The 56,581-nt window shown below is 58.9% G+C and carries 57 protein-coding genes (2 of these 57 running past the window's edge); 24 read left to right on the top strand and 33 right to left on the bottom strand.

The window, feature by feature from the left end; genetic code table 11:
• The 24 genes from B2828_RS17035 to B2828_RS16920 form a co-directional block, all read right to left on the bottom strand.
• Positions 1 to 146 carry the 5' end (the start) of a hypothetical protein gene (locus B2828_RS17035; protein ID WP_479634976.1) on the bottom strand. The gene continues 202 nt to the left of window position 1, outside the view, so the window shows 146 of its 348 coding nt (coding positions 1-146); the start codon lies at positions 144 to 146; the stop codon falls past the left edge of the window.
• A gap of 1 nt (position 147) precedes the next feature.
• Entirely contained in the window at positions 148 to 393 is a 246-nt protein-coding gene (locus B2828_RS17030; RefSeq protein WP_479634975.1) for a hypothetical protein, read from the bottom strand.
• Between the two features lie 68 nt (positions 394 to 461).
• Positions 462 to 773, bottom strand: a complete 312-nt coding sequence (locus B2828_RS17025; protein WP_479634974.1) for a hypothetical protein — start codon at positions 771 to 773, stop codon at positions 462 to 464.
• Between the two features lie 19 nt (positions 774 to 792).
• Complete coding sequence (locus B2828_RS17020; protein WP_479634973.1) at positions 793 to 1,863, bottom strand: hypothetical protein; 1,071 nt, start codon at positions 1,861 to 1,863, stop codon at positions 793 to 795.
• Entirely contained in the window at positions 1,842 to 2,114 is a 273-nt protein-coding gene (locus tag B2828_RS17015) for a hypothetical protein (RefSeq protein ID WP_479634972.1), read from the bottom strand. The genes B2828_RS17020 and B2828_RS17015 overlap by 22 nt, the downstream gene beginning before the upstream one ends.
• Complete coding sequence (locus B2828_RS17010; protein ID WP_479634971.1) at positions 2,111 to 2,374, bottom strand: hypothetical protein; 264 nt, start codon at positions 2,372 to 2,374, stop codon at positions 2,111 to 2,113. Before B2828_RS17010 ends, B2828_RS17015 begins: the two co-directional genes overlap by 4 nt.
• Positions 2,374 to 2,709, bottom strand: a complete 336-nt coding sequence (locus B2828_RS17005) for a hypothetical protein (RefSeq protein WP_479634970.1) — start codon at positions 2,707 to 2,709, stop codon at positions 2,374 to 2,376. Before B2828_RS17005 ends, B2828_RS17010 begins: the two co-directional genes overlap by 1 nt.
• A gap of 17 nt (positions 2,710 to 2,726) precedes the next feature.
• Positions 2,727 to 3,347, bottom strand: coding sequence for a hypothetical protein (locus B2828_RS17000; RefSeq protein ID WP_479634969.1), 621 nt, complete (start codon positions 3,345 to 3,347; stop codon positions 2,727 to 2,729).
• Positions 3,344 to 3,766 (bottom strand): ASCH domain-containing protein, encoded by a 423-nt coding sequence (locus B2828_RS16995; protein WP_479634968.1) that lies wholly within the window; start codon positions 3,764 to 3,766, stop codon positions 3,344 to 3,346. The genes B2828_RS17000 and B2828_RS16995 overlap by 4 nt, the downstream gene beginning before the upstream one ends.
• Positions 3,763 to 4,209: a hypothetical protein gene (locus B2828_RS16990; RefSeq protein ID WP_479634967.1), complete on the bottom strand. Its 447-nt coding sequence runs from the start codon at positions 4,207 to 4,209 to the stop codon at positions 3,763 to 3,765. Before B2828_RS16990 ends, B2828_RS16995 begins: the two co-directional genes overlap by 4 nt.
• An 84-nt stretch (positions 4,210 to 4,293) precedes the next feature.
• Positions 4,294 to 4,623, bottom strand: coding sequence for a hypothetical protein (locus B2828_RS16985; protein WP_479634966.1), 330 nt, complete (start codon positions 4,621 to 4,623; stop codon positions 4,294 to 4,296).
• Between the two features lie 95 nt (positions 4,624 to 4,718).
• Complete coding sequence (locus B2828_RS16980; protein ID WP_479634965.1) at positions 4,719 to 4,952, bottom strand: hypothetical protein; 234 nt, start codon at positions 4,950 to 4,952, stop codon at positions 4,719 to 4,721.
• A complete protein-coding gene (locus B2828_RS16975) occupies positions 4,949 to 5,224 on the bottom strand; it encodes a hypothetical protein (protein WP_479634964.1) in 276 nt (91 codons plus the stop codon). The genes B2828_RS16980 and B2828_RS16975 overlap by 4 nt, the downstream gene beginning before the upstream one ends.
• Positions 5,221 to 5,883, bottom strand: coding sequence for a hypothetical protein (locus tag B2828_RS16970; RefSeq protein WP_479634963.1), 663 nt, complete (start codon positions 5,881 to 5,883; stop codon positions 5,221 to 5,223). The genes B2828_RS16975 and B2828_RS16970 overlap by 4 nt, the downstream gene beginning before the upstream one ends.
• Positions 5,884 to 5,888: 5 nt before the next feature.
• A complete protein-coding gene (gene csrA / locus B2828_RS16965) occupies positions 5,889 to 6,083 on the bottom strand; it encodes a carbon storage regulator CsrA (protein WP_479634962.1) in 195 nt (64 codons plus the stop codon).
• A gap of 224 nt (positions 6,084 to 6,307) precedes the next feature.
• On the bottom strand, positions 6,308 to 7,390 hold the full coding sequence (locus B2828_RS16960; RefSeq protein ID WP_479634961.1) for a DUF5131 family protein: 1,083 nt from the start codon (positions 7,388 to 7,390) through the stop codon (positions 6,308 to 6,310).
• Positions 7,387 to 7,569, bottom strand: a complete 183-nt coding sequence (locus B2828_RS16955) for a hypothetical protein (protein ID WP_479634960.1) — start codon at positions 7,567 to 7,569, stop codon at positions 7,387 to 7,389. The genes B2828_RS16960 and B2828_RS16955 overlap by 4 nt, the downstream gene beginning before the upstream one ends.
• Entirely contained in the window at positions 7,566 to 7,820 is a 255-nt protein-coding gene (locus tag B2828_RS16950; RefSeq protein WP_479634959.1) for a hypothetical protein, read from the bottom strand. Before B2828_RS16950 ends, B2828_RS16955 begins: the two co-directional genes overlap by 4 nt.
• The gene (locus B2828_RS16945; RefSeq protein ID WP_479634958.1) at positions 7,817 to 8,161 is read right to left on the bottom strand and encodes a hypothetical protein; all 345 of its coding nucleotides are present in this window, start codon (positions 8,159 to 8,161) and stop codon (positions 7,817 to 7,819) included. Before B2828_RS16945 ends, B2828_RS16950 begins: the two co-directional genes overlap by 4 nt.
• Positions 8,158 to 8,418, bottom strand: a complete 261-nt coding sequence (locus tag B2828_RS16940) for a hypothetical protein (RefSeq protein ID WP_479634957.1) — start codon at positions 8,416 to 8,418, stop codon at positions 8,158 to 8,160. The genes B2828_RS16945 and B2828_RS16940 overlap by 4 nt, the downstream gene beginning before the upstream one ends.
• Positions 8,415 to 8,672 (bottom strand): hypothetical protein, encoded by a 258-nt coding sequence (locus B2828_RS16935; protein ID WP_479634956.1) that lies wholly within the window; start codon positions 8,670 to 8,672, stop codon positions 8,415 to 8,417. Before B2828_RS16935 ends, B2828_RS16940 begins: the two co-directional genes overlap by 4 nt.
• The gene (locus B2828_RS16930) at positions 8,672 to 8,944 is read right to left on the bottom strand and encodes a hypothetical protein (protein ID WP_479634955.1); all 273 of its coding nucleotides are present in this window, start codon (positions 8,942 to 8,944) and stop codon (positions 8,672 to 8,674) included. Before B2828_RS16930 ends, B2828_RS16935 begins: the two co-directional genes overlap by 1 nt.
• 2 nt (positions 8,945 to 8,946) lie before the next feature.
• Positions 8,947 to 9,726 (bottom strand): hypothetical protein, encoded by a 780-nt coding sequence (locus B2828_RS16925; protein ID WP_479634954.1) that lies wholly within the window; start codon positions 9,724 to 9,726, stop codon positions 8,947 to 8,949.
• Positions 9,727 to 9,751: 25 nt separating this feature from the next.
• Positions 9,752 to 9,994, bottom strand: a complete 243-nt coding sequence (locus B2828_RS16920) for a hypothetical protein (RefSeq protein ID WP_479634953.1) — start codon at positions 9,992 to 9,994, stop codon at positions 9,752 to 9,754.
• A gap of 71 nt (positions 9,995 to 10,065) precedes the next feature.
• On the opposite strand from B2828_RS16920, the gene B2828_RS16915 reads away from it, so the two are divergent.
• From B2828_RS16915 to B2828_RS16890, 6 genes are all read left to right on the top strand, one after another.
• The gene (locus B2828_RS16915; protein WP_479634952.1) at positions 10,066 to 10,473 is read left to right on the top strand and encodes a hypothetical protein; all 408 of its coding nucleotides are present in this window, start codon (positions 10,066 to 10,068) and stop codon (positions 10,471 to 10,473) included.
• An 8-nt stretch (positions 10,474 to 10,481) separates the two neighbouring features.
• Entirely contained in the window at positions 10,482 to 11,213 is a 732-nt protein-coding gene (locus B2828_RS16910; protein ID WP_479634951.1) for a hypothetical protein, read from the top strand.
• 37 nt (positions 11,214 to 11,250) lie between these two features.
• Positions 11,251 to 11,544: a hypothetical protein gene (locus tag B2828_RS16905; protein ID WP_479634950.1), complete on the top strand. Its 294-nt coding sequence runs from the start codon at positions 11,251 to 11,253 to the stop codon at positions 11,542 to 11,544.
• A gap of 18 nt (positions 11,545 to 11,562) precedes the next feature.
• Complete coding sequence (locus B2828_RS16900) at positions 11,563 to 12,876, top strand: tyrosine-type recombinase/integrase (protein WP_479634949.1); 1,314 nt, start codon at positions 11,563 to 11,565, stop codon at positions 12,874 to 12,876.
• 427 nt (positions 12,877 to 13,303) lie between these two features.
• Complete coding sequence (locus B2828_RS16895) at positions 13,304 to 13,912, top strand: rubrerythrin family protein (protein ID WP_479634948.1); 609 nt, start codon at positions 13,304 to 13,306, stop codon at positions 13,910 to 13,912.
• Positions 13,909 to 14,403, top strand: coding sequence for a DUF2231 domain-containing protein (locus tag B2828_RS16890; protein WP_479634947.1), 495 nt, complete (start codon positions 13,909 to 13,911; stop codon positions 14,401 to 14,403). Before B2828_RS16895 ends, B2828_RS16890 begins: the two co-directional genes overlap by 4 nt.
• Before the next feature lie 17 nt (positions 14,404 to 14,420).
• Here the strand turns inward: B2828_RS16890 and atzF are convergent, their stop codons facing one another.
• On the bottom strand, positions 14,421 to 16,178 hold the full coding sequence (atzF, locus tag B2828_RS16885) for an allophanate hydrolase (protein ID WP_479634946.1): 1,758 nt from the start codon (positions 16,176 to 16,178) through the stop codon (positions 14,421 to 14,423).
• Positions 16,179 to 16,407: 229 nt separating this feature from the next.
• Here atzF and B2828_RS16880 point away from each other — a divergent pair, with 229 nt between their 5' ends.
• The 9 genes from B2828_RS16880 to B2828_RS16840 all read left to right on the top strand — a co-directional run bounded on the left by B2828_RS16880 (position 16,408) and on the right by B2828_RS16840 (position 27,542).
• Positions 16,408 to 17,391, top strand: a complete 984-nt coding sequence (locus B2828_RS16880) for a LuxR C-terminal-related transcriptional regulator (RefSeq protein ID WP_479634945.1) — start codon at positions 16,408 to 16,410, stop codon at positions 17,389 to 17,391.
• A gap of 171 nt (positions 17,392 to 17,562) precedes the next feature.
• A complete protein-coding gene (locus B2828_RS16875) occupies positions 17,563 to 18,291 on the top strand; it encodes an urea amidolyase associated protein UAAP1 (RefSeq protein WP_479634944.1) in 729 nt (242 codons plus the stop codon).
• A 4-nt stretch (positions 18,292 to 18,295) separates the two neighbouring features.
• Positions 18,296 to 18,943, top strand: coding sequence for an urea amidolyase associated protein UAAP2 (locus B2828_RS16870; protein ID WP_479634943.1), 648 nt, complete (start codon positions 18,296 to 18,298; stop codon positions 18,941 to 18,943).
• Positions 18,944 to 18,977: 34 nt separating this feature from the next.
• Entirely contained in the window at positions 18,978 to 22,574 is a 3,597-nt protein-coding gene (uca, locus tag B2828_RS16865) for an urea carboxylase (protein WP_479635083.1), read from the top strand.
• 6 nt (positions 22,575 to 22,580) lie between these two features.
• The gene (locus B2828_RS16860) at positions 22,581 to 23,360 is read left to right on the top strand and encodes a creatininase family protein (protein WP_479634942.1); all 780 of its coding nucleotides are present in this window, start codon (positions 22,581 to 22,583) and stop codon (positions 23,358 to 23,360) included.
• Positions 23,357 to 24,715, top strand: coding sequence for a type III glutamate--ammonia ligase (gene glnT, locus B2828_RS16855; protein WP_479634941.1), 1,359 nt, complete (start codon positions 23,357 to 23,359; stop codon positions 24,713 to 24,715). Before B2828_RS16860 ends, glnT begins: the two co-directional genes overlap by 4 nt.
• 63 nt (positions 24,716 to 24,778) lie before the next feature.
• Complete coding sequence (locus tag B2828_RS16850) at positions 24,779 to 25,756, top strand: ABC transporter substrate-binding protein (RefSeq protein WP_479634940.1); 978 nt, start codon at positions 24,779 to 24,781, stop codon at positions 25,754 to 25,756.
• Positions 25,757 to 25,836: 80 nt separating this feature from the next.
• Positions 25,837 to 26,706, top strand: coding sequence for an ABC transporter permease (locus tag B2828_RS16845; RefSeq protein WP_479634939.1), 870 nt, complete (start codon positions 25,837 to 25,839; stop codon positions 26,704 to 26,706).
• Entirely contained in the window at positions 26,703 to 27,542 is an 840-nt protein-coding gene (locus B2828_RS16840; protein ID WP_479634938.1) for an ABC transporter ATP-binding protein, read from the top strand. Before B2828_RS16845 ends, B2828_RS16840 begins: the two co-directional genes overlap by 4 nt.
• 94 nt (positions 27,543 to 27,636) lie before the next feature.
• On the opposite strand, the gene B2828_RS16835 is transcribed toward B2828_RS16840, so the two are convergent.
• The 5 genes from B2828_RS16835 to B2828_RS16815 all read right to left on the bottom strand — a co-directional run bounded on the left by B2828_RS16835 (position 27,637) and on the right by B2828_RS16815 (position 33,565).
• Positions 27,637 to 29,847 carry a heavy metal translocating P-type ATPase gene (locus tag B2828_RS16835; RefSeq protein WP_479634937.1) on the bottom strand — a complete coding sequence of 737 codons (2,211 nt, stop codon included), beginning with the start codon at positions 29,845 to 29,847 and terminating at the stop codon, positions 27,637 to 27,639.
• 82 nt (positions 29,848 to 29,929) lie between these two features.
• Positions 29,930 to 30,859 (bottom strand): N-acetylmuramoyl-L-alanine amidase-like domain-containing protein, encoded by a 930-nt coding sequence (locus B2828_RS16830; protein WP_479634936.1) that lies wholly within the window; start codon positions 30,857 to 30,859, stop codon positions 29,930 to 29,932.
• Between the two features lie 53 nt (positions 30,860 to 30,912).
• Positions 30,913 to 32,574, bottom strand: coding sequence for an FAD-dependent oxidoreductase (locus B2828_RS16825; protein WP_479634935.1), 1,662 nt, complete (start codon positions 32,572 to 32,574; stop codon positions 30,913 to 30,915).
• A 25-nt stretch (positions 32,575 to 32,599) separates the two neighbouring features.
• Positions 32,600 to 33,166, bottom strand: coding sequence for a rhodanese-like domain-containing protein (locus B2828_RS16820; protein ID WP_479634934.1), 567 nt, complete (start codon positions 33,164 to 33,166; stop codon positions 32,600 to 32,602).
• Between the two features lie 69 nt (positions 33,167 to 33,235).
• Entirely contained in the window at positions 33,236 to 33,565 is a 330-nt protein-coding gene (locus B2828_RS16815; protein WP_479634933.1) for an ArsR/SmtB family transcription factor, read from the bottom strand.
• A 137-nt stretch (positions 33,566 to 33,702) separates the two neighbouring features.
• Between B2828_RS16815 and tsaA the strand changes: the two genes are divergently transcribed.
• From tsaA to B2828_RS16775, 8 genes are all read left to right on the top strand, one after another.
• Positions 33,703 to 34,176 (top strand): tRNA (N6-threonylcarbamoyladenosine(37)-N6)-methyltransferase TrmO, encoded by a 474-nt coding sequence (tsaA, locus tag B2828_RS16810; protein ID WP_479634932.1) that lies wholly within the window; start codon positions 33,703 to 33,705, stop codon positions 34,174 to 34,176.
• A 183-nt stretch (positions 34,177 to 34,359) separates the two neighbouring features.
• Positions 34,360 to 35,952 carry a ShlB/FhaC/HecB family hemolysin secretion/activation protein gene (locus B2828_RS16805; protein ID WP_479634931.1) on the top strand — a complete coding sequence of 531 codons (1,593 nt, stop codon included), beginning with the start codon at positions 34,360 to 34,362 and terminating at the stop codon, positions 35,950 to 35,952.
• 8 nt (positions 35,953 to 35,960) lie between these two features.
• A complete protein-coding gene (locus B2828_RS16800; RefSeq protein WP_479634930.1) occupies positions 35,961 to 37,814 on the top strand; it encodes a DUF2341 domain-containing protein in 1,854 nt (617 codons plus the stop codon).
• A 5-nt stretch (positions 37,815 to 37,819) separates the two neighbouring features.
• A complete protein-coding gene (locus B2828_RS16795) occupies positions 37,820 to 38,221 on the top strand; it encodes an ExbD/TolR family protein (RefSeq protein WP_479634929.1) in 402 nt (133 codons plus the stop codon).
• A gap of 3 nt (positions 38,222 to 38,224) precedes the next feature.
• Positions 38,225 to 38,914 carry an energy transducer TonB gene (locus B2828_RS16790; protein ID WP_479634928.1) on the top strand — a complete coding sequence of 230 codons (690 nt, stop codon included), beginning with the start codon at positions 38,225 to 38,227 and terminating at the stop codon, positions 38,912 to 38,914.
• An 11-nt stretch (positions 38,915 to 38,925) separates the two neighbouring features.
• Positions 38,926 to 40,851, top strand: coding sequence for a putative porin (locus tag B2828_RS16785; RefSeq protein WP_479634927.1), 1,926 nt, complete (start codon positions 38,926 to 38,928; stop codon positions 40,849 to 40,851).
• A 2-nt stretch (positions 40,852 to 40,853) separates the two neighbouring features.
• Positions 40,854 to 41,483: a phage major capsid protein gene (locus tag B2828_RS16780; RefSeq protein ID WP_479634926.1), complete on the top strand. Its 630-nt coding sequence runs from the start codon at positions 40,854 to 40,856 to the stop codon at positions 41,481 to 41,483.
• Positions 41,480 to 42,379 (top strand): peptidylprolyl isomerase, encoded by a 900-nt coding sequence (locus B2828_RS16775; RefSeq protein ID WP_479634925.1) that lies wholly within the window; start codon positions 41,480 to 41,482, stop codon positions 42,377 to 42,379. Before B2828_RS16780 ends, B2828_RS16775 begins: the two co-directional genes overlap by 4 nt.
• Here B2828_RS16775 and B2828_RS16770 read toward each other — a convergent pair.
• Entirely contained in the window at positions 42,370 to 42,714 is a 345-nt protein-coding gene (locus B2828_RS16770; RefSeq protein ID WP_479634924.1) for a hypothetical protein, read from the bottom strand. The two genes, B2828_RS16775 and B2828_RS16770, sit on opposite strands and share 10 nt — an antisense overlap.
• Before the next feature lie 22 nt (positions 42,715 to 42,736).
• On the opposite strand from B2828_RS16770, the gene B2828_RS16765 reads away from it, so the two are divergent.
• The gene (locus B2828_RS16765; protein WP_479634923.1) at positions 42,737 to 54,424 is read left to right on the top strand and encodes a filamentous haemagglutinin family protein; all 11,688 of its coding nucleotides are present in this window, start codon (positions 42,737 to 42,739) and stop codon (positions 54,422 to 54,424) included.
• A 60-nt stretch (positions 54,425 to 54,484) separates the two neighbouring features.
• Here B2828_RS16765 and B2828_RS16760 read toward each other — a convergent pair whose 3' ends face one another.
• Positions 54,485 to 55,093 (bottom strand): hypothetical protein, encoded by a 609-nt coding sequence (locus B2828_RS16760; RefSeq protein WP_479634922.1) that lies wholly within the window; start codon positions 55,091 to 55,093, stop codon positions 54,485 to 54,487.
• Positions 55,094 to 55,369: 276 nt separating this feature from the next.
• Positions 55,370 to 56,581, bottom strand: the 3' portion of a protein-coding gene (locus B2828_RS16755; protein WP_479634921.1) for a hypothetical protein. It continues 123 nt past the right edge of the window; 1,212 of the gene's 1,335 nt are visible here — the last part of the coding sequence; the start codon falls outside the window, past its right edge; the stop codon is at positions 55,370 to 55,372.

Here is a 56,581-nt window from a genome sequence, read left to right as displayed (position 1 = left end):
ATCCGCCGTTTTTTTGAGCGTTGAAAACGGAATTGCACCACCATCTCTACTGACTCAACTAGCCTCAATCCATGAATGAAATCACCGATGGCCAACTTCTGGCTAAGTTTCTGCAACGTCTCTGCCGTTAAAAAGTTGTTGGTCATATTACTCAAGAATCAGAATCGCACGGAAATTATTTGAACACATGCCAGGGTCTTCGCATTCCCCAAACCACATCAGAAACCACATCCGATCCTCGGGCTTGCATTGTGGATCAAACAAACCGTCATGACGTTTCCACATCTTGCCAGGGTAGACGCCGCTTGGAATCGTCGCTGAGTATTCTGCAAGAGAATCAAACGTGGCTCTTGCCATCAAAGCATAGGTATCGTCGATGAGGATCTTATCCAAGCTCGGTTGAATCCAATGTTTACCCAAGGGATCAGTGATGGGTGGAATTGTATTGTTGCTACAGTTGCTCATAGAAACAAATGCGCGATATAGCAGACCGCAAAAATAAAAAGGTCGTTGATTATTCCCTGCCAGTTTTCATGCCATTTGAGCTCACGATCAGGCTTGTAAGTTCTCCTAAAAGTCAGGAATTTCGCAATTCCAGACAACCCAATCGCCTGAGGAATTGAAATCATGGAAAGATGAAAATATGACACGAGAAACCATTCCCACAATTTAACAAGGATCAGTGAATCGAGTATGATGGAGAGAGCCATCATTGGGATCACCACTATCGATGCCAATATCACTGCCGTAGTTTTCAACATAAATTCATTCATATATTTTATCGATTATCAGTTAGCTTATAGTTATCCCGCGTTCCCTCGCCAGGCGCTGCGCACGCCGGAAGATCGCCGCGCCCCAGCACTTCACGTGCTGGCGTTGGTTCATCATTTTCACATCACCCACGGCCTCGAGGATGATGTTGGGTGCCAACTGGCACCGGCTTTCCCACTTGCGGCTCCAGGGAGTGAAGTCGCTTGATGGGATCGCCGCCCTCACCGTTTCTAGCGCGAAGCGCACGTCCTCGTCTGAAACCGGCCGACAGCCGACGTCTTTAACGTTATTCGTTGAATCGTTTACGTAGACGTCGCACGCGGGCGCGCTCGCGGGAGTAACCGCAGGCTGCCTCATTGGCGATTCGCCAATCTCCCGGCGCCGCACCTCCGGAATTTCACCAAAACCGGCCTTTCGGGCCGCGAATTTCACGGTTTCCGGCCCTTTTGCAGCCAGAGTTTCACGGTTGATTGGCGATTCGCCAATTTCGCCGCGCTTTTCTCCGTAAAGCTTGGCCTGGCGCTCCATCATCCTCCGCGTCCAGGCCTCGCCAAACTGCGCCTCGACGACATCTTGCCGTTCCACGGCCAGCTCGCGGCTCGCCTCGGCCATCTTTTCGTCCACCCGCTCATCCGTGGTGACGATCTCCAAGCGCCTTTGACCTCCCGGCTCGAATCCGGGCCCTAGCGCATTGAGTTCCTCGAGTTCCGCCAAACACCGCGCCGCATCCTCCGGATCAACCACCCGATCCGGCTCCACAAGCAGCGCATTTGGCAAAAAAGTATAACGCCGCGGGCCACGCCTGGGCCCGCTCACCTGCAAAATCCCCGCCTCCTGGAGACCCTGGACGGCCCGGCATACGTCGGCCTCGTCCAGGCCCGTCAGCCGCCGCCAATGCCCCAGTGTGGGCACCAGGCATGATTCCCGGCCGCGACCAAACGAAAGGCGCACAATCCAGCCTGCAAGCATTCGCTGGCGGGACGTCAGGTCCCACTCCGCGATCCGCTGCTGCGAGATCTGCTCGAGGCGCAGGAAATCCGTTTCACGAACGGGCGATGTAGGCTCACCGATCAACGGATGGCTCCTTTCCATAACAGGCTTAAGAAAGACTCAAATGGCGGCACGTATTCGATCCGGCAGGAGCAGAAACCCTTGACGCCCCTCATCATTCGGCCGCCGCGAAACTTGGGCCAGCGCTGCCCATGGGAAAAGTAAACAAAATAGATATTAACTTTGATCGAGCTTCCTGGGGTGCGTTCCTGCATCTGTAGCACCTTCTCTACCTGGGCCTTTCGTTTGGCGAAAAACTTCTCCATTCGGCGTTGGTACTTTTTAACGCTCATTGATCGGATTCCTTCGTTTCAGGAGTGCAGTTTTTCATTCCAGGAAACAAAAGCCGTTCCTCGATCTCGGCCAGCATCCGGTTCCTAATTCTATCCGTGATCCTGGCGATTTGTTCATGTGAAATGAAGTCGTGGCGGCCATCCAGGGAAACAATCTCGACACCCCAAGGCGTGGAGGTGGCGATAAAAGCCGTTTGGACCGATTCCACAGGAATGACTCGGATGCCGAATACTGAGGGATTCTCGTTTGGCTGTTCCATTATGCCCTGCCCTTCTTTTTACGGCGCGGCGATTTCATCACGCAATCCGAAGCCTTAACCCAAAGCGTGCGCATGCAGTCAGACCAATGGGCAAACGATAGGCGGGCGTAGATTTTCACATAACGGTGGCATTCCGACATCTCAAGTATATCGACATCCACGTATTTTTTCCCATTCGCGGAGACCGACTTGATGCGATCATGAAGTCCGATCAACGTCGGGCCTGATCCGGGTTTGGCTTCCTCCTCGCGGCATTTCTCCGGCTTTTCTCCATGCTCGGTCGGGAGCATCGCCACCCTGGGCAGGAAAAGATCATCTTGAATGGCAGTAGACATCTTGTTCTCCTTCAAATTTAAAATGGTACGTCCTCCCCATGGAATTTTACCCAGTCGACGAGCTGCGCCCATTTGGAGCGCAGCGGCCACCAAACGCGGCGTACCCACCATGTGGGAATAATATGTTGATAACCTTCGCGGTTCACGTGGCGCACCAGCTCCAGCGCCTTCGGTCGATCATATCGAATAAACAGCGCCAGGCCTGCGGCGACGCCGATCCACCAATTGGGCCGCCGGTGCTCAATGAGGTGCTCAATCGTCTCCCGGGGGAAGTTCATCTGTTCGGTCAGGTCGAGCCAGCCGTCAGGGCCTGTAAAATCCGGGCAATGGTAGACATCGCCGCCGAGCCGGTATCGCCATAGCACTACGCGCACGCGGCGGTAGATCCCCGTAGCGCCACAATCCCAGCAATCATCCCAGCCCGCGAACTTTCCCGTGCCCCCGCACGTCCAGCACTGCTTATCAAGCACCTGGAGATCCCACCCATCGGGCACGCCGTGGCGGTCGAGAAAATTGTTCTTGAACTCGTAAAAGAGCAGGCGCGTCCATTGCGAACCCGAGGCGTTGGCGATCCGGAAGCACCAGAGCACCCACCCGGGCACGCGCCACTCAGGAAATGGGAGAACGGTCTGCGTCATGCGGCTAAAAGTGAATCCTCCACGTTGAAAAAGCCCTGGTACCCGCGGCAAAAGATCGGCATGTCCAGCTTCCGCACGTTCCCGAGGATCCAGCCGAAGCGCCCGGGCGTATAGTCGCCGAAAGAGCGCTCGTCCACGGAAAGGGTATCGGCCAGGCTTTCGGTCGGCTGGCAGTCGATCACATCGCAAACGGCCACGATCGCGCCGAGGGGGAGCTGCTCGAAATAGGGAACGCCGGCGGAGCGGAAATGGAACAGGAACTCGTAGGCGAATTTCGCGCGAAGGTCGGGCGTGCAGCGCTGGCCCGCGTGGATCGCCAGCGGCCCGCGGTAATGGATCCGCCGCGTCCGCGTCTCGATGTGTTTCAATCCGAGCGCGATCGCCGAGGCAAACGGTTGGCAGATGGAAATGGCTTTCATGGGTTTTGCACAGAGAGCTGCGGAAATTGCTCTTGAACGTACTCGACGATCCGGTACCCGTTGGGGAGAACCATGTGCGGCAGAAACGCGGCGTCGAAGCCCATCAACCCACATTCAACGGCGGTGACCTGCCCTTTGACCCAATCCCGGAGAATTGAGCATACCGATATTTTAGCCTGCTCCAGCGCGAGAGCTTCGTATTGCGCCCTGGATTTGCGCATACGAGGCGACCACGGATGCGCTTTCATGTAGGCGGCGGCATATCCCTTCCATGACGCCTCAAGACTGACTTGCTTTTCGTGCCACCGAAATTGGACAATGGAGGCTCCACGCTCAACATCAGTCATCATTCCAAAAGTGGAGCACCCAAACTTTGATAGAATACGCTGTGTTTCAGCGAGGGCTAAATCTCCGCTGCGGGCAGATTCGTAGGGAAGTTTCATAATCGGGGAACTGAGCGGGCCCGAGCCCATTATCTCCAACCGGTTCGCTCTCCGGCTGGGACGCGGGCCACGCTCAAGGGTTGTTTAAGCCGCTGCGGGATCCGGCGCGGCCGGGTCGGTTGCCGGGGGCTGCTGGGCGGTCGTGTCGGGGGCGACCCCCACGGCATCGGGTGCGGGAGCTTCCTCGGTTCCGGCGGCCGGCGCTTCCGAAAAGTCCACGTAATATTCCTTCCCGGGCAAAAACGCACCAAACGCGTCGGGGTTCGTGATGCTCAGGGAAGCTGAAGCTGCGGGCGTTGCCAGCGAGAACGTTTTGTTTTCCGGCGAATTGTCCGTCACCGCTAGGAGGGTGATATTGTGGAAGGTCTCTTGCGCTTCCACTTCAACGCATTTCATTTTGGCTCGAATACTCATGTTTGATTTATGATTTTAGGTTTTTAAAAGAGCCCCTTCCGCGCGGGCTGCTACGCTAAACGCCAAAGACTTCGCGTTCCCTGGCTATGTGAAATTCAAGGCTTTGGAGGAGGGGTGGTGATGACTTCGCCGTAGTCGCATTTCACGCCATCCCCGTTCATCTTTTGGGGAAGCTGCCGGTGTGCGGCGAGAAAGCTGGCGATGACATACTTGGCATGGGCGGCTTCGATGGAGGAAACGTTCCCGTGACTGCGCGATGTGAAATTCACAGCTACTGTCGTTCCGTTTTCGGTAGGCTGTGTTTCGATGGTTATTTCGATCTTTGTCATGCTGCCAGCTCCTCTCCGCTTTCGATAACATCCACTGCCGCCGCGAGGACGATCGCGGCGAAGAGCGCCTTATTCTCATTCATGGCCCAGTTCGCGGCTTTTTGTGCGGCCGCCAGGACCTGGCAATGTTCCTGCTTCATCACCGCCACGATGACGCGCAGCGCCTCTTCCTTTTTCCGTGGCCAGCGCGTGCCGAAAAAGGCGTGCATGCTTTCCTGGGTTTCCTTGAGCTTGGCAGAGATCGCCGCGCACTTGAGAAGCTGTAGGCTCATTCGATTTCACCCTCCGGTTCGCCCAGGACGAGCACTTTCAGCGTCTCCGGGTCCTTGTGGTACCGCTTAATTCCGCTCTCGGCCAGGGCGGCCGCCGGAACGTTGGAGATGAACTCGCTGAAGCTCTGGTCGACGCCGTCGCGCTGCAATATCTGGCCCTTCTTCGTGGCCCAGAATTCCGCCTGGATATTGAACAGCGCTCGGACGGCCTCATCGGGGCCCAGGTTTTCGCGGCGCGCCAGGCACCAGACCAGGTCGGGATCTCCGGGCATCGCCACGGGGAACGGGACATAGGGGGCCTCGGCGGCGCCGTCGTCTTGATCCGGCGGGATCACCTTTACCGAATGGTTGACCACGTGGTCGGGCAGCGCGATCTCCACCTGCACCGCCTGGCCGTCTGTCGTCGGCGTCACTTCCACCTTCCCCTCGCCGAAGTTGCCCACGAGCTGCTCTTTAAACTCGGCGATCGTGGCCGGTTCGGCATCGGGTAGCGAACCCTTCTCGCAGAACTTTTCAAACGAATCGAGGCTCTTAAACAGCCGGATCTCCGCGAGCGTTTTTTCGTAGACCGAATTTGCCACGTGCGGATCCGGGACCTCCGCTGGCAATACGCGCTGTAGGATGGCCAGAAAGCGCGCCTCTTCGAGTTGCTTGCCCATGGCTCTTAAGCTCCCTCCACGGGTTGAGGTTTGAGATCGTTGCGGTGGATCTCGCGGTAGAGTTCGCCGCGGAAGATCGGGATCTCGCGCGGGGCCGCGATCCGTATCCGGACGGCGCCGTGTTCGATCCGCGTAACCATGATCTCGATGTTTTCGCCGATCATGATCGTTTCGCTGACCTTACGTGATAATACTAGCATGTGGTGTTCTCCTTTTGGTTTCCTTGGTTCCTACTGATGAGGCCATGGCCTCCCTAAACTTGGGTCCATAAACTTTTTGAAGATCGCATCGGCCCGGCGGATCGCATTTTCAAACCTGCGCGTATTGATCTTGATGCGAAATGCCAGCGCGTTGCGAAATTGCCGCCGATAGATGGGTACCCGGCATAATTTGCGCCTGGGAATGATGCGAATTTTCCCGCGTTTCACAGGACACCTGCCTTTCTAAGAGCATCAGTCAGGCCGGAGATGGCGGGCGCGGGGCCGAGGCGTGTCCCCGGGGCGCATTCGCTGCAAAGGGTGTGCTCCTCGTCGATCCAGTAGCGCCCGCTCGGGCATGCCTGGAATTCCGAGCAGCCGCACACGCGGCAAATGCTGTGCGCGTATGGCATCTGCTGCCAGGTGCAGTCATCGAGGATGCGGCCCGTGATTTTCTTTCCTATGAGCACAACGGTTTTCATCCCGTTACGCTTTTCGTAAGGCATTGTGACGTCGTTGGCCTGGGTACCATCAAGTGCGAGTTTGCAGATGCGCTTGGGTTCGTGTTCCGGCAACCCATCGACGTGATCGCCAGCAATCCACTCCCCCCATTGCTTGAAAAAGAAGCACACTTCCGCCTCGTGGCATTGATCCCGCAGACCCCGCGCCCAATCGGGGTGCATGGGCCGCGCCTGGTCGCCGCTCTCGCCGCCGGCGATCACCTGGGCGCGCCACTTGAGCGCGAGGAAATTCTCTGGGAGCGTGATGGCGCCGAGCAGCGGCTCGGCCGAAACGAACACCACGCCCAGCCGATGGACCAGCGGCTCGATGCAGTTCCAGCGCCGGTCGAAACACTCCTGGTTTTCCGCCGTGAACCCGAGCCAGATATTGAGCGGGATCCGATCCGCCCCGCGAGCGTCCAGCCACGCCGCAACGTGTTCGGCCATTTGATCGGCCCGCTTCGTGAGAACCTGGAAAGTCTGCCGTGGCGTGGAGGCCATCGCATCCAGGAACCGGAAGATCCACGACCTGGGGACCCATCCGCCGAAGACATCCGTCATCGAGGAGATGAAATGCCGCCGCGGCTTGCGCTGGTTTGACCACGTTGCGAAAATATCTTCGCGAAGGCGCAACTTCGGCGGGTGGCCAACATAGTCGCGTCCATTGCCGTGGAAAAAGGCATTCCGGTTGAGCGCCTCGGCGTAGCAATGCTCACACCCCGGGGAGCATTTCCGGCACCACCACCCGCCATCTTTGGCGACGATGATGTTATCCGTCTCATTCGTCCATTCGATCTTGGTCTTGCTCATCGTTCGCCCTCCGAGTTGCGGTAAATGCGCACCGCCTGGACTACAAACCAAAGCGTTACGAGGCACGAAAGGAAGGCCACGAACGGCTGCCCGTCTTGGTAGAGTTTTTTCCCAGTGGCTAAAAACTCTGCCGCTACGACGGCGCAAATGGAGTAGACGGCTAACTCGATCGGTTTCATGCTGCTGTTTCCTCTCGTTTTTTTTGGTTCAGGGCTGCTTGCTCGGTCTTCGTGGCGATGAGCCGCTCGCCGATGCCGGGGATGAGGGCCTCCCAGCTTTCCCGGACCCTGGCCAGGGTGACCAGGGCCTTGCGGGGTGCCATCGCGCCGAGGCCGATGTAGATGGCAAAGCGCGCGTCGGCTTTTTGAAAAGTCGCGACAATGCGCTCGGTCAGGTCTTCGAAGGCCGCCTGTTTTTCCGGGGTTCTCACGCGGCGCTCTTCGCCTCCAGGTAGCGGGCCACGCGGCTCCCGGGTTTCGGTTTGAGGGCGCGCTGCTGCATTTTTTCGGCGATCGCGCGCACGCTGTAGCGTTTGCTCTTATACCCGAGATTGAGCTTGGCGATGCCGACGCGCTTGCACCAGGTCTGGAAGCTCCGGGCCGTAAGCCCCAGGCATTCCCCGCCCTCCTCCGGGCTCACCGTCTCGATCGACGCGAGCGCCTGGCGCCGGAGCCGCCGCAACGTGGGCCCGGAGATCTCCTGCGCGATATGCTCGCGGATGAGCTGGAGCACCGTGGCTTCATTGATGGCGATGGAGGGGAGCTGTTTCATGGCCGTTGAGCGGCGGCGATCGCCGCCTTTCGTTTTTGCTCCCGCTGGTGACGCCGCTCCATGGCCTGGGCGTGGAGCGCGATGGAATGCCAGCACTTCGCTGCCGTAATATGATCTCCTTTGTTCCTGCAGTAGCCAGCGAACTCCATAAGCCGGAGATCATCCGCCGCATTGCCTATCTCCCGGGGGTTGGCATTCTCTTCGAGCTGCTTGCGCAGCTTCGCGGCGTGGTAGTCGAATACGACGAGCTCGGTCATAAGCCTCTCCCGGTTGCCGCGAAGCGGAGTTCATAGGCCACGGCCTCTCGCATTGCTTCCCCCGAAGGAGCCGCAGCCAGGCGCAGCAGCTCGCAAGCGCCGGCGGTCGCTTCCGCATCGAGGCCCGCGAAATCTTTCGAGATACGCCGGATCTCTTTGGCTATCTTATTGGCCTTCATTTCCCCGCCGGACGCCGCCGGTAGGGTTCCACGTGCCGCCAGTTCTACAAAATGCTGGATCTTCGCGATTTGCATTATGCTTTCCTCCCGGTTGCGGCCTGGTGGACCATGTCGTAGGCCATCTTCTTTACCTCGTCGGTGGGCCAAGGCCCGGACATGAGGCGCATCAAGTCACACGCGCCTTCAATATCGCCCTGGTCGAGCAGCGCCAGATCATCGCCGATCTTTTCCAGCGCCTTGGCGAGCCGGTTGCAGATCTTCTCGCCGCCAGCCGCCCCCGGGAATGCCCCCCGGCCCGCGAGCTGGACGAAACGGTTGACCGCCTTAATGTTGATTTGATTTTCCATGGTTATGCTTCCTCCTTCTTGCTGTGTTGGGATTGCCAATGCCGTTGCAGAGATTCGCGGTGCATCCAGGCCGCTTTGTTCCAGCGGTTCATCCAGGCGCAGCGCCGATCGACTTCCATCGTCGGCACTTTTTCCGGGATCTCACCGAATCCAATGCAGTGTTTATCCCAGGTAAATAGGCGGCGCTGCACCCAGGCGGCGGCGTAGTCGCGCTCGTCCGATCCGCCCGATCGGGCGCTGCCAGTGACATCCGCGATGAATGCCTCGAGGAGCCCGGTAATGGAGATGCGCTCCCGCGTGGCCACGACATGCAGCCCGGCATGTTCCTCCGTCGTGATGGTAAGTGGCAGCGCCAGGCGCACCTGGCCGAACGGCAACGAAGCCGGGGCCAGCTTGCTCGGGCATTCGCGCGGCCTGCGCAGGATTTCCTGGACCACCAGCCGGAGAGCTTCGCGGTAGGCCGTTAATTTCGTCTCGAAATACCTGAAATCATCGGGCGTGCCGGGTGAGCCCGCCCAGTCCGTGCATGCCCCAGCGCAGTAAAAGCGCAGGCAATCCTCCGCAGAGGAGAGGGTCATCGCCTCTTTAACGGCCCTGGCGCAGGTCATATAGGCCGAGCGCATGGCAGACTGGGTTTTGATTTCCTCCTGTGCCTCTTTCAGGATCGGCTCCGCGCCGCGCACATGGCGCGCCGCCCGGAAGACATCCAGGGAGAAGCACATGTTCTGATTTGCAGCGCGTGCCAGCCGCACGATCGCGGAAACGATCTCTTCTTTTGTCATAACACCCTCCGTGTGATTCGTGCGGTTACGCTGCCATGTGACCCTCAGGGGCAGGGGTGTTAACAATCTCAATGTTCCCGTTAACAACCCGGGCTTTTCCGGATTCGAGCATTGGAAGGACGAAGTCGATCGCGAGATTGCAGATACCGGCACGAGAAGTGCGCAGTTGCTCCTTGATCGCATCGATTTTCTGGACGGTTTCGCGCTTGGGGATGATCTGAATAGATGCACCTTTCATGTTTCCCATTGTGCTCACATCGGGAAACATTGCAAGAGATTTTCTTTTTCGTTCTAAGATTTTGTTTGCCCAACGGGTAACAACGGCGATACCGTCCGGCCATGGCTAAGGACACACGTATTGCCTTCCGCTCTTCGGTTGATATGAAAAACCGCCTTCAGCAGGCGGCGGAAAGGGTTGGTTTGAGCGAGACGACGTTGGCCGAGGCCTGTGTCGAGGCTTTGATCCGCTATATTGAAGAACACGGGGAAATCCGAATGCCTCTTTCAATTATTCCAACTTCTGAGCTGGAGAAAAAAGGGGGCGATGCAGCCTCCAATGTGAAGGGGCGTTACATTCCCCCAGAACACGGAGGCCGGTCTTCCTCCTCAACTGCTCGTGGTTTGGCTCCGCAAATTCCCGATCGCGTGATTCTAAACGAGGAACTTCAAAGCGACGAACTTCCGGTGCCCCGACGCGACATCACCTACACAAAATCGCGCCGGAAACGGATTTCAGAACAAGACTAGGTTTTATTATGAAACTCGTCCTCATTGGTATTACGGTCGTTGCCGCCGCTGCCTTCGCCTTCGGCGAAGACCGGAAGGTTTCCATTACCACCAACGATGGCAAGAAATACGAGAACGTCAGCGTTTCCCGAGTTGAGCCAGATGGGCTCGTGGTGATGACGGCATTCGGAGTGGTAAAAGTTAATTTTACTGACATGCCCGAGGGGCAGCGCCAGAAATTCGGTTACGATCCCTCCAAGGCAGAGGCATTTCGGGTGGCGCAGATAAAGGCTTCGCAAGAGCGTGAAACGCTCATCAGCATGCGCACTACAGCTGAACTTGAGGCCAAGGCGGCGCAGCTAAAAGCTTCTCAGGAGCGTGAAATACAGCGCTTGGCTGATGAAGAAAATCTTCGAAAGCAAAAAGAGAAAGAGGCGCAGGAGGCAAAAAAAATGGCCGAAGAATCAAAGCGGCTTACCGGTCAAATTGTGGCGGTAAAAGACCAGTATGCAATTGTGTATTGTCCTAAACCGATCTCTGTTCCATCTAGTGCGTCTAGCCTGGGTAGGATCGGCGGGGGTGGAGGTGGTTATGGAGGAAGCAGCTCTGATCCTAGAGCGGCTTATGGGGAATTTATCCTTAAAAATTATCTCCAGGATGTGGCCGAGGGTGATCAGATCAAAATCATTGCCATTCCCGATGGCGTGGAAAACGTGGGTAAAAGACGCCTACGCGCCTATAAGTTCATTCAGAACCAGTAACTTGCGAAATTCTCACAGATTGATCTGTTAGGAAAAAATGAGCGAGAAATTGAAGATAGCTAGGGATGGGAAAGAGATCGGCGAATTCAGCACCGAGGAATTACAAATGCTACTCCGGCGTGAGGATGGCGGGGTAATGCTGACCGATTACATGTTCGATTCTCAGCGCAATGAATGGCGGCGCATTAGTGAGGTTTTTTCGGAACACGAAAAGCTGGTAAAGAACGGGATCTATATTTGGATCGTCATCGGCGGCATGGCTCTGATGCTTTGGAATTTTGGCGGGATCAGGGGTATGTGGGATTCCATGAAGATTCTGCTAGGGTACTGATTTATAATGCCGCCCACCGTGAAAAAGCCCAAAAAAGCGAAACGCGAAAAGCCCGATGGCGTTCGCGTGGGGGCCATTTTCGTACCAATCTATAAGATCCGAGACGGCCGCTTTCAAATTGCTTATCGGATCGGGGGAAAACGCAAAATCGAGACTTACAAAACCCGGGATGCAGCCAAAGGAGGAGCAGAGGCGGCCGCTACCACGCTCAATAACTCGGGTGCCGAAGGTTTCGTTTTTACAGCCGCCGATCGCGCGATCTATGCCCACGCCGCGCTTGAAGTTGAGAAATATGGGGTCGGGGTGATGGATGCCATCATGGAATGGTCGGCAGCGCGGCAGCAGGTGGGCAGACACGGCATTGCAAAACTGATCAGCTTGGGTATGCAAGCTATCGCGCAATCCGAAAAGACTACGGGCAAGGTCCTCGATGAGCTGATGATTTCCAAGCGTGCGGCGCAGTACAACCCAAAATATATCAAGGGGCTCGATGATGACCTGGCCGAGTTCGCCAGCGGCAATCCGGGGAATATTGGCAACATCCGGGCCGGGGAGATCGAGGCCTGGCTGAACAGCCTGGACGTGGGGGCTCGGCGCCGAAACAACATCCGGGCCGAAATTGTGACCCTCTTCCGTTTCGCAAAGGATCGAGGCTACTTGGCCGAGAGTCGACGTACCGAGGCTGAAAAAGTGCCTCGGATCAGCGATCGTCGCGGCGGTTCGGTTTCCGTCTATACCCCAGACGATTTCAAAAAACTGCTCGATGCACTTTGCCGGGAGCGGGGACCCCGGCTCCCCGGTGGAGATCCGCGCCCTGCGCGAATCGAGTGGTTGCCGTGGATTGCGATCGGCGGCTTCGCGGGGATCCGTACAGAGGAAATTTGTCCGCCCCCGGGAACAAACAAGGATTGCCTGCGCTGGGAAGATTTCAACTGGACCAAACGATATATCACCGTGCGGCCGGAGGTGGCCAAAACGGCGGAAAAGCGCCACGTGCCCATTTGCGACGCGCTGTTTGCCTGGCTGCGGCCATTTCACGCGGCGACGGGTCCTGTATGCATCCACCGGCGTCCGGACCGGATCACTGCGTGGATGGCGAAAGCCTCCGGCGTCAAATGGAAGGTGAATGCGTTGCGGCATTCCTACGGCACCTATCGAACGGCCGTCGTCAAGAACCTGGGCGAAGTCAGCCTGGAAATGGGCAATTCGATCCCGATGATCCGCCGTCACTACTACGAAGCGCGCCAAGAGGAAGAGGGAAAGGCGTGGTTTGAGGTCTGGCCCGATTGGCCCGATAACGTCATCCAGACGACGTTCAACCTCGCGAGCTGAGGATCCACAACATCTTGTGGATGCTCAGCCGCCCATATCCGCTATCGGTTGTGGTGAACGCGTAATTACGCGGAACGTAATATCGGCCAATTCCGCCGATTTGAGGGTTTGTGGAACAACATTCGGCCGCTCCAAAATCCTGCGACAAGTTGCGACAAAATAGCGGGGTGGAATACGACTTTGACGGACATCTATAAAACGCCTTTTTTCCATTTTCAGAGAAAACAGTCTCGTTGATGCACTATTCCTGCCCAGAAGTGCCATTTAGTGCGGGTTCAAGTCCCGCCCCGAGCACCATTTTTCGTCAACTTGCATCTCGCAAGTTGGGCCCTCTGATCCCAGGGGACGAGGACGCAAGCGCGTCTCTTGTTCCATCCTTTACCTTTCGTGAACGACCATGTTTTTGGGCCCCATCGATTCCGGTGGCGTGAAAGCGTTTCTATTGCTCGCGTTGATGGGGTGCCTTGCCTTTACGTTGCCTGCCCGGGGGGCCGCGAATAACGAGGCGGTGCTGAAGGATCTGGAAACGGCCTACCAGGGGGAGGCCAATGCGCACGAACGCTATGCGCTCTTTGCCAAAAAGGCGGATGAGGACGGGTTCCCGCAGGTGGCTAAGCTTTTCCGCGCGGCGTCGTATTCCGAGCAGATTCACCGGGATAATCACAAAGCGGCGATTGAAGCGCTGGGGGGGCAGGTCCCCGCCTTAGCGGCTGAAAAGCCGAAGGTCGGCTCGACGCGCGAAAACCTGGAATCGGCGATCAAGGGGGAAACCTATGAAAGCAAGGAGATGTACCCCGAGTTCCTTAAGCGGGCCAAGGAGGCCAAGGCTAGCCCCGCTGTGAGGACGTTCACGTTTGCCCAGGAGGTGGAGACGGAACATACCAAGCTTTACCAGACGGCGCTTGATCACCTTGGGCAGAACCAGCCGGTTGATTACTACGTCTGCCCGGTTTGCGGAAACACAGATACCTCACTTCCTGCCAAGCGTTGCGATATTTGCGGAACGCCGGTGGAGGAGTGGAAGAAAATCGAATGATGCTTCCCGATCCCCTTCACCCCGCAGTGGTTCATTTTCCAATCGTGCTGCTCTTGGTCGGCGCTGGCGTCATGGTCGTGGCGGTGTTTTTACGCCGCTGGAACCTGGACTGGATTGCCGCCGTGCTCTTGCTGATGGGCGCCGCGGGGGCCTGGGTTGCCGTGGAGACCGGGGAAGCTTCACGGGAACTGCTGGGACGGCTTTCCGGAGACGTGCTGGGTTTAATCGATAGCCACCAGGAGTGGGGTGAAAAAACCGGCGTTGTGGCTACAATTGCGGCAATGCTGGCGGTTTTCGCTGCCGTGACGCGAAGCCTCAAGGGATGGGCTCAGCCGTTTGGCAGGGGGCTGAGCCCGGCGCTGCAACACGGGTTGAGGGTTGTTGCGGCCATTTCGGCGCTGATTGCCTGCTATTTCGTTTACCAGACGGCCCGGCGGGGTGGAGAGGCGGTATACGGTCACGGTGTGGGGGTTAACGCCAACCCGACTTGACCGGGTCTCACCCTACACTAAAGGCTCGCCAAATACGCCCGCCAGCCGCCGAAGGAGGTGATCTCCCGGGTGCCCTCGGCGGTTACTGCACACGGTTCGCACAGGAAGCCTTTGCAGTGTGTGCCGTCGTCGAGGTCCACTTCGCCAATGACCATCGGCTGCGGTAGCTGCGCGGTGAAGTCGCCAAAGGCTGCGGAGCTGAGCGACCAGAGTTCCACTTCGATGCCGGGGCCGCAGAAGCCCGGTGTGCGCACGAGGCCCGGTTTCGGCGGACGGGTGCCGCCCAGGGCGTAGAGCTGGTAGCCAGCGGCGGTGCGGCAGGTGCGCAGCAGGCGCGCGCCGCGTTCCGTAAGCTGGTGGTTGAGCGGCTGGCCGGTGAGGTGCGCCCCCGCCACGGCGAGCGTGACGCCCTGCGTCTGGGCCACGGGGAGCGGTTCTCCGAGGAACGATCCGGCGATCTGGCAGACGGAGTGGTCGTGAAAGGCCGGGGCGAAGAAGGTGACGCCGAAGGGGAGCTGGTTGGAAGGGCGCGTTCCGGCGGGAACGGCGATGGCGCAGAGGTCCAGGAGGTTGGCGAAGTTCGTGTAGTGACCCAGGGTGGTGTTGAGCTTGAGGGGGGCTTCCATGACTTCGCTGACGCGGTAGGTCGTGCCGGTGGTGGGGAGTAGGAGGTAGTCCATTTTTTCCCATTCGGCCGCCGTGATCCGGCGCAGCATGGCCAGCTTTTCGAGCCCTCGGAAGGTCTCCACTCCGCTGATTTTCTTTGCGCCTCCGATAATATTCCGTGTGGTGGGGTAGAGGGCATCGGGCTTGGCTTTGTAGAAGGACTCGATGGCGGCCAGGCGCTCGGCCACCCACGGGCCGGAGTAGAGGAGCTGTGCGGTTTCGACAAACGGGGCGAAGTCGATCTCCACGACGGGGTTGCCCTGGGCGCGGACGTGTTCCACCGCCTGGCGGTAGAGTTCGCGCGCCTCGACGTCGCCGAAAAATTCCCACTGCGATTCCCTCGGAATGCCGATACGCGGCGTGCCGCCGGGGGCGTCGGAGTAGCGCGGCAAGGGGCGCGAGAAGGGGTCCCCGGCGTCTTCGCCCCGGGTGATATCAAAGAGGGTCTGGGCGTCGCTGACGTTGGTGGTAAAGAGGGAGACGCAGTCGAGCGATTTGCACGCGGGCACGACGCCCTTGGCGCTCAGGATGCCGCGGGTTGGCTTGAGGCCCACGAGGCCGTTGAACGCTGCCGGGACGCGGCCCGATCCGGCGGTGTCGGTGCCGAGGGCGAAGCTGACCAAGCCCGCCGCCACGGACACGGCGGAACCGGAGCTTGATCCGCCTGAAATGTAATCGCCATTGTAGACGCTGCGGGGGACGCCGTAGGGGGAGCGCACGCCGACGAGCCCGGTGGCAAATTGATCCAGGTTGGTCTTGCCGATGGGGATGGCTCCCAGGGCGCGCAGGCGGGCCACGACGGTGGCGTCCTGGGCGGGGATGTAGCGGTATTCCGGGCAGGCGGCGGTGGTGGGCCAGCCCGCGACGTCGATGTTGTCCTTGATGGCGAAGGGGACGCCGTAGAGCGGCAGGGAGGTGTCGGTGGGGAGGTTCGCAACGGCTCCTTCGAGAGGGGGCAGGTAAATCCAGACGGCGTCGTTTCCTCGTTCGGTGATGCGGCGGTAGATCTCGCGCACCAGTTTTTCCGGCGTGCCGCCTTCGGCATAAAATCGACGCACGGCGTTCAAGTCGAGAGCGGGGAAACGGAGCGTATAACGTGCAATGGTCATGGGAAGGATTTGAAAAGTGGGCTCGAGTGTAGCAAGAGTGAGGCCAACCCCTCTATGGGTCGTTAGGCCTATGGTTTGCGCCGATTCCGGAGGTGGGTTGACCAAATTTCGCCAGATTCCTGAAAACCGGGTGTTGGGTTTTGCCCAGTGTGGCGGGGGAGATAGAGGGGGAATAGGAGGGAACGCCTATTGGCACCGGATATGCTCATCGGCTAGCTTGATCCGACCGATGAACTCCAAAGCCATAACTACTGAAGCACTCGCCAAGACGTTTGGCGGAATGCGCGAGCTTGGCATCGCGGATCGGAAGCTTTTTGAAAAGATCCTGCACGAGATCCTGGCCAGCAACCCCGCTTTCCTGGGGGTCTGGACGGTCTGGGAGCCGAATGCGCTCGATGGGCGGGACCGGGATTTTACCAACGCTCCGGGGCACGACGACGCGGGGCAGTTTATCCCGTTCTGGAATCGCGCGGGTGGCAAGATCCGCCTGGAGCCCAACTTGGGCTTCGACGTTCCCGGGTACGGTGACTGGTACCTGGTGCCTCGCCAGCGGGGGGTGGAGACGGTGATGGATCCGTATGAATTCCCGTGTGCGGGCCAGCCGCAGTTTATTACCACGCAGGTCTCTCCGATCTATGCGCGCGGCGAGTGGGTGGGGGCGGTTGGTGTGGATATCGCCGTGGACGAGATTGAGCGGGCGAAGCTGGAGGGGGTCGAGGAGATGATCCAGCGCGGGTATATTTTTCTCGGGGAGTCGGGCGAGGTGGATTACTGCTCGCCCCGGACTCGCAATATGCTTTCCGGCTACATCGGGGGGTGTCCGGAGGGGATTCTTCCGAGGCCGCTGCAACGCCCGGTGGCGGCGCTGCAAAGCTCCGCGTGGAATAGCGCGGCGGCCCGCGCCGCGGAGCTGCCGATGTTCCGCCGGGGGGATAAGATTCTGCGCGTCAAGGCGGCGCGCCATCCCCGCAGCAACCGGCTGCTGCTGGTGCTGGAGGAAATCGCCGCGCCCGCTCCGGAAACGGCGCTCACGGCGCGCGAACACGAAGTTTATCAATGGCTGAAGGCCGGCAAGTCGAACGCCGAAATCAGCATCATCCTGGGAATTAGCATCCACACCGTGAAGCGGCATGTGGAGCACATTCTTCCCAAGATCGGCGCGGAGAACCGCTATGCGGCGGCGCTCTCCAGCATCAATACGGAAGCGCAATAGCACAGCGGGCGCGGCCCAGGAAGGGCGTCGCTTTGCGCTATAAAAACGTGGGCCCGTTCGGGGCAGCTATTAGCAAGCTTCCGCGGCCCATAGGTCCCTCGACCTATAGCGAGACCTACGCCTTTGCCCTAGCTTCCTCTCAGGCGAACCCGTTTCGCCGGTTCAACCACTATGCAACCGATTTCCAAAGATAAGATTCTGTTCGAAGAGCTCCTGCCGGGCGGCGGGCTCTGGTCGTGGAAGCTTCGGGCCGGGACCACCCTGCGCCTCACCGACATCGAGGGCGGCACCAACGTCGGCCTCGTGGCCTACAACGCTGACGATCCCCTCGAACGCCTGAACCTGCCCGACAGCCTCAAGGCTCAATACACCGCCAAGCTCACGCGTGGCCACATTCTCATGAGCGACATGGGCCGCTCGCTCCTTTCCATCACGGACGATTCCGTCGGCTGGCACGACCCGATCTCTGGCCACTCCAACGCCGCGCAGGTTCGCGCCAAGTACGGCGAATCGACCTACCAGGAAAGCCGCAACGCCTGGTATCGCAATGCGCATGATGATTTTCTGGTCGAGCTTGGCAAACACGGCCTCGGCAAGCGCGACCTTTGCGCGAATGTTAATTTCTTTAGCCGCGTGGACGTGGACGCGGAGGGCTCGATGGTTTTTCACGTGGGCAATTCCAAGGCGGGCGACGCGGTCGATCTCCGCGCGGATTTGAACACGCTCGTAGTTTTGAACACCTGCCAGCATCCGCTCGACCCGAACCTGGCCTACGAGCCAAAGCCCGTGCGGCTAACGCTTTTTAAGACGCCACCCGCGCCTGCCGACGACTACTGCCGCAATTTCCGCGCTGAAAATCAACGCTGCTTCATCCTCACCGAACGCTACCTGGGAGCCTAAACCAATGAGCACTTTGAATTATACCGAAAGCCATCTCAACCCGGCCCACGCTGTTTACGATTACACGCTGCCCGCCGGGGCGGGCTGGATGCACGAGATTCGCCGGGGGCAGACCTTCCGCATTGTGGATCTCGAAGGCAACCAGGCTGTGGATACGCTTTTCTATAGCGCACTGGATAAGAGCGAGCGGTACAGCGCACAGGATACGATCCGCGTGCAGGGGGGGATTTACCTCACCACCGGCACGAAGCTGATTTCAACGGAGGGTAACGAACTGGCCGTCATCACCGCCGACACCTGTGGCCGCCACGATACGCTCGGGGGCGCCTGCGCGGCGGAGAGTAATCAGGTGCGCTACGCCATCGAAAAACGCGGGATGCATAATTGCCGCGACAGTTTTCTGCTCGCCATTTCGCAATGGGGCGACGGCTACACCAAGCGCGACCTGACGCACAACATCAACTTCTTCATGAACGTGCCGGTGACGGCTGAGGGAGATCTCGCGTTTGCCGATGGCGTCAGCGCCGGGGGCCGCTACGTGGAGATGCGCGCGGAGATGGACTTGGTTTGCCTGATCTCCAACTGCCCGCAGCTTAACAACCCCTGCAACGCGTACAACCCGACGCCGGTCCGCCTGCTCATCTGGAATTAACCGCAAGCCGCTTCTTCTCTCACCAGTCATGGCTCTGTTCCAAAAAGTCCTCATCGCCAATCGCGGAGAAATCGCCTGCCGCGTCCTGCGCACATTGCGTAAGCTTGGGATCGCCAGCGTCGCCGTCTACTCGGAGGCCGACGCCGACGCCCGGCACGTGACGCTGGCCGACGAAGCCGTCTGCATCGGACCGGCTCCGGCGCGCGAAAGCTATCTCGATTCCGCGCGCATCCTGATGGTGGCGGCGGCGACGGGGGCGCAGGCCATTCACCCCGGGTATGGGTTCCTGAGCGAGAACGCCGATTTTGCCGAAGCGTGCGAGGGGGCGGGGATCGCGTTCGTCGGGCCGACCCCGGACCAGATCCGGCGCTTCGGATTGAAGCACACTTCGCGCGAGATCGCCCGCGAGTGCGGCGTGCCGCTGCTCCCCGGTACAGACTTGCTTTCCAGCGCCGACGAAGCCGTGGCGGCGGCGGAGAAAATCGGCTGGCCCGTCATGATTAAGAGCACGGCGGGCGGCGGCGGCATCGGGATGCAGCTCTGCGCCAACGCCGAGGAACTGCGCGAGAAATTTGAGACGGTGCGCAACCTGGGGCGCGCGAATTTCAAAAACGACGGGCTCTATTTGGAGAAATTCGTCGAGACGGCCCGCCACGTGGAGGTGCAGATTTTTGGCGATGGCAAGGGGCACATCGCCGTGCTCGGCGAGCGCGATTGCTCTACGCAGCGGCGTAACCAGAAGGTGATCGAGGAGACTCCCGCGCCGGGGTTGACTGAGGAACTGCGCCGAGAGCTGTGGGAATGCGCCCGGCGGCTCGGCGAGAAGATCGCCTACCGCTCGGCGGGCACGGTCGAGTTCGTGTTCGATGTGAAGGCGGGGCAATTTTACTTCCTCGAAGTCAATACCCGGCTCCAAGTCGAGCATGGGGTGACGGAGGAAGTCACCGGCACCGACCTGGTCGAGTGGATGCTGCGCATCGCCGCCGGAGAGCCGCTGCCCAAGGTGACGAACCCGCCTGGCGGCCATTCGATCCAGGCGCGAATTTACGCCGAGGACCCAGCGAAGAATTTTCAGCCGAGCTGCGGGCTCTTGACCGAGGTGCGTTTCCCCGAGGCCGTGCGCGCTGATGCCTGGGTGGATACCGGAACGATTGTTTCGCCCTACTATGACCCGCTCTTGGCAAAATTGATTGTCCACGCGCCCACACGCCAAGCCGCGCTCGTGGCGCTCGATCAGGCGCTGGCCGAGACCCGCATTGAGGGGATCGAGACCAACCGCGACTACCTGCGGCAAGTGGCGGCGTGCGAGGCGTTTCGTTCCGGCGCAGTGCCGACGGCGTTCTTAAAAACATTTCCCTACCAACCGCGTACTGTCGAAGTGCTCGCCTCGGGTACCATCACGACGGTGCAGGATTATCCGGGCCGCCTCGGGCTCTGGACCCAAGGCGTGCCGCCGAGTGGGCCGTTTGATTCGCTTTCCTTCCGCCTTGCTAACCGGATACTCGATAATTCTGAGTCTGCGCCGGGACTAGAGATGACCCTGAGTGGGCCGACGCTGCTTTTCCGCACCGCTGCCTGCATTTGCCTCGCGGGAGCGCCTATGAAAGCGCAGATCGACGGCAAGCTGGTGCCCTACTGGCAGCCGGTGAACGTGGCTGCAGGCCAGACGCTGCGGCTGGGATTTATCGAGGGCCAGGGGGCGCACACGTACCTTGCCGTGAAGGGGGGCTTTGATGTGCCGGAGTACCTCGGCTCGCGCTCGACGTTCCGGTTGGGAAAATTCGGCGGCCACGGCGGGCGCGCTTTGCAGACGGGCGACGTGCTCAAGCTGCTCACGCCGGGCGCGACAGTTCTCGATCCGAAGCCGCTCGCCCCCGCGCTCATTCCCTCGCTACCGCATGAATGGGAAATCGCCGTCCTCTACGGACCGCACGGCGCGCCGGATTATTTTACCCGCGAGGATATCGCGATGCTCTTTGACACGGCGTGGAAAGTTCACTTCAACTCCGACCGCACCGGTGTTCGCCTGATCGGGCCCAAGCCGAAATGGGCGCGCAAGGACGGCGGCGAAGCGGGCCTTCATCCCTCCAATATCCACGACAATGCCTATGCCGTGGGGGCCATCGATTTTACCGGCGACATGCCGATCCTGCTCGGGCCGGATGGTCCCAGCCTCGGTGGGTTTGTCTGCCCGGCTTGTATTATTCAGTCCGATTTGTGGAAAATGGGTCAGCTCAAGGCTGGCGACGTTGTTCGGTTCCGCGCGGTGGGGGCGCGTGAGGCGCTGGAGAGCCTCCAACGCCAGGATGAGAGCCTGGCGAAATTGATTCCGCTCCCGGTGCCCGCGCCCCTTCCGATGGACATCCCCGGGGATGCTGCGCTGGTGCGGCTTCCGGAGACGCCGGAGCGCCCTGCGGTGGTCTACCGCCCGGCGGGGGATAACTACCTCCTGGTCGAATATGGCGCGCCGGTGCTTGATCTCCCGCTGCGTTTCCGCGCCCAGGCCCTCATGGACTGGACCGAGGCGCAACACATCGAGGGCATTATCGACCTCACCCCGGGCATTCGCTCGTTGCAGATCCACTTCGACAGCCGCCGCTGTTCGCGCGAAGTCCTTCTCGGGCGGCTGATCTACGCGGAGTCGGTGCTGCCGAGCGTCGAGGCCATGGAGGTCCCGACGCGCATTGTCCATCTGCCGCTTTCCTGGGCTGATCCGGCTACGCAGGTCGCCATCGACAAATACACCGCCAGCGTGCGTCCCGATGCGCCGTGGTGCCCGAGCAATATTGAGTTTATCCGCCGCATCAACGGACTCGATTCGATCGAGCAGGTAAAGGATATCGTTTTCGGTGCCAGCTATTTGGTGCTGGGGCTGGGGGATGTCTACCTCGGCGCGCCGGTTGCGGTGCCGCTCGATCCGCGCCATCGGCTCGTGACGACTAAGTACAACCCTGCGCGCACCTGGACGCCGGAGAATGCTGTCGGAATCGGTGGGGCTTACCTCTGCGTTTACGGTATGGAGGGCCCGGGCGGCTATCAGTTCGTGGGGCGCACGGTGCAGATGTGGAACCGCTGGCGCTCGACGGCGAATTTCGAACCGGGTAAGCCGTGGCTGCTCCGCTTCTTTGACCAGATCCGGTTTTACCCCGTAAGCCCAGAGGAACTCCTCCGGCTGCGGCAGGACTTTTTGCAAGGCCGCTTCCAGGTGAAGGTGGAGGAGACGACGTTCAAGCTTCGCGATTACCTGCGCTTCCTCGATTCCATTTCCAAGGAAACCGGGGAATTCACCGGGGAACGTGAGGCGGCCTTCGGCGCGGAGCGCGAGCGCTGGCGCGTGGCCGGGCTCGACAAAGTACGCGATGAGGTTGAGGCCGTCGAGGAACCGGCGCATGCCTTCAAGCTGCCGCCGGGAACCGTCGCCGCCGAAGCGCCGATGACCGCCAATGTATGGCAGGTCGCGGTCAAGCCTGGCGACCATGTTTCCGCCGGAGACAAAGTCGTGGTGCTCGAAGCGATGAAGATGGAAATCGCCGTGACCGCACCGTGCGACGGCGTCATTCACTCCGTGGTTTGCGAGCCGGGCAAGCAAGTCGCCCCCGGTCAACCGCTCTGCTGTATCGAAGCCTGCTAAACCGCCATGCCCACTAAAAAACAACCGCTGCTTTGGGGCTGCCTGACCTGGGAGGAGATCGCTTCTCTGCGGGCCGGGGGGATGGAGATGGTGCTCCTTCCCGTGGGGGCCACTGAGCAGCACGGGCCGCATCTTGGCACGAGCGTTGACACGGTCTCCGCAACGCGACTGGCCGAAGCGGTGAGCGCGGCGACGGGGGTGCCGGTGTTACCGAGTGTGGCTTATGGTTGTTCGCTGGGGCATTCGCAGAAATGGCCTGGAACCATTGCGCTTCAGCCGCAGGTGCTGATCGACACCGTTGTGCAGATTTACGACTGGGTGTACTCGGCGGGTTTCCGGCGGCTGCTCATGATCAACGGGCACGTCACTAACTTCGCTCCGTTGCGCTGCGCGCTGGAGGTGATCCGGAACCGGTTTGAGGATTCGATGGTCGGCATCCGGAATGTTGGCGAGCTGAGCCCGCGCGTTCGTGACGCCTATTTTTGCGACGCGGAGGATTGGCACGCCAACGCCGCCGAAACCGCGCTGATGCAGGCTCTCGCGCCGGAACTCGTGCGACCCGGGAAGATCGCCGAAGCCGACGATCCCGACCGCACCGAAGGTCTGATTTTTGCCCACCCCGTGCACCACACCAGTACCAATGGCGTCACCGGCTTTCCCTCGCGGGCCTCGCGGGCTAAGGGCGCGCGGCTTTTCCAATGGATGGTGCGCGACCTCTCGGCCCAGGTGCGCCGGGCGCTGCGCGAATCCGCTCCCATTTCCTCCTCTCTACCCAAACATTCATGAAAACCGATTCCGAAATCCAGAACCTCAAGGAAGATTTAATTCGCAAAGGGGTCAAGTATTGCATCGGCGCTTATGTGGACATCCATGGCGTACCCAAGGCCAAGTGTGTTCCCATTGCTCACTTCGAACACTTCGCCGAAGGGTCCGAAGCCTACACCGGGTACGCGCTCGACGGCCTCGGGCAGGCTCCCAATGACGAGGAAATCCGCTCGGTGCCGGACCTCGCAACGGCGATCCAGCTGCCATGGCAGCCCGAAGTTTGCTGGTTTGCGGCCGACAACGCTTTCCAGGGCAAGCCGTATAATTTCAGCGCTCGCGTGGTGCTCCAAAAGGTTCTCGCCGAAGCGGCCTCGCTCGGCTACCGCTGCAACCTCGGCATCGAGTGCGAGTTCTTCGTTTTGAAATACGACGACGGTAAGCTCTCCGTTCCAAATGCGGACGACAACCTCACCAAGAGCTGCTACGACGTCAAACGCCTGCTCGATTCCTTTCCGCTCATCGACCGCATGGTCACGACGATGAACGACCTCGGATGGGATGTCTATTCGCTCGACCATGAGGACGCCAACGGGCAGTTCGAGCTGGACTTCAAATACAACGACGCGCTTTCCATGGCGGATCAGTATGTTTTCTTCCGCTACATGGCCAAGAAAATGGCGGCGGATGAAGGGCTGCTCGCGACGTTCATGCCGAAGCCCTTCGCCGACAAGACCGGCAACGGCGCGCATTTCAACATGTCGCTGGCGGATCTCAAGACGGGAAAAAATCTCTTCGTCGTCGATCCCAAAGACGACCCGAACGGCCTGGGCCTAAGCCCGTTGGGCTATGCGTTCGTGGGCGGCATTATCAAACATGGCCGCGCGCTTTGCGCCGCCTTTGCTCCGACGGTCAACAGCTACAAGCGGCTCATCCGGCGCGGCTCCATGGCTTATTATTCCTGGGCTCCGATCTTCAACTCGTTCGGCACCAACAACCGGACCAACTCGATCCGGGTGCCTCAGGGTGGGGGGCGCTGTGAGAGTCGCAACGCGGATTCTTCCTGCAACCCATATCTTGCCGCGGCGTTGGTTTTCGCCGCTGGGTTGGAGGGAGTTCGCGAAAGCATCAATCCTGGCGCTCCCCACAACGAGAATCTTTACGAGTTCACCGACGAGGAACTCCGCTGCCGGGGCATCCAGCCGCTGCCCAAGACGCTCCAGGAGGCGGTCGATGCCTTCGAGGCAGATCCGTTCATCGAGAAGGTACTCGGCAAGGGATTGCGCGATGAGTTCGTGGCTTACAAACGCCAGGAATGGACCGACTACCACCAGACCGTCAGCCAGTGGGAAATCGACCATTACGCTCGGCTTTTTTAGCAAATCTCCAGCAAACATTGTCAACAGGTCACTCCATTGTTAACACTCAACTAAATAAAAAAAATGAAAGCAAAAGCATGGCTCATGACCGCGGTCGCGGCCCTCGCTCTGACTTCGGTCTCCTGGGCGAAGCCGCTGAAAATTGGATATAGCGATTACCCGTCGTGGACGGCTTGGCAGATCGCCAAGGAGAAGGGCTATTTCCAGAAACACGGGGTGGATGTGGAACTTGTTTGGTTCCCGATCTACACTGATTCGCTCAACGCCCTTAACACGGGCCAAATCGACGCTAACTGTCAGACCTGGAGCGACACTGTCGCCCCGCTGGCCGAGGGGGTGAAGCTGACGGCCATTCTGGTCAACGACTACTCCTGGGGCAATGACGGCCTGCTTGCCAAGCCCGGCGTGACTTCAGTGAAGGACTTGAAGGGCAAGACAGTGGCCACTGAGCTGGGAACCTGCGATCACTTCCTGCTCCTCAAGGCGCTGGAGAAGAACGGGCTGACCGAGAAGGACATCAAGTACAAGAACATGACCGTGCCGGATGCTGCCGCGGCTTTCCTGAGTGGCAAGGTGGACGCTGCCGTGGTCTGGCAACCGTGGCTCTCGCAAACTCAACGCGAGGGCAAGGGGAAGATGATCTTCAGCTCGGCTGACATCCCCTACCTCATCCCCGATCTGCTCGTGGTGCAGTCGAAGGTGCTCGCTGACCGCTCGGCGGAATGGCAGAAGGTCGTCGATGCGTGGTTTGATGTTTATAAATTCATCAAGACCAACGAAGACGAGGCGGTGGCGATCATCTCAAAGGTGGTTGAACAAAAGCCGTCTGACTATAAAGTGTTTATGCCCGGCTGCAAATTCGCTGACCAAAAGCTGAATGTGGCCGCGTTTGAAAAAACCGATAAAGACAGTTCGCTCTATGGCAGCGGTAAAACCATTGCGGATTTCCTCAAGGCGACGGGCCAGATCAAGACGGTCCCCAACTTTGGACCCGCGCTGGATGCGACCTATGTAAAGGCCGCGGCCGCCGCGCAAAAGTAACCTTACTCTCCAACCAAACCCGAAGGCGGGCCCGGGCTTTTCCAGATAAGGGCCCGCCTTCACTTCTGGCTGAAAAATTCATGACCACAGAAATCAACGTCGCTCCCCCCGCAGCGCCGGCGCCGCCGGTGACTCCACCGCGCAAAGTTCGCCAGAGCGCCCACTGGTTCGATCTGCGCAAAGACATTCCGGCATGGGGGTACAAAACGCTGACGGTTGTGAGCTTTTTGGCTCTGTTTTCGCTTTGGGCATGGCTCAGCCACCAGGACTTCGTTAACAAGATTTTTCTGCCTCAGCCGGAGAAGGTCTGGACGACGTTCGTGCAGTTGCTGGACGACGACAATATGTGGACGGATATCAAGGTCAGCTTCATCCGCGTGACCGCCGGGTTCCTGCTTTCCGCCGTATTGGCGCTGCCCATCGGGCTGCTGCTGGGGTCCTATAAAATCGCCGAAAGCGTGGTGCAGCCGCTGGCGGAGTTCATCCGCTACGTGCCGGTGCCCGCGCTGATCCCGATGCTGATGCTGCTTTTCGGGATCGGGGAGCTGGCCAAGATCATGCTGATTTTTATCGGCACCTTTTTTCAGATGGTGCTGATGGTGGCGGATGAAGTGCGCCGCGTTCCCTACGAACTGCTGCAAGTCAGCTACACGATGGGCGCGAAGCGGGGCGAGATTGTCAGTAAAGTGCTCCTCAAGGCGGCCATGCCGGGCATTTTCGACGTGATGCGGCTCTGCAACGGGTGGGCTTGGACGTATCTGGTGGTGGCCGAGCTGATCGCCGCCAATGAGGGCATGGGCTACCGGATTTTGAAGTTTTCGCGCTTCCTACAAACGCCCAAGATTTTCGTTTACCTGATCCTTCTGGGTGTGATCGGCCTGACGATCGACATCCTTCTGCGCAGAATCAACGCCCGGCTCTTCCAATGGGCTGATACCACCAAACGATGAAACTCCAAGTTCAAGACCTCGAAAAAGCCTACGCGACTCGCAAGGGCGTGGTGCAGGCGGTGTGCCCGACTTCGTTTGAAGTGGGCGATGGGGAATTTGTTAGCCTCGTGGGCCCTTCGGGCTGCGGAAAATCGACGACGCTCTATATGCTCTCCGGTTTGGAGGAAGTGACCGGCGGGCGTATTCTGCTCGACGGAAAGGAAGTGCGCGGGCCGGGCGCCGACCGCGGCATGGTGTTCCAGAATTACACGCTTTTTCCGTGGCTGACGGTGTTGGAAAATGTGCAGTTCAGCCTCGGGCTGAAGGCGAATTTCCGGCCCGGCGAACAGACGACAGCCGAGATCATGAGGCTCGTGGGGCGCTCGTACTTTCTGCTTGATTTGATGGGGCTCCACGATTTCTACGATGCCTATCCGCGCGAGCTTTCGGGCGGGATGAAGCAGCGCGTGGCCATTGCGCGGGCGCTGGTGAATCAGCCGAAGATTCTGCTGATGGATGAGCCCTTTGGCGCGCTTGACGCCCAGACCCGCGAGGAGATGCAGGAGATGCTGGCGCTCTTAAGCCAGTATGAAAAAACGACCATCATTTTTGTAACGCATGACGTGGAGGAGGCTATTTTTCTCTCCTCGCGTATCCTGGTGTTTTCGTCGCGCCCGGGGCGGATTATCAGCGACATTGCCGTGCCGTTCGGACGGGATGAAAGGACGCTCAATCTCAAGGTTGAGCCGGAGTTCATGCGGATGAAGCGGGAAATCATGACCCTGCTTCACGGCAGCCAGAATAACAAAGCCGAGGATCGCAAGACACTCCTCGAGAAGCTCGTGCAGAAAGCGTAAGGGAAAGATATTTCACGCAAAGACGCAAAGAAGGCATGTACGTCTCTTCTTTGCGCCTTTGCGTGAGACTTAATGCCTTTTGGCTTTAATCGTATTACTTGCCTTTGTGCCGGAGCAGGCGCAGGGCGTTGGCGATGACGAGCAGCGTCGCGCCGGTGTCGGCGGTGATGGCCATCCATAGCGAGGCGTGGCCGCTGAGGGCGAGGGCGATAAATAGCACCTTGAGCCCCAGCGCAAAGCCGATGTTAAACCGAATGATGGAGAGCGTCCGCTCGCCAAGGCGAATCGCGTCGGCGATTTTGCCAAGGTCGTTCTGGATGAGCGCCATGTCTGCCGTTTCAAGCGCGGTATCGGTACCCGCACCCATGGCGATGCCGACGGTGGCCGCTGCCATGGCCGGGGCGTCGTTAACGCCGTCGCCGATCATGCCGACGTGGTATGAGTGAGTGATCAGTTCGCGAACTTTTTCGATTTTCTGCTCCGGCAGCAAGTCGCCGTAGGCTTCGTCGATGCCGGTTTTTTTCGCGATGGCGCTGGCGGTGCGCTGGTTGTCGCCGCTGAGCATGACGATTTTCTTAATCCCCATGCGGTGCAGCGCGGCGATGGCCTCGGGGGCGTTCGCACGGACGGCGTCGCCCACGGCCAGGATGCCGAGGACCTCGCCTTTGCAGCAGTCATGCGGCTTGTGGCCGACGACGACGACCGACTGCATGTCGTTCTCGATCTCGGCGAGCTGGCGCTCGATCTCGTCGGAGCAGACGGCCATTTCGTGGGTGAAGCGGTGGTTGCCGACAAAGTAGTGGTGGCCGTCGATGGTGCCGTCGGCGCCGCGTCCGGCTCGGGTCTGGTAGTTCTCGGCGCGCGGGAAGGTGTGCGCTTTTTCCTCGGCGTAGCGGACTACGGCCTGGGCAAGGAGATGATCGGAGTGGACGTCGAGCCCGGCGGCGATGCGGAGGATTTCCGCCTCGGTCTTGGAGTTGAGCGGGATGACCCGGGTGACGCGCGGTTTGCCTTCGGTGATGGTGCCGGTTTTATCCACGGCCAGCGCGTTCAAGCGGCCAACGGCTTCGAGCACCGCGCCGCCTTTGATGAGGACGCCCCGGCGGGCCATGGCGGTGAGGCCGGAGACGATGGAAACGGGCGTGGAGATGACGAGTGCGCACGGGCAGGCGATGACGAGCAGGACGAGCCCGCGGTAGAACCATTCGCCCCATGCACCGCCGAAAAGCAGCGGTGGGGCGAGGATGACGGCGAGCGCCGCGGCCATGACGGCGGGGGTATAGTAGCGGGCAAAGGTATCGACAAAGCGCTGCGAGGGGGCTTTCTGCGCCTGCGCTTCCTCAACCAAGTGGATGATCTTGGCGATGGCGGTGTCGGTGTACGGCTTGGAGGTGCGGATCTCCAGCGAGCCCGCGCCGTTGATGGTCCCGGCGTAAACGGTGTCTTGCGGGGCTTTGTCGACGGGCATGGATTCGCCGGTGATGGGGGCTTGATCGACGGCGGAGGTCCCGGCTTCAACGACGCCGTCGAGCGGGATGCGCGCGCCGGGCCGGATGGCGATGACTGAGCCCACGGGAATCTGCTCGACGGGGACTTCGCGGAAGTCGGCCCCTTGTTGGAGGAGGGCCGTTTCGGGGGTCAGCTTGATGAGCGCCTGCACGGCCTTGCGCGCCCGGGCGAGGCTGAGGGCTTCGAGCAGTTCTGAAAGCGAGAAGAGGAAGCAGACGACGGCGGCCTCGGACCATTGGTGGATGGAAAGCGCGCCGAGGACGGCGGCGCTCATGAGGACGTTCATGTCGAGCGAGCGGCGTTTGAGCGCCTGCCAGGCCTTGGGGAGGATGAACCACCACCCGGCGACGATGCCGATGGCAAAGGCGGCGTCCATGGGGGCCTCGGGGCCTTTGTAAAACCACTCCAGCAGCAGGCCCGCGCCGGTGAAGAGGCCGGAGAGGGCGACGGAGACGCGGCGGGAAAGTTTGTTGTCGGCGATTTCGTGGTTCTCCGGTGCGGCTTTGAGCCCGGCGGTGGCGATGGCGGCGATGAGGGCCTCGGGGGTGACGCTCTGGCCGTGGAAGATGGTGACTTTCCCGGCCATTAAGTTGACCCGCAGCTCGCGTACGCCGGGGAGGGGGTCCAGGACGTCTTCGATGGCCTTGATCTCGTCAGCGCAGTCCATTCCGGCCACTTTCAGAGTGGTCTGGACTTCGCCGCTTGCGCCGGGGTTGAGCAGGGTTTCTTGGGGCGGGGTGGCGCGCTTGCCGTGGTCATGGCAACCGCAATGCCCTTCATGGCCGTGGGACTTCATGGGGGTTAATCTAGTTGAGAAACAGTCTCAGATGCAATCGGATTCTGGAACTGCTCTTTCCCCGGGGTCGACGGCGGGGGCTCTATTTCAAGGGCCGCACGACCATGATGCCGACGTCGTGCTTGTACCGGCGCAGGTAGCCGTCGATGGTGTCATCGACGACGACTTTGCCGTAGTTGCGCGGCGAGGAGGCGTGCATGAAGTGGACCCTCCCCGCAGAGTCGCGGATGGCCAGGCCGACGTGTGAGGTGGCGACGTAGCTGCCGACGTCTTTCGAGATGATGCAGATGATGTCGCCGCTGTGGATTTTCGCGGAGGCGGATTTCACGCGGCCGAGCGGGATGCCGTACATGGGCAATTCTGTGACGCGGGCTTCCATGCGGGCGATGCCGTCGCGCAGGGCGGGGTTGGCGCGCATGTAGCGGTATCCTTTCCAGCCGTGGGTCATTTCGGAGGCTTGATGCGGCATTTTCACGCCGCCGAGCGCGCGCGTGAGGTCGCGCACGAGGCCCCTGTTTTCGTTGTCGATGGACCATTCTTCAAGGTAGTGAAGCCGGGAGAGGTAGGAGCCGGTGCAGGTGCCTCCACGGTAACGGTCGAGCTCGATGTAGCGGAGCAGCGTTTCGGGCGTCCAGTTCTCGCGCGGTTCCTCGATCATGCGGGCGAAGGCGAGCGAGGTTTCAAAGAAGGTCCAGCAATCAAGGCCGTTGAAGTTGACCGAAACGGCTTCGACGCGGTCGTCGATCTCCAGGGTGTGCGATAGATAGGGTGTACCGACGAGCGCCCGGCCCACGGTGGCCACGCGGTCGCCGATCTCCAGCTCGCGCCAGTTTTCCCGGGCGGCTTTTTCGGCCAGCTGGTTGAATTTCTCCCGGCCCTGGAACCGAACGCTGAAGGGGAGGCTCGATGTGGTGGTGTTGGCCGGTTTCGCCCAGGCGGCGGGGGTGGCGAGAAGGGTCAGGGCCGCGAAGACCCCGAAGAACGGGAGTAAGAGGCGCGTGATGACGGACATGGGAAGCAATAGATCCGCTCTTTGCTCCCCATGTCAAGTTTCGCTGATGATGGCTAGGGTCTGCTGGCCGCCGCGATCTGCCGGTGGGTGAGGATGCCGCCGGGAAGGTTCTTGGCGCGGAAACCGTTCTGTAGCAGGATGCGCGTGGCGTAGTAGCCGCGCTGGCCCACGCGGCAGTAGACCTGGATCTCGCGGTCGGCGGGTAGTTCGCCCAGGCGGGAGCGCAGCTCGGGCAGGGGAACGTTCACGGCTCCCTCGAGGTGATCTTCCTGGAATTCATCCGGGTCGCGTACGTCCAGAAGGAAGGTGCCGTCGGCGGCGAGGTCGTCCCAGTGCGCCAGCGGGTTGTCGCCGCGCAGGGCGTTGGAGGCGATCATCCCGGCAAAATTGACCGGGTCTTTGGCTCCGCCAAACTGCGGGGAATAGCAAAGCTCCGCCTGTTCGAGATCGTAGACCGTGCCGCCGAACTGCATGGCCGTGGCGATGACGTCGATGCGCCGGGCGACGTCGGCTTCGCCCACTGCCTGGGCGCCGAGAATGCGGCCGTCGGATTTGCGGAAGAGGACCTTGAGGTTGATGAGCTTGGCCCCCGGGTAGTAGCCGACGTGGTGGGCCGGGTGGAGGTAGATTTTTTCGTAGTCGGTGATGCCCGCGCGCTTGAGGGCTTTTTCGCTGGCTCCGGTGCTGGCGACGGCCATGTCAAAGACGCCGCAGATGGCGGTTCCCTGGACGCCGCGGAACCGGGAGTCGCGGCCGCAAATGACGTCGGCGGCGACGCGCCCCTGGCGATTGGCGGGCCCGGCCAGGGGAATGAGCGTGGGCTGGCCGGTGACGAGGTCCCGTGTTTCCACGGCGTCGCCGACGGCCCAGATGTGCGGGTCGCTTGTGTGCATTTGGTCATCGACGCGGAGGCCCCCGCGTTCCCCGAGCGCCAGCCCGGCGGCTTTGGCGAGGCCGTTTTCCGGGCGCACGCCGATGGCCAGGATGACCAGGTCGCCCGCGTGGGTCGCGCCGGATTGGGTCTTGACCGCGAGCTGCCCCCCGGGGGGTTGCTCGAAACCGGCCACGCCGTCTCCAAGCGCCATCCGGATGCCGTGGGCTTCCAGGTGTTCCTGGATGGGGCGGGCCATCTCCGGGTCGAGCGGCGGCATGACTTGGTTGAGCATTTCGACCACGGTTACGGAAAGCCCCCGGTGAGCCAGGTTCTCGGCCATTTCCAGGCCGATGAAGCCGCCGCCGACGACCACTGCGCTGCGGGCTTGCTTGGCCTCGATCCAGGCGCGGATCTCGCGGCTGTCGGGAATGGAACGCAGGACGAAGATGCCGGGGAGGTCGATCCCGGGAAGCGGTGGGCGGATGGCGGAGGCGCCGGGCGAAAGCACTAGGGCGTCGTAGCGTTCGCGGTACACGCGGCCCGAGGCCAGGTCGCGCACTTCGATCTCCTGCTTCTCCCGGTCGATGGCGAGCGCTTCGTGCCGGGTTCGCACTTCAATGTTGAAACGGTTGCGGAAGAGCGCTTCGTTGGCCAGGAGCAGCTTTGACTCTTCCTTGATGACTCCGCCCACGTAGTAGGGCAAGCCGCAGTTGGCGAACGAGACGTAGGGACCGCGGTCGAGGAGGATAATCTCTGCGGTTTCGTCCAACCGTCGGCAGCGGGTTGCACATGAGGCGCCGCCCGCGACGCCGCCGATGATGACTATTTTTTTTGCGCTCATAGAGGTCACTTTTGTGGTTTGGAGTTTAGGAACAGCAGGACCCGCCGCAGCAGTTGCCGCCACCCCGGCGCTGGTTCCAGGGCATCCGGGCGATCAGGCTTCGCATCGGGCAGACGCCTGTGGTACCCGCCACGATCAGGCCGAGGCCGACGAAGCCGGAAAGCCAGATCCAGTGGGGATTGACGAAGTGCGCCAGCAGCACGCCGATGACGACGAGCGATCCGATGGTGATTTGCAGCTGCCGATCTAGCGGGAGTACGGTGCTTTTCTCCCGCACCACGGGGAGCCCGGCGTCTACCCAGGCCTGGGTGCCGCCCTCGACGACCACGGTTTCCTCAAACCCTTCTTCGGAAAAGCGCGCCGCGGCTCTTTTCGCGCGCACCCCGCTGTGGCACAGGATATAGATGGGCGAAGACAAGTTTCCTTTTTTCGAAGCGATGAGCGCGCCGTAGTCGAGGCCGTCGAGCTGTTCGAGCCGCGCCTCGGCGACGTGCACGGCGGCGTACTCGGCCGGGGTCCTGACGTCGATGAGGTCGATGGCTTCTCCGGAAGAGAGAAGCTTATAGAGTTCGGTAACGGTGATCGTTTTCATGGGTGATGGATGGAGTCGGGTAAGGTTTTGATGTTTGGCAAAAAGGGAAAAAGATTTGGAAAATAAAAATCAGCGGTTCTTCTCTCGTGCGGCGTGCAGTTCCTCAAGGCAGCCGAAGACTTTCTTAATACAGGGGGCCGCGATCCGGTAGAAAACCTGCTGGCCCCGGCGCTCGTCGGTGACAATCCCGGCATTCCGGAGCACGGAAAGGTGGCTGGAGACGGTGGAGGTATCGCAGCCAATGAGCTCCGTGAGATCGGCGACGCAGCGTTCACCACGCGTTAGGACGTCGACGATTAAGAGGCGGCTCGGATGGCCCAGGGCTTTGAAAACCCCGGCCCCGTCGCGGTATTCGTTGGCGGGGCGAAGTTCGGTGCTCCGGGCTGCTCGTGTTTGCATATTTGGAAAAATGCCAAAATATCAACGGATTGCAAGCGCTTTTTTTGGGGGGAACGCGGGCGAATTTCAGAGGGATTGGGGTTTTACCCGGGGCGCGGGGGCGGCTACACTGGTGGCAATAAACCAGCTGTTCTATTATGAAACTCACATCGATCGGAGTCATCCATTCGCCCCATCTGCAAGCCGCGGGAACGCCGGTTCAGCCGGTGTTTGCAAGCGGTATCGAGGGAACCCTTGAGCTGAATCCCGAGTACGCCGGCGGGCTGAAGGACCTTGAGGGGTTTGACCGCATCTGGATTCTGTACTGGTTCGACCGGGCTGCCGAGGCTCGGCTGGAAGTGACGCCTTATTTGGATACGCGGCCCCACGGGATTTTCGCCACCCGTTCACCCAGCCGCCCGAATCCGCTGGGTATTTCGTCCGTGCGGGTCCGGCGCATCGAGGGGAACCGCATTCATATTCTCGACGTGGATGTTCTCGACGGCACGCCGCTCTTGGATATCAAGCCGTATGTTCCGGCGTTCGATGCCTTCGCACCCGAGCGGATCGGCTGGTTTGCAACGGCGAAAAATCCCCCGGTGGCCGACGACCGTTTTGAAGCGAAACGTTAAACAAGCGCCCCCGGCCGGTGTGTTGTTTTACGGTATGTGACAACGCCGCTAGGCTTTGCGACAGACAACGAAACTAAACGTCACATAACTGTTACATCTCCATTGAATTGTTACAATCAATGACTTGAGAGGATAGCTAAACTAATGGGATAAGACCGCGCCTTAAAACGGCAACGCTGTCCCATGAATTTATCTCAACCAACTCGCCCAAAACTACGTCGCGCATTGATGGCGGCCGTGGCGCTGGCTGGGGTGTGGATGGCGGGAGCGCTTCCCGCGAAGGCGCAGGACGGGCTGTATATTAAAGAATATCGCGTGGAAGGGGCGGCGCACTTGCCCCGGCGCGATGTGGAGCGGGCGGTTTACCGGTATCTCGGGCCGGGACGCTCGGACAAGGATGTGGAGTTGGCCCGCGCGGCGCTGGAAAAGGCGTACCGCGACAACGGGTTCCAAACGGTCACGGTACAGATTCCCCAGCAGCAGGTGCAGGATGGCGTGGTGCTCCTCCAGGTTACGGAAATGACGGTGGGGCGGCTTCGGGTGAAGAACAGCCGGTACTTTTTGCCTAGTGACATTAAAAAGCAGGCGCCTTCGTTAAAGGAAGGCACCGTGATGGATTTCAACGCGGTTTCCGCGGATATCGTGGCGCTCAATCAGAACCCCGATATGCAGGTCACGCCGTCGCTGCGGGCGGGAGCGGAGCCCAATACGGTGGATGTCGATCTGGATGTGAAGGATACGCGCCCGCTGCACGGCAGCCTTGAGCTAAATAATCGCTATAGCTCGGACACGAAACCGCTGCGTTTGAATGGCTCCATTCGCTACGACAACCTGTGGCAGCTCTATCATTCGGTGGGGGCCAGTGTCCAGGTGGGGCCGGAAGATGTGGGCGAGGTGAAGGTGTTTTCGGGGTTCTATACGGCGAGGTTTTCGCAGGTGCCGGAATTGAGCCTCACGATCCAGGGGACCAAGCAGGATAGCAATGTTTCCACGCTAGGAACGACCGATGTCGCGGGCAAGGGTGAGTACGTGGGGCCGCATATGACCTGGGTCTTGCCGAATGGGAAAGATTTCTACCACTCGTTTAACGCTGGGATCGACTACAAGCATTTTGAAAACAACGTGTTTACCGAGGGGGTGCTCAACGATACGCCGATTACCTATTGTCCCTTCAGCTTCGGCTACGGGGCTTCATGGGTGAAGAAGGGGTCGGTGACGGAATTCAACGGCGCAATCAATACGCACTTCCGCGGCATGGGGGACGGCCCGAGCTCGTTCGACAATAGCCGCTACAATGCGCGCAGTGACTATATTTATTTTCGGGGTGATCTTGCCCATACGCACGATTTGCCGTGCGGGTTCCAGGTTTTTGGAAAAGTGCAGGGGCAAATTTCCGATCAGCCGCTCCTCTCCAACGAACAGTTTAGCGCGGGCGGGTTGACCACGGTACGCGGCTACCTGGAGTCGGCGGCGATGGGGGACAACGCACTGGTGGGGAATGTGGAACTGCGCTCGCCGTCTTTTGGGCAATGGGTGAAGATGCACGTGGATGACTGGCGCGTGTATGTCTTTACCGAGGGCGGGGCGCTCAATAAACACGATCCGCTTCCCGACGAGGAGGCCCACTATTCATTGGCGAGCTGGGGGGTGGGGAGCCGGATTCGGGTGGGCGAGCATTTGAACGGCTCCTTTGATCTCGGAATTCCGCTAATAGGAGTGGGTAGTACTACTCCGCATGACGTTCTCTACACCTTCCGCCTCTGGGCGGACTTCTAATTGATCCTATGAATCACGCAAAACGATTTCAAAAATATGGCGTGGCCGTGCTGCTGGCATGGCTGACGATGAGCGGGCTTGCCCATGCCTGGTGGAACGACGAGTGGACGGCGCGGAAAAAGATCACCCTGGATACGACCGAAAAGGGGATCGCGATTGGCGATCCGGCAGGGACCGTTCCAGTACTGGTTCGGCTGCACGAGGGCAATTTCAAGTTTGACCAAGCCAAGGATGACGGGGCCGATCTTCGCTTCATCGCAGCCGACGACAAGACAGCGCTGACGTTTCACATTGAAAAATGGGACGCGCTGATGGGAGAGGCATTTGTGTGGGTAAAGGTGCCGGACGTGAAGCCGGGAGCGCAAATCACCTTTTGGATTTATTACGGAAATAACGGCCCCAAGGCAGTGCGGACCGAGGATGCCAAGGGCACCTTTGATGCCAACACGGCGCTCGTGCTGCACTTTGGCGAACACGGGACGCCTCCCGCGGATTCCTCGGCCTCGGGTGTGACGGCGGAGAAGGCGGGCGTGGCGGTGGACGGCTCGATGATCGGGACGGGCCTGAAATTAGACGGCAAGACGGCGATCAAGATTCCGACGGCTCCGGGGCTGTTCTGGAAAGACGGCGGCGAGGTGACATGGTCGGCCTGGGTGAAGAGCGCCACGGCGCAATCGAGCGGTGTGATTTATGTGCGGCGCGAAGGCGCGAAGGCGTTCATCGTAGGGATGGATAACCATAGCTATTATGTAGAAGTTTCGCAGCCCGGAAGCGGCACACATCGGAGCCCTGCGGGAGCGGAAATCGTGGCGGGAGCGTGGCATCACCTCGCGTTGACAGCGGGCAGCGGCAAGCTGGCGCTTTACCTCGATGGCGCTCCGTATTCGGAATTGGACGCGGCGCTGCCGGGGATGAATAGCGACGCGATGGTGGGAGGCGATGCCGAGGCGACCTCGTCGGACGCGACCGCTGCGGAAGCTGGATTCCAGGGCGAACTGGATGAGCTCAATATTTCAAAAATCGCACGGCCGGTATCTTTCCTGAAATTTGCGGCGGTGCAGCAGGGCGGTGGGGACAAGGCGGGCCTGACCTTCGGCGAAGACGAGCAAACCTCGAGCTGGTTTAGCGGCGGCTATTTCGGGGTCATCATTAAGAATCTATCGGTGGACGGCTGGGTGGTCATCGGCATCCTCTCGGTGATGTCGTGCATTAGCTGGTACGTGATGGTTACGAAAATGAAATACCTCAACACCATCAACGCGGGGAATGCGCTCTTCCTTCAACAATGGCGGCATATTGCGAAAGACCTTACGGTGCTGGATGATAGCGACGCTCACGCAGAGATGGTCCGCAACATGGAGACGCGGGTGGACAAACCGGCGCAGCGGGCGATGCGTCAGGCACCGCTTTATCGCATCTATCATTTGGGCGTGGACGAAATCCGGCACCGCATGGCCGAGGATCAATGCGTGGGTCAGCGAAAGGGCTTGGCGGGACGCTCCATCCAGGCGATTCGCGCCGCCCTGGATGGCGGCCTAGTCCGGGAGATTCAGAGCGTCAATAGTAAGATTGTGCTGTTGACAATATGCATCTCCGGCGGGCCGTTCCTGGGGCTGCTTGGAACGGTAGTGGGCGTCATGATTACGTTCGCCGCCGTGGCCGCCGCGGGCGAGGTTAATGTGAACGCCATCGCGCCCGGTATCGCCGCCGCGTTGCTGGCGACGGTGGCGGGGCTGGCAGTCGCGATCCCGGCGCTTTTTGGCTATAACTATATTTTGACGCGGGTTAAGGAATCCACAAGCGACATGCACGTCTTCATCGACGAATTCGTCACGCGCATGGCCGAGTTCTACAAGGAATAAGCGCCATGCAAGTCAACGACGACAAACCCTACGACGATATCAACATCACGCCGATGTTGGACTTGGCGTACGTGTTGCTGGTGATCTTCATTTTGATGTGCACGGCTTCCGTGCAGGGCGTGAAGGTCAACCTACCGAAGGCCAGCCAGGCCCCGGCCTTGAGCAAGCCGAAGACGCAGGCCGTCACCATCAATAACAACGGGAAAATTACCCTCGGGACGGTCCCGGTGACGTTGCAGGAACTGGAACAGAAGCTCCAGGCCGCCAAGGCCGCGACGCCGGATATTCCTGTCGTGGTTAAGGGGGATAGCCTTACGCAATACCAGGGCGTCATGGACGTACTGGATGTGCTCGGGCGGGTTGGGATTACACAAGTCGGCCTTGCGACCAAGACCCGGGAAAAATAGATCATGAATTTCGACGATCCATCGACGGAGGACGAGCAGACGTTTTTCGGCAAGCACCGCGTGACGGTGGTAGCCGCCGTCGTGGTATTTGCCGCCGTGATTGTCGTGATGGTCGGCAAAAAGCTTTCCGGAGGCGGAAGCGCCGCGCGCAAGGCCACCGAGATGGTCTCCGTGCGGCTGCCGCCCCCGCCTCCCACACCTCCGCCGCCCGCGGCAACGCCTCCGCCTCAGCAGGAGATGAAGCAGCAGGAGAAGATGATCGACCAAGCCCCGGTGGCCGAAAATGAGGACAAGCCCAAGGACGAAGCTCCGCCCGAGGCGCCAATCTCCACGGGGATTAAAGGTGATGGCAGTTCGGACGGCTTTGGAGTTGGCGGCAAAGGCAACGGAAGCCAGATCGGCGGAGGTTCCGGGGGCTCCGGCAGCAAATACGGGTGGTATGCGGCCCAGGTGCAAAATTCCATCGCCGAAGCCCTGCGTAAGAACTCCAAAACCCGCTCTGCTTTGCTTAAAATCAAAGTGCGCGTCTGGCCCGATACCACCGGGCGTATCACGCGCGTCAAAGCGCAGCCGACCAACGATCCCGCGCTCGACCAGGCGATTGCCGACGCGTTAACCGGCCTCCAACTCAAAGAGCCGCCGCCTGCCGGAATGCCTGCCCCGATCGTTATGCGAATTTCCGCCCAACGTTAGAAATACTGAATATGCCTAGTAAACAACCTCGAGCGATCAAGCTAAATCTGCGACGCCGGTTCCAGCGGCGGCTCGCCATGGTGATTGCTCCCTCATGGCTTCTCATGGCGGCGCTTCCGGCCGAAGCCGCCGATGTTCCGGCGCTCCCGGTTTTGGGAACGGAAGAACCGCTGGCGATCGCAGCGCCCCCGGTAGCCGAGCCCAGCCTCACGACGACTGCCGCGGCAACGGGCGGAGCGGCTCCGGCCCCGGTTCCGTCGCCTTCGCAAAACGTGACGGTGAACCTCATCAACCGCCTGGTGCAGCGCGGGGTACTGGCCAAGGAAGACGCGGCGGATTTGATCCAGCAGGCCGAGGCCGATGCTGCGATCGCGCGGGACGAAGCGGCCAAGGTGGCGCAAGCGGCGCAAGGCCAGGCGGCCGCGGCGAAGCCGGTCAACGACGATACCGTGCGCGTCACGTATATTCCGGAAGTCGTCAAAGATGAGATTCGCGACGACCTGCGCTCGGAGGTGATGAAGCAGGCGTACGAAGAAAAATGGGCCGCTCCGCGCACCTTCCCAAGCTGGGTGACTAATTTGCGACTCTTCGGCGATTTGCGCATCCGCTACCAAGGCGACACCTTTCCTCACGGCAATGACAACACCGGTGGCCTGCCGGATTTTAACAAGATTAACACCGGTAACCCGTTTGACACCTCAGGCAGCAACTTCCCGCCGCAGCTCAACGCCGACCAGGACCGTTGGCGGCTGCGCTTGCGGGCGCGTGCCGGTGCCGAGGCGGACTTGGGAGAAGGGTTCACGCTTGGTGGTCGCATCGGCACAGGCGAATCGAACTCGCCCGTCTCCGCCAACCAAACGCTGGGCGGGGTCAATTCGTTTACCTCCAACCAGGGCGGCGACTTCAGCAAATATTCCATCTGGCTCGACCGCGCATTTTTGAAATACGAGACCCCCAAGAGCCTGAGCGACTTCTATGGTTCCGCAACGGTGGGGCGCTTTGATAACCCGTTCTTCAGTACGTCGATGATTTGGGCGGACGACCTCGGGTTTGACGGCGGCGTTCTGAAAGCCAAATACACCGGATGGGAGCGGGTGACGCCATATTTGACCATGGGCGGGTTCCCGGTCTACAACACCGACTATAGCTTCGCCAGCAACCAGCCCGCTAAATTTCCAAGTCGCGACAAATGGCTGGAAGGTTTTCAGCTCGGAACGGATATCAAAATCACCAAAGACTGGAATGCAAAAGCGGCGGTCGCATACTATATGTACCAGAATGTATCGGGAAAACTCTCCGATCCGTTCACGCCGCTGAGCACGGCGGACATTGGGGACACCGACAACCTGCGGCCGACGTTTGCCCAAAAGGGCAACACCTACATGGCGCTGCGGGACATCAAGGCGACTTCGGCCAACAACTATGGCGACGAGTATCAGTACCAGTATTACGGACTCGCATCGAAATTCCGCGATGTGGCTCTGACGGGCCAGGTGGACTATGCGGGGTTTGATCCATTTCACATCGCGCTGACGGGCGAGGTGGTTAAAAATATTGCCTGGGATTGGCGCTCGATCGATTCCATCGCGGTCAACAACCGGAGCGGCGACAAGTCCTACAGATCGCTTGGCGACTACGACGGAGGTAATCTCGGCTGGCTTGTGAACCTAAACTTCGGCCATCCCGCGCTGGAAAAGCGGTGGGACTGGAACGTAAACGTTGGCTACCGGTATGTGGAAAGCGATGCGGTCATCGACGGATTTTGCGATTCGGATTTCGGCGGTGGCGGCACGAATTTGAAAGGATTTACGCTCGGCGGCGGCTTGGGGCTATCCAAGCGCGTTTGGGTCGCGTTGCGCTGGATGAGCGCCGACAGCATCGCCGGTCCCGCCTACAAGGAGGACGTCATTCAATTGGATATTAACGCGAAATTCTAGCCATGTTACGAAATCGACTATTCACCTGGGTTGCCTTGGGGACGCTCTTCTTGGGCGTTCAACTCCAGGCTGCAGATCAACCCAACACTGCTGAAGTAAAGCTGCGCGAAACGCTCCGCAACACGATGCTGCAGTTGCGCACGGCGCAGAATGACAATGCCTCCCTGCAAGCCGCCAAGACGGAGTTGGAGGCTAAGAACAAGGAGTTGGACTCGCACGTGAAGCAGCTCGCGCAGCGGGCAAACGAGGACCGCGATGCCGCCAAGAAAAATGCGGACGACCTCACGGCGAAATTGACCGCGGTCACGGCAAAGCTGGATCAGCTTCGGGGGGAATTCGACCGCAGCCAGGCCAACTTGCAGGCCGCGACGGTTCTAGCGCAAAGCAAGGAAGCGGAGCGGAAAAAGCTGGAGGGTGAAAAGATTGCGCTCGATCGGACCACGACCGAGCAAAAGACGAAGAACGCGGAGATGTACAAGCTCGCGATCGAAATTTTGCGCCGCTACGAAAGGATGGGTTTGGGTGAAGCCATGGGTGCCAGGGAACCGTTTGTAGGCACCACGCGGGTGAAGCTCGAGAGCTATGTGCAGGACTTCCAGGACAAATTGACCGACCAAAAAATTAAGCCATGAAAAATACAAGTATTCGCTCTGCCATTCTAGTGATCGCCGCCATCGGTGCTGTTCAAGGTATCGCCCTGGCCGACGACAACGCGGTCATCGCGCGCGTGGACGACATCGAGATTCACGCAGGCGACGTCCAGAGCATGATCGATAATCTTCCAGCCCGGGACAAGGAGACGCTACTGCGCGATCCGGCGACGCTTAACCAGAGCGTGCGAGTGCTCCTGGCTCAGCAGCTCGTGCTGAAAGAAGCCAAGGCCAAGCAGTGGGACAAACAGGCCTCCACGGTGGCCCTAATAGATAAAGCGCGCGACAACGTGGTTGTGGAAAGCTACCTGCAATCCGTATCCAAGCCGGATGACCAATATCCCTCTGAGACGGATCTCAAGGCGGCCTACGATGCGAACAAGACGGCGCTAGTCGTTCCGCGCCAGTACAAGTTAGCGCAGATCTATATCGCCACGACAAAGGGGGAAGCGGGCGATAAATCGAATCCGAAACTCGATGCGGTGAGGAAAAGCTTGAAGCAAGCGAATGCTGACTTCGGGGCTCTTGCGCTGACGCAAAGTGACGATAAAAATACCTATAAGAACAACGGAGAACTAGGCTGGCTCTCCGAGAATATTCTGCAACCGGAGATCCGGGCCAAGGTGGTGGATCTAGCCAAGAACGCCGTTAGTGAGCCGATTCGCATGAGCGACGGCTGGCATATAATGAAGGTCCTGGACGTCAAGGAATCCCGCCAAGCGTCGCTAGACGAAGTGCGTTCTCGCCTTGCAGAGCAACTCCGGCTGGAGCGTTCGCGTTCCACCCGCCAGGCGTATCTCTCGGATCTCATGAAAGGCCATCAGTTCTCCGTGAACGAACTTGCTCTTTCCGGACTCCTTTCCAAGCCTCAAAAGTAAGGATTCATGCGCGCGCCCGCCCGGTTGTTTGATAACCTTTTCCCATCCGCCGTATTAATGACGGCGGTTGGGATCGGCGTCACCTTTACGATGACGGCGGAGGCGCGCGATATTCTGAGGTCGACTGGCGGTTCTTCCTCCTCCTCTTCTTCTTCGTCGTCTTCCAGCAGCAACTCCGCCTCCAGTGCCGCCAACTCCACTTCGGCGACTACATCGGCCACGGCACAGCGGGCCAAGGATGCGCTTTCCAAGGCGACCAAGGCGCTCCAATCGTTGCGGACTTCCCAGGCAAGCGCACGAACCGCCGCGAATTCTGCTTCCAGTAGCGTTGCCAACGGACTAGTTACCGGCGGATTGGTGACGAATACAAGCTTGGGATGGACCGGAGCACATGCGCCAACGGAGACGACTGCATCGGACGGAAGCGTAACTGTCACGGTTGTCCAGACGGCACAAAATGCCATTCTCAACTGGAACAGCTTTAACGTTGGGAAAAAAACGACGCTCTACTTCAACCAAACCGCTGGCGGAACCGGCGTCGGCGATTGGATCGCGTTTAACAAAGTCAGCGATCCCTCGGGTGTTCCCTCGCAAATCCTTGGCTCCATCAAGGCCGAGGGGCAGGTTTACATTATTAACCACAATGGTGTTATTTTTGGCGCGGGAAGCCAGGTCAATACCCATGCGCTGGTGGCTTCGGCCGTGCCCATCAACGATAGTTTGATCAAAACTGGGCTCCTCGTAAATTCCGGCTACGAATTTCTGTTTAACTATAAGGACGACGCAGGCAATGCGACTAGTTGCGGTAACGTCGTGGTGGAGGAGGGGGCGGTGATCTCCTGCCCTACGACGTCCGATAACGTGGGCGGCAAGGTGATCCTTATCGGCGCTAATGTCACCAATTCGGGAGTAATCTCGACACCAGATGGACAAACGATTCTTGCAGCAGGGCTCCAAGTGGGGTTCGCCGCGCATAGTCAGCGCGATTCCACGCTTCGCGGGGTGGACGTCTATATTGGTGAAAGTAACGGAACGGCTGAAAACGCAGAAACCGGCCTGATTTACGCCCCCCGCGCTGGCGTAACCATGGCGGGCATGGCCGTCGATCAGATGGGGGTGATTTATTGCACTACCTCGGTTTCGCTCAACGGCCGCGTTGATCTTTTAGCTGACTATGACTGCATTTCACAGTCCGCGAGTTCTTCGACGGGCGTGGCTTTTCTTCCTCGGTCCACGGGTGTGGTTACGCTGGGCGAGGGTAGCGTAACGTCGATTGTTCCGGAGGTAGACAGTACAACGACCAAGCAGACGGCAAGTCTAGAGCTGACTTCGATCGTTAACATCCAAGGTCGCGTTATCTATCTGGGCAAAGATTCGCTGATATATGCCCCGGGGGCTTCCACTACCGGGTCCGCGGTCAATTTCATGGCAACGACGCTCAGCGCAGGCGTAACCTTGAGCGCTGGTGAATGGAATTTGTTGACTAGTTCGATGCCATACACCTCGACATTCGAGACCTCAGGCGGTCAGGTTTACCTCGATGCGGGAGCAACTATTTATGTGGCCGGTTTGACTGGCGTCAGTGCTTCGGTTTTGCAGAATATCCTTTCGATAAAGCTGACGACTTCGGAATTGGCGGACCACACGGTGCAGCGCAGTGGAGTATTGCTTGGCAAGACCGTCAACGTAGATGCAACCGACGGGACCTCGGTGGCGGATATTGATGGCTATGTTGATTTGATCGGGCGCACCGTGGCTGAACTGTCCATCAACGGCGGAACCATCGCCATCAGCGCTGGCGAGTCGGTTGTGTTGCAAAAAGGCTCCGTTCTGGATGTTTCCGGTGGGTGGATTTCCTATACGGGCGCGACAGTTAAGACTTCTCGCTTGATCAGCGGCGGCAATATCTATGATATTTCCGATGCGGCGGCGGATATTGTCTATGATGCGATTTATTCAGGATTTACCGAGACGCATTCCAAATGGGGAATTAGCAGTACCTATAGCAGCTCGCTGATCAGCGGCAGGCATTATGAGTCGGGCTATATCGAGGGAGGCAATGGCGGCGCTGTCACGATAACATCGCTGGGAATGGTGCTGGATGGGGAGATGTATGGCAACACCGTTACGGGAGAAAAACAGCGCAACAACGCGCCGACTTCCAGCAGTTTGACGTTATCCCTCCAAGCGCAAGTGGAGACCTCCAGCGGCAGCTATGTATGGGCGTCTCCCGCCTTGGCCGCCAAGTTGGGTGGCGGTGCGTCATCGATGGCGATCATGCCGGAGATTGTGATCGCCGATGCGTCGAGCCTGACAGCGGCGGATGCTTTTGCGCTTGATGCCTCGGGCGAAGCCGTGGCATTGCGAGAGGACCGGCGTGAGGCGGTGTTTCTCTCCTCGAATCTCATCAACGAGAACGGCTTTGGCAATGTGTCGATCAACAACAGTGACGGTAATGTTGTCATTCCTTCGAGCACAACGCTTACTGCGGCCGCAGGCGGTTCTCTGAATATCCAGGCGGCGAATATCACCATCGATGGAAAAGTTGCAATTGCCGGTGGGGCGATGAACTTTACGGTTTACGACTATTCGCCGACGCTCGCGGGTATCTCATCGCTTACTTCCACGCCCGGAGCCGATTCCACCCGCGGTAACTTTGTTCTCGGATCTTCTGCTGTATTAGATGCCTCGGGGTTGACGGTGGATGATCGCGTGGGCTCGGGGGGGGCGAGTACGCTTCCTTACACTATTGGCGGCGGTTCGGTTACGATTAAAGGGTTTAATGTGAACCTTGAGGATGGTGGCGAGATCAATGTCTCCGGCGGGGTATCCATCAGCGCAGCGTCCAAAACGAAGTATGGGGCTGGCGGTTCGATCACGATTCAAGCGGGGCGCGACCCGGGCTTGACGGCTCTCGTGGGGGGTGAGCTTCACCTAGGCGCGACGCTGCTGGGTTACGGCGGTGTCAAGAAAACGACGGTCAACGACAGAAGCACTACGGTCCTAGAGGGATCGACGGTTAGCGTTTGGGCGGCGAATAGCGGCGGCACGCTGAACATCCTTACCACGCTGATTCAAGTCGGGGGGAGCGATCCGAATGACGCGGATACGCTCTGGCTCAGTTCAGATTTCTTCAATTCAGGTGGGTTCAGCAATTTTACGCTGACAGGTCTGGGCCGAGCGGTGACGGATCCCGCCACGGGCGCGACGAAAGTCGATGAGAACGGGGAATATGTCTATACTCCAGCGGTAGCCATTGCCGCGGGAGCCACGATTGCTCCGAAGGTATCCAGTCATATGATTGTGCTGGGTTCCGATGGCGCTGCAACTTGGAAAACTGTTGAACTGGAGGACTCGCTTCGCGCGGCGGTATCCCTGACGTTCAAGGCGGCCGGTGTGAAGGATACTACCAAGGCGAATCCGCTGGTTGCTCGCGGAGAACTCGTCATGGAGGAAGGGGCCTCCATCGATGTCGGGTACCGGGGAAGCGTGAATTTAAGTGGGCAAACGGTAGACGTGGAAGGGAGTATCTATGCGCATGGCGGATCGATCGCGGTTTCCGGGGCGACGGATTCAACATCAATCTATAATAACACATCCGATGCCCTTGCCACGGTGGTGATTGGGTCTCATGCGGTGTTGGATGCCTCGGGCGCGGTGATGGTAGTGGATTACGGGCGTGGAGATTCGATCGGGGCCGTGCTTTCTGGTGGCTCGATTGCGGTGAGTGGAAATGTTGTGGCGTGCGAGGGTGCCGTGTTGAATGTTTCGGGAGCGCATGGAACGCTGGAGTTGCCAGGAAGCTATTCTGGAGTTTCACCTGATGGGGCTGTTGCGGCAAAGCGGGTTTACGACACGGTGGTTGAGAGCGATGGGGGGACGATCACGCTTAAGGGAGGGCAGATGCTTTATTGCGATGCGACGCTACTGGGTGCCGCTGGCGGGAGGTCCGCCGATGGTGGATCGCTAGTGATTTCATCGGGTTATTACGACACGGCGGCCTCTTCATCGACCCTTGCCAGCGCGCTCTATCCCACGCTGGTGATCACGCAGAGTGGTGCGGAAATCGCGCCCAGTTATTATACCTCGGGCATCACGGTGGGCATGGCGATCGCCAGCGGTGTCGCGGTGGAGGATCCCAATGGGGCGACGATGGACAGCCTCGGACATTTTACCGTGGATACTTATGCGGCCGGTGGGTTTGACTCACTGACGCTCAAAGGCTCGCTCCTTTTTGAGGGCGACGTGACGCTCACAGCCAACAGCAGCCTGACGTTGGCCAGCGGCGGCGTGCTCTACGCAACGGGGGCGGTCAAGCTCACCGCTCCCTATGTGGCCATTGGCGGTAATGTGCTGCACAAAACGGAAACGCAAACTGAGTATGCGAGCGACTATGCCGCGCGGAAAGATGCCAAGAATCTCTACTCGCCCACCTACGGAACAGGCGTCCTGACGGTAAGTGCCTCGCTTATCGACGTGGGCGACTTGACGCTCCGCGATATCGGACAGGCCAATTTCATTGCGGATAACGGCGATATCCGCGGTTCAGGAACGCTGGATGTCGCAGGTGATATTTATCTGCGCGCCGGCCAGATCTATCCTCCGTCTGAAACCAGCTTTACCGTTGTTGCGTACGACCACGGCGGGGTCAAAGGTAGCGTGACGATCGCGGGTTCTGGAACGCGCGCAGTGCCGCTATCGGCAGGTGGCTCAATTAATATTTACGCTTCTGTCATCAGTCAAGGCGGCGTTCTTCGCGCTCCGAATGGGACGATCAATCTTGGTTGGAATGGGGTGGAAAGTGCGCCCGTGGATGCGGTGACAGGACTTTCCGTTGATGCGATTTCGGGTGAAAGCTATGTAGCCTGCGATACGGTGACATTGCTGGCAGGCAGCGTTACGTCCGTTTCGGCGAATGGCCAGACGATTCCCTACGGCGTTGTTTCGAGCGATTCGCAATGGATCGATCCCAGCGGCACCAATATTACCCGCAGTGGTCCGACGGCCAAGAAGGTCAATGTTTCCGGAACGAATATCAACAGCGAATCGGGAGCGACGGTCGATCTAAGCGGTGGCGGCGATCTCTACGCCTATCAATTTGTCTCGGGAACGGGCGGTTCCAAGGATGTCCTGCTTTCAACCAGCAGTTATGCTATTATCCCATCATACAAGCTAGGCTATGCAGCGACAACGGCCTATAATACCTCAAATACCGATTACTATAGTACGGATTCCGGGTACGTCAGCGCATCGCTGAAAGTTGGCGAAACGGTATACCTGAGTGGATGTGGCAAGCTGCCGGCGGGGTATTATACGCTCATGCCCGCACGTTACGCGCTCTTGAGCGGTGCTTATCTAGTGACGCTATCGAACAATTCGCCGACGGTGACTTCGGTGAAGAACTCGGATGGTTCCTATATTGTTTCAGGTTATTACTCGAATAGTTACAGCAGCTCTTCCTCGGCTGGAAAAACTTACGTGAGTTTTGAGGTGGCTTCCTCAGAAGTGGTTCGCACTCGCGCTGCCTACACCGATTACTCGGCCAATACTTATTTTCCAGGGGTGGCTGCAGGCAATTCGACTACGACGCCCCGGCTCCCCAAGGACGCGGGCACGCTGGTGATTTCCGCGCTTAGCTCGCTGGGGTGGTCGGGTTCGATTACGGCAACCGTTCCCACTGGTGGGCGTGGTAGCCAAGTTGATATCAGCAGCTTGAGCGATATCCTGATTTCGGGAGAAAGCGTTTCCGTTTCGCCGGGAACCCTCTTGCTGACGACTAGCGTTCTTAATTCAATCAATGCCGACAGCCTCTTGATTGGCGGTACGCGGGACACTTATGGCGCTGTGACCGTGACCGCCGAGACGATGACCGTAGACAATAACGGATCGGCTCTTGCCGGAAAGGATATCATTCTTGCTGCCAGCGAAAGTATCACGCTTGCGGAGGGTGCGGAAATCGTGGCAAAAGGGACGTTGGCGGGCGGTGTTGATACGATTTCGGTGAGTGGTAACGGGGCGGTGGTCCGCGCGTCTGTGAGCGAATCAGCTAGCGTAAGCCGGAATAAGGTGACAAGCGCCAGCACGGGATCGGTGGTGATTGGCAAAGGAGCCCGTCTTACCGCGGTGGGACTTACGCTGGATTCGGCGGCTGGCATGTCGCTGGATTCCGGGGCGATCCTGGACGCTACTTCCATTGCTTTGCACAGTGGCCAGATCAGTCTTGAATTTGGCAATCAAGGCGCGTCGGATCTCAAAACGACCGGGGGCAAGGTGACCACTGGGCTGATCCTCTCGGGCAATGCCCTTAGTTCGCTAATGAATTCCGCCAAGGAGTTGTCACTGGTAAGTTATTCTTCCATTGACCTATACGGGGAAGGAGAAATCGGGAGTTCAAATTATAACTACTTGAGTTTGCAAGCCGCTGAAATTCGCGGATTCAATCAAGGGGCTGTTTCCTTTACCGCAAAGACGATTCTGCTCAACAACAGTTCTGCCGCATCGGCTCCGGCGGATGTTGATGGTCAGAGTTCGACGCTCGCGGGAGGTCTCACCTTTAATGCAAATGTGATTAAGCTTGGAGCCAACGAGCTGATTGTTAGTCAGTATGGGACGGTGACGCTGAACGCATCGGAAGCGATTGTGGCAACTGGAGGTGGTGAGTTCTATACACGGGGAAATTTGAACTTGGCAACACCCTTGGTGTCCGGTGCAAAAGGCAGTAATGAAACGATCAAATCGGATGCAGTTCTGTCGGTTACATCCAATGGCGGAACGGCGAATACAAGCTACGCTGGTTTGGGGGCGGCTTTGGTGCTCGAAGCGCAAGGCGTATCCGTGAACTCCGGGATTTACTTGCCGAGCGGCGATTTGACCCTGCATGCCATTAGCGGCAGCGTGGATGTGGGCGGAACTCTCGATGTCGGCGGGGTGGCAAAAGGTTTCTACGGCGCGACGGCCTATACCGATGGAGGCACGGTAACGCTTTCGGCCGATAAAGGTGATGTTGTGATTGGTTCGTCGGGTAGCGTTCGCGTGGCGGCCAAAACCGGTGGCGGCGATGCTGGCACATTGGCAGTGAGCGCGATTAACGGAACGTTTTCCGTTGCTGGCACGCTGGACGGCAGCGCGGGCTCCAATGGCGATTCCGGCTCGTTTACGCTCGACGTGGGGAGCCTCTCCAGTACGAGATGGCTTGATACAATCCTCAACGAGGCTTCGTTTGATTATTACCGTAACTACCGTATTCGCTCGGGTGACGTGACGGTGGATGGGTATGCGAAGGCTGGTACCTACCGGGTATCGGCGGACAAGGGCTCGATCAATGTGACCGGTACGGTAAATGCGAGCGGCCCGACGGGGGGCACGATTTACATGGCGGCTCACGGAAGCCTTGTGCTTAAGAGCGGGGCGCTCCTCACGGTGGAGGGGGCAGACTTTGATTCAGCTGGCAAAGGCGGCAATGTGACGCTGGAGGCGGGGAGTAGCTCGCTGGATAGCGGCGGTAAATATACCCATGACACCTCGGCATTGTTGGATATCCAGACGGGTTCTAAAATTGTCCTATCGGTGGACAGCGCTACCTCGGAGAGCGAGTCGCTAGGCAGCTTCCAAGGTATCCTGCATTTGCGCGCACCGCAGAACGACGCGGCGACCGATCTTCAAATGGCCCCCATCAATGGCGAGATCGTCGGGGCCTCGGTCATCATCGTCGAGGGTTACAAAGTCTATACCCCGACGGGCGGTTCCATCGACAGCGTCGAGGCGCAGATTCTCTCCAACGGCAACACGTTCGTGGGATTGGCTGGAAGTGCCTCGTCGACCTATGATGCAATGTTCGATCGCTTGTTGGCAAATAGTACATCCCTGCAATCGCTGGTGAGCATTCGGCCTGGCGCAGAGATCGTAAACACCAACAGCTCCTCCAGTTCCCTGCTGGCCAGCCTGAGTGGAAGCGGCAGCTCCATCACTGTACCGACGGAGACCAAGGTGACCTTCCCGAGCACCGCAGCTATTTCCGTTACCGTGAATGCTACCATCACTTATAGTGATGGGACGACAGCGATTCTAAAAGCCGGCGTTACAACTACGATTCCCGCCGGAGCCAGCATCACATTTTCTAACAGTGCGGGCAGTGGTGTCATCCAGTCCAAGAGCAGCAGTGCTGTTTCGGTTTACCTGCCGTCATCAAGTACGAACTACTTTACCACTACCTCTGGAACCAGCACGGTCACGCCGACTACTAGCGGCTATACCGTCGAAATGGGCAAGACGAGCAGCAAGATTTCGGTAGAAAAAGGTGCCACGGTTTCGTTCACGAATGGAACGCCGGGTAATGACAAGATTACGTCTAGCAGTGCGGGAACGATTACCTTGGCTAACGGGACGACGCAGACGCTGAAAGCAAACACGGCCACCGCGCTCCCCTCGGGATGCACGGTCGTCTTGAGCGCAGCGGGAACCATCACCTTCTCCTCGGGGACAGGTGGGGCGATTTGTGTGAGCCTCTCGGCCAATCATACCTATACCTTGGCTGGCACCGTTTATATATCGACCGCCGTAAGCGATTTGACGCTGGGCAACGTGGCATCCACTGGTACCAGCGACTGGAACCTTGCCTCATATCGCTTCGGCGTGAATAGAGCGCCGGGTATTCTGACGTTGCGCACCGCAGGGAATATTGTACTTTACAACAGCATCAGCGACGGGTTTGACACGGCCGCTTACACGTCTCTATTAATGGATGCCAATTCGCTGCTTCCTGCGAATGCCCAATCGTGGTCTTACCGGATCGTGGCCGGGGCGGATCTGACCGGGGTGGATGTTTCGGATGTTAAGGCCGTGGATGATCTCGATGTAAATAGCGGATCGGTATTGCTGGGTAAGTACGGCTTGGAAACGTCCTCCAGCGGCGCTTCGGCCCAGACAAGTACGGCGGTCAGCGGATATTATCAAGTTATTCGAACCGGCAGCGGTGACGTGGAGATTTACGCCGGGCGCAGCGTGAAGTTGCGTAACCAGTTTGCCACGGTATACACCGCGGGTACGCTTATATCGGATGCCAGTTCGATCTGGACCACGGGTGACTTCGATGTGCCGGCTCAGGATATGAACTCCGTATCCACGTTTGTGCTCGGAGCTACTCAGCAGAACACGGCTTACTTGGCGCAATATAGCATGGGGGGCGGCAATGTGACTATCGTGGCCGGAGAGGATATTAAGCATGAAACATTGACTACTGCCGGAATAATTACGATTGATTCTGAATACGAATTACCCGTCAACTGGCTCTACCGTCGCGGTTACGTTGATTCAAGCACCGGGATGTTTGGAGCGTCATATTACGGCGAAATCGCCTCGACAACCTGGTGGGTGGATTTCAGCAATTTCTTTGAGGGCGTGGGTGCTCTGGGTGGCGGCAATGTGAGGTTGATCGCTGGTAACGACATCGTCAACGTGGACGCGGTCATTCCCTCCAACGCCCGGATGCCCAAAGGTACGCCGGATGCCACCAAGCTTTTGGAGTTGGGTGGGGGCAATCTTGTGGTAAGGGCCGGCAACGATATCAGCGGGGGCGTCTATTACGTCGAAAGCGGAGACGGCACCCTGTACGCCGGGGATAGCATCCTGACGAACGCGGCCCGCTATCCTTCGTATAAAGTGCTTACCAGTTATGCGCCTGGCGTTGATAGCTCCAGTTCGGGATCATGGTTGCCGACCACGTTGTTCCTTGGCGAGGGAAGCTTCGATGTATCTGCCCGGGGTGACGTTCTTCTTGGCCCGGTGGTCAATGCATTCCTGATGCCGGAAGGTTACAATAATACCTATTGGTACAAATCGTATTTCTCAACATATTCCACTACAGATTCGGTCGCGGTCAGTTCGCTGACGGGGGACATCACGATTCGTGAAGGTTCTACGGCGATGGCAACTTCAACTACCTCCAGCGGAACGATCCTGCAGAACATCCTGCTGCTGTATCTGAAAAACGTGCTTCTTTATACCACGAGCAAAACCACCTCTTATTACCAGCCATGGCTGAGGCTTGATGAATCCAATCTCTCGGCGTTTGCCACGGCCTGTTCGTTGATGCCTGGCACGTTGGAAGTGACGGCGTTTTCAGGCAATATTAACGTGGTGGGGAATATTAACCTTTCGCCATCGCCGACTGGCACGCTCGCCTTGATTTGCGCCGGTTCAGTCAACGGCCTAAATGTCACTGGAAATACCATTGTCGGCAGTGCAACGGTCAGTTCATGGAGCGAGGCATCCATCAATCTTTCGGATGCCGATCCGGATTCCATTCCCGGCGTGGCGGCGCCCTACGCGTACCAGAATCTTTACGGTACTAGCGGCGATATGGAAGAATCGACCTCGGGTTTCCTTGGCAGTGTGCTGGATACCTACTTTAGCGAAACGGGTTCCACCGAAGGTTCCAATGGCACCCTGCAAAAGCGCCAGAGTTTGCATGACTCCAGCATTCTCCATAAGAACGACGACACGCCAGTTTATATTTATGCGGCATCGGGCGACATCACCGGCCTGACGCTATATACAGGGAAATTTGCGCAGATTATCGCAGGGAACGACATTACAGATATTTCATTCTATATCCAGAATGCGCGGGCGGGTGACGTGACGATCGTTTCCGCAGGTCGCGATCTGATCCCCTACGATGCCAGTTCGACCGGCCGCAGTTACGTTAACGCCAACAGTGCCTATAACAAGTTTGTCACCAGTGCCTCGTATCCGTTGCCGGGGGATATTCAGATCTCCGGGCAAGGTACTTTGGAGGTTCTGGCGGGCCGGGATATCGATCTCGGGGGCGTTTATACCAAGCCAAACACGGCGTCCGATATCGGCGTGGGCATCACCAGCATTGGCAATGCGCGTAATCCTTATCTGGCCTACGAGGGGGCCGATATCGTGGTCTCGGCGGGCTTGGATGGAAGTTCGATTAACTATAGCGGTTTCATTGAGCAATTCCTCAATCCCTCCACGGCAGGAAATGCATCCCTATATCTTTCGGCAATCGTTCCCTATATCGAACAACTGCTAACGAATACGGACCTGACCAGCGCCACGGACGAACAGATCTGGAGCGCGTATGAATCGCTGACGAAGCATCAGCAGGAAACAGTGGCTCTTCGCTTGTTCTACCTTGTCCTCCGGAACGCGGGCCGCGACCATAACGACTCGACCAGTCCGGATTTCGAGTACAAGTCAGCCTACGCAGCTATAGCGGCTCTCTTCCCGGGGAGCGCGTGGTCGGGCGACGTTTCGCTGACGCACCGCGAAATCAAAACGACCCACGGAGTCAGTGCAACAACGACGGATGGAAGCACAGTTTACGAAGGCGGCAACATCAGCATTCTTGTTCCTGGTGGGGCGGTTGAGGTGGGATATGAGGATACTACCGTGAATGCTACCAACCAGGGTATTATTACGGAACACGGTGGGCAGATATCGATTTTTGCGGACGATAGCGTGGAAGTGGGCACGTCGCGTATCTTCACTCTGCGCGGCGGCGACATCGTTATTTGGTCTACCACCGGCGACATTGCCGCGGGGTCTTCATCCCGGACGGTCAAGTCGGCCTCGCCTACTCGTGTATTGATCGATCCGCAGAGCGCCAATGTGGAAACGGATTTGTCTGGTTTGGGAACGGGTGGAGGCATTGGTGTGCTGGCAACGGTAAGCGGCGTGGAGGCGGGCTCGATCGATCTCGTCGCTCCCATTGGAACCGTGGATGCTGGAGAAGCGGGAATTCGTGCAACGGGCAATCTTTACGTGGCGGCGCTCCAGGTATTGAATGCCGATAATATCCAGGTGTCTGGTCAGAGCGTCGGCACGACGGTGGCTTCCACCGGGCCGAGCCTGAGTCTGCTGACGAGCGCGGCCAGTACATCTGCCGCCGTGGTGAATAGCTCCGATGCGTCGGTCGCACAATCCGGGAATACCTCCGCGGGAATGGCCACCGATGGGGCTCCGTCGGTAATTACCGTGGAGGTTATCGGCTACGGCGGAGGCGATGAGGATGATCAATAAGCCGACGGATAGCGTGAGTCCGGTGGGGCTTATGATCCGTATTGATTTGCGCTTTAGTCGCTACAAGGACGATGCCTTGGCTTTTTGACGTGCAGCTGCTTGCTGGTACGTTGTGTAGAATTGCGGGCCAAGCAAGGTCTGGATTCGCAGATCCGCCGCCTCAGATGCTTGCTTCCAACGTTCGAGGTAGACCGGGTTATTGGGCGCTTGGTTGGGGCCTCCTATCTCGCGAATGAAGCTTTTGCGAAGGCCTTCCAAAATTGCGTTTTCTCTATCGGTGAGCTGGATGGCCTCATGTGGCACGGGCTGAAAGACGAGAGGACAGGGCGCTAAATTCGAGGACTCGGAGGTTGCTGTAGCTGTCGGTTTGGCAGAAGCGGCGGTAGTAGTGGACGGCGACGGGGTGGCCGAAGGGATGGAGGCCGTGGCAATGATCTCCCCGGGGGAAGCGGAAGGGCTAAGCAACTGCTCCAGCAAGGCTAGCTTTTCTTTGCGAAGCAATTCTTGCGCCCAGCTGAAGGCTTCCGTGCCAACCTTAGCGGAGAGCGCCGTTTGTTTTGAAGCGTACAGATTTTCGAGATCGGCGCTGATGATATCGCGAATCGTTTGCTCAGGGCAGCCGATCTTACGGAGGTTGGCAATGTAGGTCGGGTAGTCTTCGGATTCCAAAGAACTCCACACAAAAGGTTGGGAGGAAGGGGCCGGGAGCGGCGGAGGGGATGGAAGGGGGGCGGTTACGACAGCCGAAGCGCGGGAGGGGGACGGCTTTGGCGCGGGAGCCAGGGCCTGGTAAGCGTAGTTCCCGGCAAGGATTCCGTTTAGCAAAAGCGAGTAAGCCAGCGGGCTGCGAAGGCGCATGGTTCGGAAGGAGCAGAATATACAAAATACCAGTGCGGGCATTACGCCCGCACTGGCACTAGGACCCAAACTGAAGGGTTTTAGCGGTTACTTCTTGATCAAGTAGCCACCATCCGTATTGCGTTTGACGATCATCTTTGTGACATCCACATAGGTTGCGGAGCCGGAGGTTACGTCAGTGCCGGCCTTAGCGGGGACCGTGGTATGGAGCAGATTATAAGCAAGGGCTTCAGCAAAGATGCCCGTGTCCGAACCGTTATCGGGAGTGTCGTTAATACGGTAGAACATGTGCTCATAGGACCAGAAGGTGTAGGCGCCGTTGTACACATTGCCCAGGGTATAGGGAACGCCGTTGTAGGTGAGCTCCGTGGCCGTGATCGACGCGCCGGAAACAATACTAGCAGCGTCGCTAACCGACAGATAGGCAATGGCAGCATCGGTCCCGCTGGCGATGCCAGTGAAGGAGCCGGTGCCGATAGCCCCAATCGCAGTTGCAAGGGTGCCGCCGCTGCTGTACCCGCCTTGGCCGTCAGAATAGGATATGGTGTTGACGACGCTAGAAGGAGTCAATGTAACATAGCTTCCGCTGGAGCCGAGAACACGGCTGGAGCTGGAAGTGTTTGTAATGCCGTATTGCACGGGAAGGAATGTCGCGCCAAGGTCGGTATCGGCAAAGGCGGTGAGGCGGGTGCCGGAATCGGAGTCGCGGCCGAAGCCATACACCTTCGCCGCAGTAGCGGACGTGGCGGCAGCGCCGTTGATCAGCAGATTTTTCGAAATATAGCCCGTTTTATAGATCGTGTGCACATTCTGAGTGGACACATTTGTGAGGCCGGTATTTGTGCCGGAGACGACCCACTTGAAAGGGCAAACGCCGATACCTTTGTAGGTGCCGCCGCCTGCTTCCTGGATTTCATCCGTAGTCCAACTGGTGCCAAGAACTCCGTTCGCTGTATCGAGGAAAACGTCAGACATGGCGATGTCCACTGCGGAAGTGGTGTCCGAAGCTGCAGCCGAACCGGTCACACCAGCGGTGACCGGCGCGGTAGCGGGAATGAAGCCGCGGGAGGTGTTCCCGGAATTGGCCAAAGAGTAAACGCCTGCGACAGATCCTGTCCACGAAGTGCAGACGATGATCCTGGTGCCGGCGGGAATGGTATAGGCGTCACCATTATAGGTGGTGGAAATGGTATTGGTAGCCGTGCCCGAAAAGAGAGCGACATTCGATTTATCGACAGACGTAGCGCCGTCGGCAATCAGGATGCCAAGTTTGGAGTCTCCGAGAAGACTGGTGATTGC

The sequence above is a fragment of the Spartobacteria bacterium UBA695 genome, assembly GCA_002298145.1.
In the GTDB taxonomy this organism is placed as follows: Bacteria; Verrucomicrobiota; Verrucomicrobiia; order Chthoniobacterales; family Chthoniobacteraceae; genus UBA695.
The sequence above is the reverse complement of the archived record's forward strand: the minus strand, read 5'-3'. Positions and strand labels throughout refer to the sequence as shown.

What these genes read in the sequence shown, in the direction of transcription:
- B2828_RS16960 (WP_479634961.1), bottom strand. Translation starts at nt 7,390, where the DNA reads ATGAGCAAGACCAAGATCGAATGGACGAATGAGACGGATAACATCATC.
- B2828_RS16875 (WP_479634944.1), top strand. Translation starts at nt 17,563, where the DNA reads ATGCAACCGATTTCCAAAGATAAGATTCTGTTCGAAGAGCTCCTGCCG.
- B2828_RS17010 (WP_479634971.1), bottom strand. Translation starts at nt 2,374, where the DNA reads ATGGAACAGCCAAACGAGAATCCCTCAGTATTCGGCATCCGAGTCATT.
- B2828_RS16790 (WP_479634928.1), top strand. Translation starts at nt 38,225, where the DNA reads ATGAATTTCGACGATCCATCGACGGAGGACGAGCAGACGTTTTTCGGC.
- B2828_RS16780 (WP_479634926.1), top strand. Translation starts at nt 40,854, where the DNA reads ATGTTACGAAATCGACTATTCACCTGGGTTGCCTTGGGGACGCTCTTC.
- B2828_RS16775 (WP_479634925.1), top strand. Translation starts at nt 41,480, where the DNA reads ATGAAAAATACAAGTATTCGCTCTGCCATTCTAGTGATCGCCGCCATC.
- B2828_RS16980 (WP_479634965.1), bottom strand. Translation starts at nt 4,952, where the DNA reads ATGACAAAGATCGAAATAACCATCGAAACACAGCCTACCGAAAACGGA.
- B2828_RS16945 (WP_479634958.1), bottom strand. Translation starts at nt 8,161, where the DNA reads ATGAAACAGCTCCCCTCCATCGCCATCAATGAAGCCACGGTGCTCCAG.
- B2828_RS16925 (WP_479634954.1), bottom strand. Translation starts at nt 9,726, where the DNA reads ATGACAAAAGAAGAGATCGTTTCCGCGATCGTGCGGCTGGCACGCGCT.
- B2828_RS16920 (WP_479634953.1), bottom strand. Translation starts at nt 9,994, where the DNA reads ATGTTTCCCGATGTGAGCACAATGGGAAACATGAAAGGTGCATCTATT.
- B2828_RS17025 (WP_479634974.1), bottom strand. Translation starts at nt 773, where the DNA reads ATGAATGAATTTATGTTGAAAACTACGGCAGTGATATTGGCATCGATA.
- B2828_RS16880 (WP_479634945.1), top strand. Translation starts at nt 16,408, where the DNA reads ATGAACTCCAAAGCCATAACTACTGAAGCACTCGCCAAGACGTTTGGC.
- B2828_RS16905 (WP_479634950.1), top strand. Translation starts at nt 11,251, where the DNA reads ATGAGCGAGAAATTGAAGATAGCTAGGGATGGGAAAGAGATCGGCGAA.
- B2828_RS16930 (WP_479634955.1), bottom strand. Translation starts at nt 8,944, where the DNA reads ATGGAAAATCAAATCAACATTAAGGCGGTCAACCGTTTCGTCCAGCTC.
- B2828_RS16915 (WP_479634952.1), top strand. Translation starts at nt 10,066, where the DNA reads ATGGCTAAGGACACACGTATTGCCTTCCGCTCTTCGGTTGATATGAAA.
- B2828_RS16890 (WP_479634947.1), top strand. Translation starts at nt 13,909, where the DNA reads ATGATGCTTCCCGATCCCCTTCACCCCGCAGTGGTTCATTTTCCAATC.
- B2828_RS17020 (WP_479634973.1), bottom strand. Translation starts at nt 1,863, where the DNA reads ATGGAAAGGAGCCATCCGTTGATCGGTGAGCCTACATCGCCCGTTCGT.
- B2828_RS17005 (WP_479634970.1), bottom strand. Translation starts at nt 2,709, where the DNA reads ATGTCTACTGCCATTCAAGATGATCTTTTCCTGCCCAGGGTGGCGATG.
- tsaA (WP_479634932.1), top strand. Translation starts at nt 33,703, where the DNA reads ATGAAACTCACATCGATCGGAGTCATCCATTCGCCCCATCTGCAAGCC.
- B2828_RS16845 (WP_479634939.1), top strand. Translation starts at nt 25,837, where the DNA reads ATGACCACAGAAATCAACGTCGCTCCCCCCGCAGCGCCGGCGCCGCCG.
- B2828_RS16830 (WP_479634936.1), bottom strand. Translation starts at nt 30,859, where the DNA reads ATGTCCGTCATCACGCGCCTCTTACTCCCGTTCTTCGGGGTCTTCGCG.
- B2828_RS16995 (WP_479634968.1), bottom strand. Translation starts at nt 3,766, where the DNA reads ATGAAAGCCATTTCCATCTGCCAACCGTTTGCCTCGGCGATCGCGCTC.
- B2828_RS16940 (WP_479634957.1), bottom strand. Translation starts at nt 8,418, where the DNA reads ATGACCGAGCTCGTCGTATTCGACTACCACGCCGCGAAGCTGCGCAAG.
- B2828_RS16835 (WP_479634937.1), bottom strand. Translation starts at nt 29,847, where the DNA reads ATGAAGTCCCACGGCCATGAAGGGCATTGCGGTTGCCATGACCACGGC.
- B2828_RS16825 (WP_479634935.1), bottom strand. Translation starts at nt 32,574, where the DNA reads ATGAGCGCAAAAAAAATAGTCATCATCGGCGGCGTCGCGGGCGGCGCC.
- atzF (WP_479634946.1), bottom strand. Translation starts at nt 16,178, where the DNA reads ATGACCATTGCACGTTATACGCTCCGTTTCCCCGCTCTCGACTTGAAC.
- glnT (WP_479634941.1), top strand. Translation starts at nt 23,357, where the DNA reads ATGAAAACCGATTCCGAAATCCAGAACCTCAAGGAAGATTTAATTCGC.
- B2828_RS16815 (WP_479634933.1), bottom strand. Translation starts at nt 33,565, where the DNA reads ATGCAAACACGAGCAGCCCGGAGCACCGAACTTCGCCCCGCCAACGAA.
- B2828_RS17000 (WP_479634969.1), bottom strand. Translation starts at nt 3,347, where the DNA reads ATGACGCAGACCGTTCTCCCATTTCCTGAGTGGCGCGTGCCCGGGTGG.
- B2828_RS16870 (WP_479634943.1), top strand. Translation starts at nt 18,296, where the DNA reads ATGAGCACTTTGAATTATACCGAAAGCCATCTCAACCCGGCCCACGCT.
- B2828_RS16985 (WP_479634966.1), bottom strand. Translation starts at nt 4,623, where the DNA reads ATGAGTATTCGAGCCAAAATGAAATGCGTTGAAGTGGAAGCGCAAGAG.
- B2828_RS16990 (WP_479634967.1), bottom strand. Translation starts at nt 4,209, where the DNA reads ATGAAACTTCCCTACGAATCTGCCCGCAGCGGAGATTTAGCCCTCGCT.
- B2828_RS16805 (WP_479634931.1), top strand. Translation starts at nt 34,360, where the DNA reads ATGAATTTATCTCAACCAACTCGCCCAAAACTACGTCGCGCATTGATG.
- B2828_RS16785 (WP_479634927.1), top strand. Translation starts at nt 38,926, where the DNA reads ATGCCTAGTAAACAACCTCGAGCGATCAAGCTAAATCTGCGACGCCGG.
- B2828_RS16860 (WP_479634942.1), top strand. Translation starts at nt 22,581, where the DNA reads ATGCCCACTAAAAAACAACCGCTGCTTTGGGGCTGCCTGACCTGGGAG.
- csrA (WP_479634962.1), bottom strand. Translation starts at nt 6,083, where the DNA reads ATGCTAGTATTATCACGTAAGGTCAGCGAAACGATCATGATCGGCGAA.
- B2828_RS16935 (WP_479634956.1), bottom strand. Translation starts at nt 8,672, where the DNA reads ATGCAAATCGCGAAGATCCAGCATTTTGTAGAACTGGCGGCACGTGGA.
- B2828_RS16795 (WP_479634929.1), top strand. Translation starts at nt 37,820, where the DNA reads ATGCAAGTCAACGACGACAAACCCTACGACGATATCAACATCACGCCG.
- B2828_RS16970 (WP_479634963.1), bottom strand. Translation starts at nt 5,883, where the DNA reads ATGGGCAAGCAACTCGAAGAGGCGCGCTTTCTGGCCATCCTACAGCGC.
- B2828_RS16975 (WP_479634964.1), bottom strand. Translation starts at nt 5,224, where the DNA reads ATGAGCCTACAGCTTCTCAAGTGCGCGGCGATCTCTGCCAAGCTCAAG.
- B2828_RS16850 (WP_479634940.1), top strand. Translation starts at nt 24,779, where the DNA reads ATGAAAGCAAAAGCATGGCTCATGACCGCGGTCGCGGCCCTCGCTCTG.
- B2828_RS16840 (WP_479634938.1), top strand. Translation starts at nt 26,703, where the DNA reads ATGAAACTCCAAGTTCAAGACCTCGAAAAAGCCTACGCGACTCGCAAG.
- B2828_RS16955 (WP_479634960.1), bottom strand. Translation starts at nt 7,569, where the DNA reads ATGAAACCGATCGAGTTAGCCGTCTACTCCATTTGCGCCGTCGTAGCG.
- B2828_RS16800 (WP_479634930.1), top strand. Translation starts at nt 35,961, where the DNA reads ATGAATCACGCAAAACGATTTCAAAAATATGGCGTGGCCGTGCTGCTG.
- B2828_RS17015 (WP_479634972.1), bottom strand. Translation starts at nt 2,114, where the DNA reads ATGAGCGTTAAAAAGTACCAACGCCGAATGGAGAAGTTTTTCGCCAAA.
- B2828_RS16910 (WP_479634951.1), top strand. Translation starts at nt 10,482, where the DNA reads ATGAAACTCGTCCTCATTGGTATTACGGTCGTTGCCGCCGCTGCCTTC.
- B2828_RS16820 (WP_479634934.1), bottom strand. Translation starts at nt 33,166, where the DNA reads ATGAAAACGATCACCGTTACCGAACTCTATAAGCTTCTCTCTTCCGGA.